This is a genomic window from Roseibium sp., from assembly GCF_039982295.1.
Classification (GTDB): Bacteria; Pseudomonadota; Alphaproteobacteria; order Rhizobiales; family Stappiaceae; genus Roseibium.
Window position 1 is genome coordinate 55,625 of sequence record NZ_JBDWYP010000058.1, and the last position, 57,405, is coordinate 113,029.

The following is a 57,405-nucleotide window of genomic DNA, read 5'->3' on the forward strand; positions in this document are numbered from 1 at the left end:
CGGTCTTGGCGCCATTGGCTTGCAAGACCGGGTCGGTATTGAAGAGACCGGTCGATTTCACATCGACAACAAACTGGGAATTGGGGTGCAAAGCGGAAATGTCGCGCGCCAGCATCACACCGACCTTGTCCGCGAAGATTTCTTCGCCTTCATTGTCGACAACACCGCACCGGTCGCCATCGCCGTCAAAGCCAAGCCCTACTTCGGCACCTGTCTCAAGCACCTTGTCGCGGATGGCATGAAGCATTTTCATATCTTCCGGGTTTGGATTGTAGCGCGGGAAGCTATGATCGAGTTCTGTGTCGAGCGGGATCACTTCCGCACCAATAGCCTCCAGAATGCGCGGTGCAAAGGCCCCAGCCGTGCCGTTGCCACAAGCTGCGACGATCTTGATCGGGCGCTTCAGCTTCGGCCGGTCAGTCAGGTCCTTGATGTAGGTCTCGGCGAAGTTCTCGACATAACGATAGCTGCCGCCGCCCCTTGCATCGAATTCCGCCTCAAGCACGATGTCCTTCAAACGCCCCATTTCATCCGGACCGAACGTCAGCGGACGGTTGATGCCCATTTTGACACCCGTCCAGCCGTTGTCATTATGGGATGCGGTGATCATTGCAACGGCAGGCACATCCAATGCGAACTGTGCGAAATACGCCATCGGCGACATCGCGAGACCGATGTCATGAACATTGATTCCAGCCGCCAACAATCCGTTGATCACTGCCATCTTGATCGCCGAGGAATAGCTGCGAAAGTCATGCCCAACGACGATATCGGGCTGCACGCCGCGCTCGTGCATCAGGGTACCGATGCCCATGCCAAGGGCCTGCATGCCCATGAGATTGATCTCTTTTTCAAACAACCAACGCGCATCGTACTCACGAAAGCCGGTTGGCTTGACCATCGGCAAGGATTCGTAGGCATAGGTGTTCGGTTCAAGAGCGGGCTGCGGCTTGGGAAACATTACTCACCTCTTAAGGGTAAAACGGGTCAGATCCATTGCTGGAAAAGTGCATGTTTGAGGAATGACGCGACCTTACTGAACAAGGATCATGGTGTCATTCGAAATGTCGAAACCCCTGAGGCGACCAAGGGCGGACATTCCCAAAAGCGGAACAGACAGGGCCTCATCTTTCAGAACAATCACGTCGATGTTTTTCAAGCGGATTGAACCCAACTTCAGTTCACGGATGACAGAGCGCGCACCATGGGTCGCACCATTCGCAGTCTGGACAGGGAGGTTATAGTCTGAAGGTTGCAGAAATATGCCAATCTTCCTGGCCTGACTTTCGGGCAAAGCAACCGCGGAAGCACCAGTATCGACAAGCATATCCAGAAAACGCCCATTTAGCCGCGCTTCGGTCATGTATTGTCCATTGTCGGCCGCTCGGATTTTATGTGTCCTTCCTGCATTTGCCTCATCCGCATCGCCTTCCGAAGAGACTACCTGCCCACCCCTGACCATGTCGAGAAAGCCCACGACGTCATCACCATCCACTAAACGCGGAACGATCAAAGCAGTTGCAGCAACAACCAAAATTATAAGCGAGACAGGCCACATTGGTCGGTAAGCTTCTTTGTGAACCGGATTTTCCAATCGAACAGCGAGCCTAACAAAGACCCCTTAGCACGATGTGAAGGTGCATCAGTTTTAGAGTTGTGCGGCAAGTTTCTGAATATCGCCTTGGCTGGGTGCGCTCGATTGGGCGCCGGTCACCGTACACGCCAAGCTGCCCGCAGCTACTGCCTGCTTCAATGCAGCTTCTGCTTGATCTCCGCGATCGATGGCAGCGGCCAGTGCGCCACAGAAGGCATCACCCGCACCCGTCGTATCGTGAACGTCAATCGACGGAGCCTTGATCCGAAAGCGCTGTGCCCCTTTGCCCGCGCAGATCCCGTCCGCGCCCATTGTCACAACGACAAGCAGATCGTCTTTTGGGAATGCACTGACGAATGACTCCGGTTCGGACGGCAGTCCCAGCAATGCCGCCAATTCTTCCGCCTCGCCCTGATTGACGACAAGAATGTCTACATCACCGACCAAAGCTGCACACTTGAAACTTGGAACGGGCGCCGGGTTCCAGATAAGCGTTGCATCGGCTGCATGTACCAACTCAACCGCTGACATGAGTTCAGCTTCAGGCAGCTCTCCTTGCATCAACACGATGTCTTCGGATGCCAGCCCCGACTGCAACCAGTCTGCCGAAACACGCGTATTGACACCACTGGCGACAATAATCTGATTTTCACCGCTTGCCTCGACGCCGATAAAGGCGAGACCGGTCGCTCCCTCCAGCCGCCGAACAGTGTCCAGCCTGACCCCGGCGTCATGCAAGCCGGTCAAAGCAGGGGCTGCGAATGCATCCTGACCAACCGCTCCGACCATTTGCACGGAAGATCCCGCACGCCGGGCAGCCAAAGCCTGATTCGCCCCCTTTCCGCCAGAAAAGGCCTGGTGGTCAGGACCGATGACCGTTTCACCGCGCTCTGGAAGCCTCGCAACCGCGACAACCAGATCCAGATTGATAGATCCAAATACGGTGATCATTGCCGCCCCTTCGCTTCCGATTTGTGATTCACACGATAAGAACCAACCCCGAACAAGCACAAACAGAAAAGGCGCCCGGACGGATCCGAGCGCCTCAATTCCTTAGCATGCCCGACTTACTTGGTGCCGTACATCCGGTCGCCCGCATCGCCGAGGCCCGGCACGATATAGCCGTGATCGTTCAGCTTCTCATCGATGGACGCTGTAAACACCGGAACATCCGGGTGTGCATCGATGAACTTTGCCACACCTTCAGGTGCTGCAAGGAGACACAAGAAACGTATGTTGTTTGCGCCGCGCTGCTTCAGCTTTTCTACGGCGGCGATGGCGGAATTGGCAGTCGCAAGCATGGGGTCGACCACAATCACCAAGCGTTCGTTCAGGTCTTCGGGCGCCTTGAAATAGTATTCAACCGGCTGCAGCGTGTCGGGATCACGATAAAGTCCGATATGAGCCACGCGCGCCGACGGCACCAGATCCAACATACCTTCAAGGAGACCATTGCCTGCTCGCAAGACGGAGGCAAAGACCAATTTCTTGCCAGCAAGCGTCGGCGCCTGCATTTCACAAATTGGCGTTTCGATCGTCTGGTTCACCACCGGTAGATCGCGTGTCACTTCATAGCACAGCAGAAGTGATATCTCGCGAAGCAGACGTCGGAAGCCTTGTGTGGAAGTTCCCTTGTCACGCATGATTGTCAGCTTGTGCTGGACCAGCGGATGATCGACGATTGTGGCTCCGGACATGTTTGCCTCTTTGGTTTGGGGCCCCGAGAAGATGGGCCTGTGCCGTTCAGAACAGTTTGAAGTGCTATGCCCTGAAAGGTAGCCAAAAAACACCCCCGCCGCCGAGGATTTTTGACGCTTTTCGCCATGCTTCGGGATTTTCCCGTGCAATTAGCCTTCCGGCGGGAAGCGTGCCGCCTTCTTGCACACAGGTCATTGGCAACGACGTCTCATCCGCATCGAGCTTGTCCCGTAGCTTTTGAGCAAGCTCTGACAAGAGGCCGAGGGTTGATGCCCGCAACTCCAGCGCCTGCGTCTCCGAAGTTTCAGAGGTATCGGTTTCGAATTCAATCGCACCACATGCCAGGAAAAGTGCGGCGTGCTCAAGATTGGCCAGGCCCGGCACCGCTTCGAGATCGTCGACGGAAAGACCGACCCAGGCCAAGGGTTCGATGAGACTGTAAAAAATGGCCAGGGCAGGCAGATGGAACGGCACGAGATCTGATGCAAGCCCGACCTTCAACGCACCTTCATGCTGCCAGGTGTCACCGAGGATGACCTCGTCCAACATCGCGCCACCCTGCCACAGAGGTGACAAACCGTCGAGCAATCCATCCACGATGTTCGATGCTTTGAGAATGCCATCAGTCTCCTGCAGGCTCAGGTTTTGCAGCAAGCAGCCGGGGCGAATTTCATCCTCCAACTCAAACAAATCGGGGCGCAATCCGATTGTCTCCCCGAGCCGTCGCAACAATGCTGTCAGCTGAGAAATTTCAGAGCCATCCTCCAACTCGGTCAGCTGAACGCCATCAGCAATTTCTGCTTCTTCGAGGCGGATCAACGCGTGCGCATCGACGCGCAATGGATCGTTTGGCTCTGCGGAAAACGTCCCAGCGGTGAACATTGCCAAGGTGGCTAAAGAGCGCCCCAATGCGCCCTCAAAGGCTACACCTGAGACCGGTTCGACAAATGTCCAGTCCGGCCGGAGTGCGACATCCATGACCGCCGACAGGACTGCCAGGTCTCCGGCTGACCTCAGCATTTCCTCGGCGGTTTCAAAGCCTCGGGCTCCAGCGAGCATACCCCATCGGTCAATCTCTCCCGTCTCAAAGTGGCGCCAACATCCGAGCGGCGGAATCTGGTGATCGGGATAGTTTTTCTCGACTTCTGCAGCTGCCCAGCTGACGGCGGTCTGCAGGCGCTCCGGGTGAATGCGCAATCCGATGATTTTGCCATCGTATGCCGCTTGCAAGATCTGCTGTGTACGAACAACAGCTGTTTCAACACTCAGGATTGAAACAGCCGCAGAGACGGTGTTGCTATCACTCATAAATCAATCGACTTTCACGAATTCGGCTTTGGTGCCTCTGACAACACAATTTACCTGCGGATTAGCCAGATACACTGATGGATATGGAACTTTTCCTATCCCAACGGATTAGGCAACTACATGGTGATTTGGGCTGATATTCCAACGGGTTCAAATCATCAACAACGGCAACCGTTTGTTCTCTGTTGTTTTTTAGCGGGAGAGTTCAATGCGCGCCGTCCTGCCTAAGCCGGTCTAAGTTGACCGCCAACTTGTTGAGACATCATGTCGACAGTCTTTTCGATCGCAGCCCTTTTGACCGGTTCGGCGTTGCTGCTTCTTGCCGGCGGGATCCATAGCCTGCTGCTGCCAGTTCGCGGACTCGCTGAAGGATTTTCAGATACTTCGCTCGGTCTGCTTGGCGCCGGATGGGCCCTTGGGTTTATGGCCGGGTGTCTTGCCGTTCCGCTGATAGTGCAGCGTGTTGGGCATATTCGAACGTTTGGCGTCCTGGCTTCGCTTGCAGGTATCACCCTGCTTCTCAACCTGTTGCTGCTCCATCCATTTGCCTGGGTCCTGCTTCGTTCATTGTCAGGCTTCTGCTTCGCAGGTGCCGCGATGATCGTTGAAAGCTGGCTGAATGAGCGCGGCACCAACGAAACACGCGGCAAGATTTTTGGCATTTACACGATGATAAACCTCGGAGCGACCACGGTTGGCCAGATGCTTCTGACACTCGGCGATCCAAATGGTTATCTGTTCTTTGTGCTTGGCTCCATCATCTATTCCCTAGCCCTTCTTCCCACCGCCCTTTCAACTGCATTGACACCAGCGCCTCTGACCCAGGCAAGACTTGACCCGAAACTGCTTTGGAGGAATTCCCCGATCGCGGTCGTTGCGATTTTCCTTGTCGGCATATCGAACGGCGCCTTCGGAACGCTTGGGGCTGTCTACGGTCGGCGCATAGGCCTCGAGGTGTCAGATATCGCGATCATGATGTCCCTCGCGCTTTTGATCGGTGCCGTCATCCAAATCCCGATCGGATATGTCTCGGATCGTCTCGATCGAAGAATCGTGCTCATCTCCGTGGCCTTGATAGCAATGGGTATAGGCACCTGCCTGTCACTCTTCGGTGACTATGACACAAGCGTGACCATCGCCCTGGTCGCCGCGTTCGGCGGAACAATTTACGCCATGTACCCGGTGATCGTTGCTCATGCGAGTGACCATGCGGACCCTGGCGATTTTCTCAAAACCAGCGGCGGTCTTCTGCTGATCTTCGGCACTGGCACCATGATTGGCCCTCTCGCTGCAGCTGGCCTGATGACTGCGACCTATCCGGGCGCCCTGTTTCAAGTCACTGCTGTCGCGCATCTCTGCATGATCATCTTCGCGATTTGGCGCATGACTCAACGCGCGACACTGGATACCGATGAGAAGACCGATTTTGTCCCTGTTGTTTCAACAGGGCGCTTGAGCACCCCGGAAACATCCCTGCTCGATCCCCGGATAGATCAGGACGAATTGAATGATCGCGCTGACGAAAGAGACCTCGGTACAAAGCCGGGTGGTTGACGATCCGTCCATCAATCAGGAGACGTGCGCACTATCCAACCTGACCAGGAGACGCTGCTTGGTCGCGTGATCGCAAAACGCTGATTCGATAGCGTTTCGGGTGATCTCCATCTGGTCTTCAAAGCTCCAGCCAAATGTCTTGGAAACGCTCGCATATTCCTTGCCGAGCGTCGTGTGAAAGAACGGCGGATCGTCAGAGTTCAGCGTGACCTGGACTCCAGCCCGGCGCAGCAAGTTGATCGGGTGAAACCTCAGAACCGAATATACACCGAGTGCGAGATTTGAGCCCGGGCAGACCTCGAGAACCACATTTTCGTCGACAAGTCGCTTGACCAGATCCTTGTCCTCGATTGCCCTTACCCCGTGTCCCAGACGCTTGACGCGCAAGAACTCCAGTGCGGCGACGACGCTGTCCGGACCACCAAACTCCCCAGCATGAGCGGTCAAGCCGAGGCCGGCGTCACCCGCCATTCTGAATGCCTTGGCAAAGTTCGCCGGATGACCCTCGCGCTCATCACCTGCCAGTCCAAAACCCGTGACCATCGGATGAGGATTGCCGATCACCTCCTTGGCGACACGCTCGACGGACGCCGCCCCGAAATGGCGGACGCCAATTGCGATCATGCGGCCTTCGATGCCGGTCTCTTCTTTGGCCCGCTCGATTCCCGCGGCAAGGCCTTCAACATAGGAACGGTAGGACAGACCTGCGGCCTGTGCATGATCTGGTGAAATAAAGATCTCGCCGTAGATCGCGCCCTCTGCCGATAACATGCGGAAGTATGTTTCACTCAAGAGAGCATAGTCAGCGGGAGTCTTGAAAACAGAACTTGCAAGGTCATAGGCTTGGAGAAAGCTGGTGAAATCCGACCAGACATATTTGCCATTGCCGTTGATGATCGAAGAAACGTCGACCTGATATTTGTCTGCCAGGCGCAACACGAGAGACGGCGGCGCGGCACCCTCGATATGGCAATGCAATTCAGCCTTGGGCACCGACATCTTGTTGATCATGTTCTCGCTGTCGCCAGTTTATTGACCGCCTGTATCCATAGTTCATGAATCCCCCGGCCGAGACCTCACATGCTGTCATGAATTTCGATTCGACGTCAGCTCGGATTCCATCTGGGCTGTCAAAGTTCAGAGAAAACTCGTCCCATGAGCACCGGGTGCTATGCCCAGATGAAGCGCAATGCTCTCGCCGATATCTGCGAAAGTCGGCCGAACGCCGATCGATCTGCCTGCGACACCCGGCCCTGTTCCGATCACCGGAATATGCTCGCGCGTATGATCCGTACCTTGCCAAGTGGGATCGCAGCCATGATCCGCGGTCAGGATCAGAAGATCACCTTCAGACAGCTGCGCAATCATTTCAGGCAAACGCCGATCAAAATGCTCAAGGGCGGCTGCATACCCTGGGACATCACGCCGATGGCCATAGAGAGAATCGAAGTCGATGAAATTGGAAAAAACGAGATCGCCATCTTTCGCCAAGGCCATCGCTTCCAACGTCTTTTCAAAAAGTTCGTCGTTTCCGGCCCCCTTCAGGACCTTGCTGACGCCCTGGTGCGCGAAAATATCGGAGATCTTTCCGACGCCGATCACACTGCGCCCCTGTTCGACGAGACGGTCCAGAAGCGTCGGCTCTGGCGGCAGCACTGAGTAGTCCCGGCGATTGGGCGTGCGAATGAAGTCATCCGCCGAGCTGCCAACAAACGGCCGGGCAATCACGCGGCCTATATTGTAGGGGTCGACAAGCTCACGCGTGAGTTCGCAAAGTGCATATAGCCGCTCAAGCCCGAAGTGTTCTTCATGGGCTGCGATCTGGATGACGGAATCGGCAGACGTATAGAAGATCGGCTTGCCTGTCCGAAGGTGCTCCTCACCCAGTTCCTGAATGATGACCGTGCCAGACGCGTGCTTATTCCCCAAAACACCAGGAATCTCGCCGCGTTCAATCACGTCGCTGATCAAGGCCTCAGGGAAGGATGAAACAGTGTCTGGAAAGTACCCCCAGTCAAAGCGCACCGGTACGCCGGCGATCTCCCAGTGGCCTGATGGTGTATCCTTGCCATTGGAGATCTCGGCCGCACAGCCCCAGATGCCATCTGGCTCTCCCGTAAAATCAAGGCCAGGCGCAGCAATTCCGTTCGACAGCCTGGAAGCGCGGCCAAGTCCGAGCCTGTCCAGGTTCGGCAAGTGGAGCGGCCCCTTGCGCAAGCCTTCACGATCACCGTCACCTCGGGCGCAAGCTTCCGCGATATGGCCGAGCGTGTCAGAACCGGCGTCGCCGAACCGTTCAGCATCTGGCGCGCCACCGATCCCGAAGCTGTCCAGGACGCACAGTATCGCACGTGACATGCGGGTTTCCTCTTAATTTACGGCTGCTTCAAGCAACCTTGTTCTTGACCGTTTCTGGCCTGGCACTAGAGCGTTGCCGGTCAGCACGACGCTTGGCGTCTGAAATCTTTAGGGCGCAATTCGATCGACAACGCTTGGGAGATCTGAAACCTCCATTGCGCCTCCAATGCGATAAGCGTTCCTAAGCGCGATAGCAGCCCGTTCCGCTGAGCCCTCATCAGATGCGTGAACAAGCGCAATCGGAGCGTCCGCGTCCACGCGATGTCCGACACCGGCGAGCTCTGTAAGACCGACCGCGGGGTCGATGATGTCCGCGGCAGCCTTCCGACCGCCTCCAAGCTCCACCACCGCGACACCGACAGCCCTTGCATCAATATGAGTGACGACGCCATCTTGCGATGCATAGACAGGAGCCGTGACCGAGGCCTTGGGAAGGTAGATCTCGGATTTTTCCAAAAAGTCGCTCGGACCACCCAGGGCAGATACCATCTTGGCAAAGACCTCTGCGGCGCGACCACTCTCGAAGGCTTCACGCATCAGGTCGGAGCCGATCTCGGCTGTCGGCGCCAAACCTCCGGTCGCCAGAAGCTCACCGCCTTGGGCAACCGTCACATCCCACAAACGGTTGTCGATCGCCGTGCCTTTCAGGAAGTCCACCGCATTTTGGACCTCAACCGCATTGCCTGCGGCCGATGCAAGCGGCTCGTTCATGTCGGTCAGAAGTGCCGTTGTCTTCAGACCTGCGCCATTGGCGACGAGGACAAGGCTTTCTGCCAAGTCCCTTGCCTCATCAAGCGTCGCCATAAAAGCACCAGTCCCCCATTTCACGTCGAGGACCAATCCCTGCAGGCCAGCGGCAAGCTTCTTGGAGAGAATGGATGCGGTGATGAGATCCAGGCTTTCGACAGTGCCAGTGACATCCCGGATGGAATAGAAGCGCTTGTCGGCAGGCGCGAGATTGCCGGTCTGACCAATGACGGCGCAGCCGACTTCCTTGACAACCTTATGAAAAAGCTCGTTGTCCGGCTGCGTCTGATAGCCAGGAATCGTATCGAACTTGTCGAGTGTACCGCCCGTGTGCCCCAATCCTCGGCCGGAAATCATGGGCACAGCCGCGCCACAGGCGGCAAGAGCTGGCGCAAGCATGAGGGAGACATTGTCGCCCACTCCGCCAGTCGAATGCTTGTCGAGAACAGGCGCCTGGATATCCGACCAGTCCATGACGTCGCCACTGTCTCGCATGCCGAGGGTCAGGGCAACGCGTTCGTCAACGCTCATCTTTTGAAAGAAGACCGCCATCGCAAGCGCGGCGACCTGGCCTTCGGTCACGCTGCCATCGGCGAGGCCGCGCACGAAAAAGGAAATTTCCTCGGGGCTCAGCTCACCGCCGTCACGTTTTTTCCGGATGATCTCCTGCGGAAGCATAATCAGTACCCTTCTCCCGCAGACGCATCAGATCCTTCGATGGCTCCGAGCAGCGCATCCAGAAGGCCGCTTGCGCCAAACCGGAAAGTCGCCGCCGACGGCCAGTTTTGACCAAGGACCTTGTCCGCTAGCGCCAGATAGGCAGCAGCGTCATCAACGGTACGAATGCCGCCCGCAGGCTTGAAGCCAACATCTTTCAGCAAGTCGCGACGCGTTTCCTCAATGACGGTCAGCATCACTTCAGCGGCTTCCAACGTCGCGTTGACAGGAACCTTGCCGGTTGACGTCTTGATAAAGTCCGCTCCCGCATTGATCGCAATTTCGGACGCCATGTGGATCAGGAGAGGGTCCTTGATCTCACCGGTTTCGAGAATGACTTTGAGGATCGCGGGTGCCGGGATCACCGCCTTGACGCGAATGATATGCTCTTCGGCAAATCCCTTTCGCCCATCCATGAACGCCTTGTAGGGCATCACAAGGTCGATTTCGTCCGCCCCGTCGCGAATGGCCTGCTCGGTCTCTGCGACAACGCTTGATGTATCAACACCGCCATCGGGGAAATTGACGACGGTCGCGACCTTGACGCCCGTGCCCTTCAGTTCAGAAACACCCTGCTGGACAAAACGAGGCCAGATGCAGACTGCGGCCACATGACCGTAATCCGTGACCGCTCGCTTGCAGAGGGTCGTAATATCTGCGGCTGTGCAATCGTCGTTGAGATTGGTCAGGTCAACCAACCCCAAAGCTCGCTTGGCAGTTGCTACCTTGAGCGCATCAGTCATTTCCGATTTCCTTCACGAAGGCGCGAACCAGCTGTTTCATTCGGTCCATGCCCTTGAGCGCGACACTCTTCGTTTCATCGTGAGACAAGGCGTGCGCCTGCAGCCCCGCACCGTAGTTGGTGATGATCGACATCGCGGCAACGCGCATACCGAGAAACCGCGCGATAATCACTTCCGGCACAGTGGACATGCCAACCGCATCAGCACCGAGTGCCTTTGCCATTCTGATCTCCGCGGGCGTCTCGAAAGACGGGCCGGAGAACCACATGTACACCCCTTCCGGCACTGCTGCTCCCGTCGCCTCGGCGATCTTCGTCATTGCGGCGCGCAGATCCGGGTCATAGGCAGAGCTCATGTCAAGGAAACGTTTCTCATCCTCTTCCCCGATCAGCGGATTTTTTCCAGACCAGTTGATGTGATCGGAAATCAGCATCGGATTGCCCGGAGCTACATCTTCGCGCAGAGACCCTGCCGCATTTGTGGCCAGCAAGATCTCGCACCCCAACTCCCTGAGCGTTTCAACCGGGGTACGCATCACGGTCGGATCGCCGCCCTCATAGTAGTGCGCACGCCCGGACAGAATTACGACGGGAACACCAGCCAACGTCCCGGCGACCAATTCGCTTGAATGCGATGTCACCGAGGAAATCGGAAACTCCGTCAGGTGAGAATAGGGAATGCGAACAGCATCTTCCACTTCGTCGGCCAGAGATCCCAGGCCAGAGCCGAGGATCATGCCAATGCGATAGGAACCCGGACGGGCGGCGCGGACGATATCGGCGCATTCACGACCATAACCACTCATGGGTTGTCAGTCCTTTTCCTCGAGTTGAAATCCGGCAGGCAGCAATCCATCCATCGTGAAGCTTTGCTTGATCTCTTTGAGATCCGCCACGTGGATGGTCATGCCCTGACCTTCAAATTCCTTCAATTTCTGACGACACCCCCCGCATGGCGTGCAAAGCGCTGCATCAGCGATGACGACGACCTCGGTAATACGGCTGCCGCCACCCAGCACCATGGCGCTGATCGCGCCGGCTTCCGCGCAAACGCCTTCGGGGAAAGCCGCGTTTTCGACATTGCAGCCGGCAAAGACCAAGCCATCTTCTGTGCGCAGCGCCGCCCCAACCTTAAACTTGGAATAAGGTGCATAGGCGTTCTCGCGTGCCGCTTTCGCCGCGTCAAACAGGTCTTGAATCTGCGTCATGTCCGTTCCTTCAAGTACGGAACGCCCGAGGCCTTGGGCGGAATAGCCTTGCCGATGAAACCGGCGAGAAGGATTACTGTCAGGATGTAAGGCAGGGCCTGGAAGAACTGAACAGGCACATCGCCAATACCCGGGATTTCCTGCCCCTGCAGCCGGATCGCAACAGCATCAAGGAAGCCGAAGAGTAGGCAAGCCAGCATCGCATTTCCCGGCTTCCACTTCGCAAAGATGAGAGCGGCAAGGGCGATGAAGCCACGACCCGCCGTCATGTCCTTGATGAACCCTGAAGATTGGGCGATCGAAAGGTAGCTGCCAGCAACTCCGCACAAAATACCGCAAGCAATCACGGCGCGATAGCGGAGCCAGACAACTGAAATGCCTGCCGTATCAACCGCAGCCGGGTTTTCGCCCACAGCTCTCAGCCTCAGACCGAAACGTGTTCTGAAGAGAACCCACCAGGTAAGAGGGACTGCGGCGAAGGCCAGATACACCAGGATATTGTGGCCTGACAGGAGCTCAGAGTAGATCGGCCCGATGACAGGAACTGTTTCAACCTGTTCGACAAACGGCAGCTCAATGTCCTGAAACCGGCCCTCTTTGGGCAAGGGAGGTGTCCGGCCACCCTGCCGAAACCACGATTGTCCCAGGAGGGCTGTCAGCCCCGCAGCCAGGAAGTTGATCGCAACGCCCGAAACAATCTGGTTGCCTCGATTGGTTATGGAGGCAAAGCCGTGCAGCAGGGCCAGGAAGATCGATACGCCAATGCCAGCCAGCAATCCAAGCCAAGCGTTGCCTGTCATATATCCGACGGCGCCTGCCCCAAAGGCAGCTCCCAGCATCTTGCCCTCAAGTCCAATATCAACGACGCCCGAGCGCTCTGAGTAGAGCCCCGCGAGACACGCCAGAAGCAATGGCGTCGACAATCGGACTGTGGAGTCCAGGATCAGGATCATCGTATGGAGATAAGTCTCGAACATGGCTTTCTCCTACTCCGCCTGACCAGCCGGAGCACCGGCAAAGCTGAAAAGCTGTACCAGGGCCGGTCGGAACATGTACTCAAGGGCGCCGGCAAAGAGGATCACCAGCCCCTGGATCACAATGATCATATCGCGGGTGATGGCGGGTTTTTCGAACGAAAGCTCTGCTCCGCCCTGGTAAAGCATGCCGAACAAGATGGCTGCCAACACGATCCCAACCGGATGAGCACGCCCCATCAGAGCGACCGCAATACCCACGAAGCCATAGCCCGCCACAAATTCGAGTATCAGCCGGTGCTGAGCACCCATGATCTCGTTGATCGCCATAAGCCCGGCCATGGCGCCGGAAATCAGCATGGTCACGATCGTGATGCGTACCGGTGAAATGCCGGCATAGACAGCGGCGGTCGGATTTGCGCCGAACGTCCGGATTTCATAGCCCAGCCGCGTCCGCCAGATCAGTGCCCAAACCAGGAAACAACAGATCAGGGCAATGACCAGCGACAAGTTCACCTGCGATGTCCCGAAAAACTCACCCGGGATCAGGTTGTCCAGCAAAGGCAGGCGCCCTCCATCCTCGAAGGTCCGCGTTTCGGGTTGCATCGATCCCGGTTTGGCGATGACGTCGACAAGCAGATAGCCCATCAGGGCCGCGCCAATAAAATTGAACATGATCGTCGTGATGACGATGTGGCTTCCACGTGTCGCCTGCAGCCATGCCGGAATGAATGCCCAAGCCGCACCGAAAAGCGCGCCGCCAGCCACTGCGAATGGCAATGTGACCCACCAGGGGACGTATTGATCAAGAGCCAAGCAGGCGAAGGCTACACCGAGACCGCCAACATAGGCCTGCCCCTCGCCCCCGATGTTGAAAAGCCCGGCGTGAAACGCCACCGCGACTGCCAACCCCGTAAAGATAAAGCTCGTCGCATTGAAAAGCGTAAAGCCAATGCCCTCGCCATATCCAAGCGATCCCCAAAGCAGAATTTCAACGGCCTCCAATGGGTTTTCGCCGATCAGGAGCACCACCAGCCCGGACACAAGAAAGGCCGCAACCAGATTGAGGGCCGGTATCAAGCCGAAATCGACCCAACGTGGCAGTTGTCCGGCGCTCATTTCGCTTCTCCGTGTACACCGGCCATTAGCAGGCCCAGCTCGCTTTCATCAGCATCCGGCGCCCGTTCGCCGACAATGGAACCGTCAAACATGACCAGAACCCGATCGGCCAGCGCCCTGATTTCATCAAGTTCGACCGACACCAGCAGAATGCCCTTTCCTGCGTCGCGCAACTCGATCAACCGCTTGTGGATGAACTCAATCGCGCCAATGTCGACGCCCCGCGTCGGCTGACCGACAAGAAGCACGGTCGGATCGCGTTCGATCTCTCGCGCAAGAACAATCTTCTGCTGGTTGCCGCCTGAGAAATTAGCAGTTTTGAGCAAGGGATTTGGTGGCCGAATATCGTATTTTTCGATTTCGGCTCTCGCTGCTTCCTTAATCCCGGCCACATCAAGCAACATGCCCTTCGAGTATCGGGGATCGTTGTGATGGCCGAGAATTGCATTTTCATATTCGGCAAATGAAGTCACGAGGCCCATTCGGTGACGGTCTTCAGGAACGTGGCCCATATTTTTTTGGCGCATGGAGGCCGCATTGACGTCCTGTTTCTCCAGGTCGATCAGCTCACCGTCGATCCAGACCGTCCCCTTGCTTGCGCTTCGAATGCCCGCAAGGGTTTCCAGCAGTTCGGACTGGCCATTGCCGGAGACGCCTGCGATCCCCACAATCTCACCGGCACGGACATCGAAAGAAGCGTTCTTGACGACCTTAACGCCGCGGCTGTCCACGACGTTCAACCCATCCACCACCAAGACCTTTTCCTTGGGTTGCGCCGGTTTCTTGTCGACCTGGAGCAATACACGGCGTCCGACCATCAGCTCCGCCAGGTCTTCCATCGAGGTTTCGGCCGTCTTGCGTGTCGCCACCATCTCACCGCGTCGCATGACAGACACAGTGTCGGTGATCGCCATGATCTCACGCAGCTTGTGGGTGATCAAAAGGACTGTTTTTCCCTCATCCCTCAGGACTTCGAGAATCTTGAAGAGGTGATCGGCTTCCGCCGGTGTCAGAACCCCAGTCGGCTCGTCGAGGATCAGGATCTCTGCACCTCTGAAAAGCGCCTTCAAGATCTCGACTCTTTGCTGCAATCCAACGGGAAGATCACCGATCAGGGCATCCGGATCGACGCGGAGTTCATAGTCGTCCTCAAGGCGCTTGAGCTCCTTGCGCGCCTTGGACAGGCCACCAGCCAGTCTCGCGCTGCCCTCGGCACCAAGAACGACGTTCTCAAGGACACTGAAGTTATCGACCAGCATGAAATGCTGATGCACCATTCCAATACCGAGAGAGATCGCGGTTTTGGAATCGGCAATCGAAACCTCTTCTCCGGATATGAGAATGTCGCCGCGGTCCGCCTGATAAAATCCGTAGAGGATCGACATAAGCGTCGATTTCCCGGCTCCATTTTCACCAATGATGCCGTGGATCGACCCCTTTTTCACGACAAGGTCAATTTCCTTGTTGGCGTGAACAGGGCCGAAGCTCTTGTTGATCTTCCGAAGTTCGATTGCCGGCGTCATGGCTCAGCCCTTGTGCAGGAAACCGGGTCCCGTTGTGTCATGTTGTCAGATCACATGTTCTGCAGCTGTCGGCCCTTTTAAGACGAACAGCGATCTTGAGTACGCCGGACTGTAAGCACCCAACGCAAAATCAAAATCCCCGCACCAACCATGACGGTCGGCGCGGGGAGTTCAAAGGCTTTAGAACGGGCAGTTCTGATCAGCCATGTAGTCGTGAACCGTGACCGTTCCGGAGACGATATCGGCGCGCGCCTTGTCGACTGCGGCTTTCATTTCCGGCGTGATCAGCTTCTCGTTGTTTTCGTCGAGCGCCCAATCAACCCCACCTTCGGCGAGACCGAGAACGGAGAAGCCTGATGTCCAGGCGTCGTTCTTGGCATCTTCGAATGCGCTGTAGACGGCGACGTCAACGCGCTTGAGCATGGATGACAGGACAGAACCGGGATGCAGAGCGTTCTGGTTGCTGTCAACGCCGATGCCGAGTTTGCCAGCGTCTGCCGCGGCCTGGAGCACACCAATGCCCGTGCCGCCAGCTGCGTGATAGACAACGTCCGCGCCACGGTCGAACTGGGACTTGGCCAATTCGCCGCCCTTCACCGGATCGTTCCAGGCTGCGCCGGTCGTGCCCGTCATGTTCTCAAAGACTTCCGCATCCGCATTTACGGCCAATGCGCCCTGCTTGTAGCCGCAGGCGAATTTACGGATCAACGGAATATCCATCCCGCCGATGAAACCCACCTTGCCGGTTTCAGAAGCCATCGCGGCAAGCATGCCGACGATGTAGGAGCCTTCGTGCTCCTTGAAGACGATCGAGCGAACGTTCGGCAGGTCTACGACCATGTCGACGATTGCGAACTGAGTGTCTGGAAATTCCTTTGCAACTTTCTCAACTGCGTTGGCCTGTGAGAAGCCAATGGCAACGATCGGGCTCTGACCGCGTTTTGCAAAATTGCGAAGCGCCTGCTCGCGCTGGCTGTCGTTTTGAATTTCGAAATCGCGGTAGGCGACGCCAGTGTCCGCGGCGAACTTTTCGGCACCGGTGTAGGCAGCCTCGTTGAACGACTTGTCGAACTTTCCGCCAAGATCGTAAAGGACTGCGGGCTTGATGTCTGCGGCCATAGCGGCCGTAGAAAACGCGACGCCTGCAAGAGCCACGCTAATCGTCAGGAGCTTCTTCACTTGTATGTCCTCCGACACTTCGGGCCGCCCAGCGGGGCGGTCCCTCATTACTTCCCCTCTTGACGCATCCGCTTTAGGCGGATTGCGCCAGCTTTAATCCGATCCGATCACGCAAAGCCCTCGCGAGGGTCTCATCTGCAATCAGGTCGGTAATGACACCGGCGCGCAGTGCTGCAAGGGTCGCATCGACCTTGGTCTCACCACCCACCAGTGCAATCAGTCGACTGCCTTTGACTTCATTGAAATGAAGACCGACAGCACAATCTCCGATGCGGACGGGCGCAACTTCCCCGTCCAGTGTCAAGAACCGGCCCATGAGGTCGCTTGCGGCACCACTCTGATCCAGTTCTTCCTGCTCTTCAGCCGTGATCATCCCTCTTTGGATGAGATGCCCTTCTTCTTCGACGGAGCCGATGCCAACAACAAAGACGTCCGCCTTGCGCGCCCGATCGAGCAGATCCTGAACACTACGTTGTCCAAGGAACATCTCCTTTTCCTCGAGCGTTTCCGCAAAATAAGGCACCGGCAGGTAATAGCCCTCGCCACCAGTCCGGTCCTGAAGCAATTGCACGACATCGTAAGGATTGGCCGCGAGTGTGCGAGTCAGAGACCCGCAGATCGACATCACCGCGAGGTCCGGCCGCGCCAGTCGCGGCATTTCCTCGACTGCGGCCTTGAGCGTGCGGCCCATGCCAACGCCGACTTTCCTCACGTTTGGCGAGCCCAGAATTCCTGCAAGAACATGAGCGCCAGCGGACGCTACCGCGCGAATTGCGCTCTCCTGATCCCCTGAACCAAGGTCAGGCGCAATGATACAGGTCTTCAGATTGAACTGATCTGCGAGAAGTTCTTCAAGCTCCAGGCACTCAAGCGGCCGGCCTTCAACATGAAACTTGACGTACCCGGCCTTTTGGGCGTGAGCGATCAGGCGATGCACTTTTGCTGGAGAGATCCCAAGTTGAGACGCGATCTCGCCTTGCGTTCGCCCACCGACAAAGGACAGCCACGCAGCTCTGATCGCAAGATAGTTCGTCCAGTCATCGTCGCGCGCCTGCATGGGCGTCTCACCACCTCTTCTAAAAGCCTCATTCAATCTGAGACCTTGTTCGCAGTTGCCGCAGCAAATACGATATCAGAATAATCAAGAAGAAGACTCCTTCAGCCTTGCCCTCGACTCTCGCAGTCTGAAAAAATCTTCATCGACTGAGAATTTATTCAGATGTTTGCCCGGACAGCCCCATGGCGTCAAGCACCTTGCGGGTAAAAAGTCCCAGACTCACGAACCTTTTCAAAGTTTGCAGCAAGACTGCTTACACAGCAGGCTGAACGCCCAAGATGAGTGCAGACGCCGCGCAGTTTGTACCCTTTCCCCGATCAATCGCCTTCTAGCCGCCCCTGATTCTCCACCACTCACCACTCTTCCTGTGGAATACATGCACTATGTGCGCTTTTTCATTTTGCCAGACAAACAAAATCAAGCAGTATTCATATGTGAATATTCAAGCAAAGTAGTTTTGACAACTAAGGAAGCCTCCAGATAATCCGACGTTTTCACGAGGAACGAAGCGCTAAGAAATTCGACCTCTAATAGAAAAGGGGGAGACGTGACTAATCAACCTTCGGGTCAGAATAGGAGCACAAGTCATGCGTCTCGACACATACAAGAAAACGGTTTGCGTTACCGGTGCGTCCCTACTTGCCGGTCTTGTTTCAGGCATATGTACAGTCCCATCCCATGCCCGCGATTTCACCATGCCGGCCAAATCCGGCTACACCTTCAACCACGATCCCGCGAATGAAGTCGATGTCGAGCTCGTCCTAGCAGTCGACATTTCTCAATCAATGGACACGGAAGAACAGGAAGTCCAAAGGGCCGGCTATGTTGCGGCCCTGACATCTGACGAGGTTCTGGAAGCTGTCAAATACGGTCCGATAGGACGCATCGCGGTCGCCTACATGGAATGGGGCGGCGTTGACGAACACTTCATGGTCGCCGAATGGATGGTGATAAAGGACAAGGCGTCTGCGTCTGCCTTCGCATCCCATATCGCCGAGGCGCCACTTCGACAGGTCCAGCGAACCTCAATCGCCTCCGCGCTTTCCAAATCAGTCGAACTTGTACAGGCGAACAAGTACAATGGCCTGCGACGCGTCATCGACATCTCTGGCGATGGCCCAAACAACCAAGGCGGCTCCGTCACCCAGATACGTGACAAGCTGCTTTCATCAGGCGTCACGATCAATGGCCTCCCCCTGATGATGAAAGCCAATGCCAATTCCTGGCAGGCAATGCTCAACCTCGATCACTACTATGAAGACTGTGTCATCGGCGGGCCCGGCTCCTTTGCAATCCCTGTCAGATCGAAGGAAGGCTTCGAGGATGCAATCCGGATGAAACTCGTCATGGAAATTGCCGGTCTCAGCTTTGAAGAACCGCTCGTACGAAAAGTCTCAGCGCGCAAACCCGTCCGCTGTTCAATGTTTGACTAGATGATGCGCTCGGAGCAAAAGCCCCGAGCCTCAGAGACATTTCAAATATCCACTTGGGGCGACGTTATCCGCCGCTCCACCTGGGATCTTTTCGCCTTGTGCTTTACCCCCGCCGTGAAATCCCTGTACATCTGTCCTGGCTTGCCAAATCAGCTGCAGAGGATGACGCATGAACACCCGGCCAATGCTTGCCCTTGTCGCCCATGACGCGAAGAAAGACGCTATGGTCGACTTCGCCGTTCGAAATGAAGAGAAGCTGCTGCCCTTCACTTTGGTTGCGACCGGCACGACTGGCGGACGGATCGAGGAAGGCTGTAGCCGCCTCAACATTACCCGCCTGAAGAGCGGCCCTCTCGGCGGCGACCAACAGATTGGAGCCCTGATCGCCGAGGGACGCCTGAACGGCCTGATCTTTTTCGTCGACCCCTTAAGCCCGATGCCCCACGATGTGGATGTCAAGGCGCTGATGAGACTGGCTCTGGTTTACGACCTCCCGATGGCGCTGAATTTGGCAACGGCTGAAATTCTTCTTCGCTCTGCGCGTTTAACCGGTTTAAAAACAACCTCGACAACACCTGAAATCAGCGTATCGGCCATATGAGTCTTCCCAATCAGTTCCTGACCACCTTCGCCTATCCGATTCTTGTCGCGGACATTGGTGGCACGAATGCGCGTTTCGCTCTGGTGCATGGAGCTGACTCGGAGACAGAATTCTGCATGCCCACCGCAACAGCGGACCATTTGGACATTTCCGGTGCCATACGGGAAACACTCGACAAGGCGAGCGGCGCGAAACCGCGCACAGCGATCATCGCGGTGGCAGGTCCTGTGACGGGCAACAAGATTCCACTGACCAATGCCGACTGGGTCATCGAACCTCTGAAACTGATCGAAGACCTGGCTCTAGATGACGTCATCATCGTCAATGACTTCGAAGCCCAGGCGCTAGCGTTGCCAAATCTTCAAGGTAAGGACATCGAGCAGGTCGGAAGAGGTGCCCCACGCCCGGCATCGACAAAGTTTGTTCTTGGTCCAGGAACCGGCCTTGGCGCCGCTGCGATGATCCATGCCGCCGACACCTGGATCCCGGTTCCCGGCGAAGGTGGCCATGTAGAGATCGGCCCTGTCACGGAGGAAGACTTTCCGATCTTTGACAAAATCGAGCGTGTCGGCGGACGGCTTGGGGCTGAGCAGATCCTCAGCGGCTCAGGTCTGCCGCGTCTCGCCCGGGGTGTCTGCCTCTCCATGAATTTGGAGCGTTCTTTCGAAACCGCAGCCGATATCACTCAAGCCGCAGAGGCGAACGACGTCGTCGCAACCAAGACGCTCGAGACATTCGCGCGTGCGCTCGGACGTGTTGCCGGAGATTTTGCCCTTTCGCTTCTTGCGCGCGGCGGCGTCTATCTGACTGGTGGCGTGACACCGCGGATCGATCGCTTTTTGACGGACGGCCACTTTCGTCGTTCCTTCGAGGCGAAAGCCCCTCATCAGTCACTCATGGCCGCAATACCCACCTATATCGTTCGCCATAGCAACCCGGCACTGGAAGGCCTTGTGGCCTTTGCAAAGTCTCCCGACCGCTTCGTCGTCGAACTCAAAGGGCGCCGCTGGAGCCGCGAGGCGGCCGTGTCAAACGCCACGGGCTAGGCCTCATGTCGCCGCGCGCGTTTTCAACGCCACTTCCGATTGATGCGGTTCTTGGCAAACTGACATCTATACTCGAAGAGACCTCGAACGCCGTTCTCGTTGCAGATCCAGGCGCAGGCAAAACCACCCGCGTGCCGCTTGCTCTGCTCGACGCGCCCTGGCGTGCGGACAAGCGCATTCTTGTGCTTGAGCCCAGACGCCTCGCTGCACGCGCCGCCGCCCAACGCATGGCCTCGGAACTCGGGGAAGCCATCGGTGAACGCGTAGGGTATCGGGTCCGCATGGACACAAAGATCGGGCCGAAAACGCGGATCGAGGTCATCACAGAGGGAGTTTTCACCCGCATGATCCTTGATGATCCCGAACTCTCCGGGATCGCCGCGGTCTTGTTCGACGAATTCCATGAAAGATCCCTGGACGGCGACCTTGGGCTTGCGCTGGCTCTGGACGTGCAGGGTGCACTTCGTGAAGACCTCCGGCTCTTGCCAATGTCAGCCACAATTGATGCCGCCTCCGTCTCCCACCTGATGGGCAACTGCGAGGTTATCGAAAGCAAAGGACGGAGCTTCCCCGTCCAGACACACTATCTTGGCCGACGGACACAAGACCGGCTGGAACCTCAAATCGCCCAAGCTGTTCGCAAGGCTCTCGCTGAAGAGAGTGGATCGGTTCTGGTTTTTCTTCCGGGGCAGGCCGAGATCAAAAGAACCGCCGATCTGCTCGCTGGAACACTCCCGCAGAACTGCATGCTTGCTCCGCTCTATGGTGCACTGGACGGCAGAGCCCAGGACCTGGCAATTCACCCCGCCGAACCTGGGACAAGGAAAATCGTCCTCGCGACCGCCATCGCTCAGACTTCGCTGACAATTGAAGGCGTTCGGGTTGTTATCGACAGCGGGCTTTCGAGAGTTTCCAAATACGAACCTCAAACCGGATTGAACCGGCTTGAAACAGTTCGGGTGTCGCTGGCCACAGCAGATCAGCGGCGAGGACGCGCAGGCCGCACGGAGCCTGGTGTTTGCTACCGCCTCTGGGATGAAGCCCAGACATCTGCTCTCGTCGCTCATGAGACGCCTGAAATTCTCGAGACGGACCTCTCCGCTCTGGCGCTTGACCTGGCGTCCTGGGGCACGCTGGATCCAGGTCAACTGGCGTTTCTCGACCCGCCGCCCGCAGGTGCGTGGGCTGAAGCTCTGGCTCTTCTGCGAAGGCTTGGCGCTCTCGACGCAAATCAACAACTGACCTCTCAGGGCAGGGCTCTTGGCAGACTGCCACTCTCCCCTCGCCTTGCCCATATGCTGAATGAGGGACAGCGCGAGGGAGCTGGACGCACTGCGGCTTATCTCGCAGCGCTGCTTTCAGAGCCAGGACTTGGCGGCCGAGATCCGGATCTGCGCGAACAGCTGCGACAGCTGCGAGATGCGAGTTCAAAACGGGCCCAAGCTTCCCGTTCCATGGCAGAACGCTGGCTCGCACTACTCAGCAAAAGCAAAGGCAGAGAAAAGGACAATCGATCCATAGACCTTGAAGACGCTGGCTGGTTGCTTGCCCTTGCGTATCCGGACAGGATAGCTGATGCGCGTGGGCCTCGCGGGCGATTTCGACTTTCAAATGGCCGGGGCGCGGCGTTACCGGAAGAACACGCACTGGCTACAGCGTCTTTCCTTGTTGTCGCAGACATTCAAGGGCGTGCGGCGAACGGCAGAGTCATGACCTGCGCTCCCATCACCAAAGGCGAGATTGAGCAGCACTTCGGACGTGACATCGTGGAAGAAGACAGGGTTCGCCTGGAAAAGGACGGTAGCATCAGCGCGCGACGTATTCGTCGCTTTGGCGCGGTAGAACTGGAAACACGGCAGATCTCTTCACCAGACCCTGCCGCCCTCGAACAGGCAATGGTTGACGAACTCGGAAAACGCGGTTCGGCAAGGCTGCCCTGGAACAAGGATCAACTGCGCCTTCGCGGTCGTATCGACTACCTTCGCCAAAACGGGCAAGACGATCTGCCCGATCTATCTGACGAAAGCCTCACCAAAAGCCTGAAAGACTGGCTTGGCCCCTTCCTCGCGGGGCGGAGATCACTTGATGATATCGACGCTGCGTGTCTGGGGGACGCCCTCAGCTGTCTGCTTCCTCATGATGTACAGGCAAGGTTGGACAGATTGGCTCCAACGCATTTTACAGCGCCTACCGGCACCCGGGCACCCATTGACTATGGCACGGAAAGCGGTCCGGGCATCTCGATCCGTGTCCAGGAGCTCTTTGGACAATCCGTCCATCCGTCCGTGTGCGGCGGCAAAATCCCTTTGACGCTTGAACTGCTTTCCCCGGCGCACCGCCCCATCCAGGTGACACGCGACCTGCCCGGCTTCTGGGCGGGGTCCTGGGCCGACGTCAAGGCAGAGATGAAGGGACGCTATCCGAGGCACCCATGGCCGGATGATCCAATGAACGCAGAGGCAACACGCCGCGTGAAACCGAGGAAAAAAACGTAGGCGATTCTGGTTGAAGGTTGCGTATGCTATACTCTGATGTGAGGATCGTCAGATGAACCGACAGGACATTGTTGCAGCACTGGCAGAACGCGGCGACCTGCCCTGGTCAGTGCTTTCATATTGCCTTGAAACACCTGCGGCTTGCGTCCCGACTTTTCTTTTGTTGCTTGAACGCGAAACCCGGGAGCTACCGGTGAGCACTGAGGAACACGATGCATTGTTCTTCGGTATTCATCTCCTCGCCGCGCTCCGGATTGAAGAAGCATTCAAACCTCTTAGCGCCCTCCTTTGCGGCGACAGTCAAAAAGCAGCGGCACTTGTTCACGACTCAATCGGTGACACCATTCCCCGAACGCTGATGGCACTTGGAGCTGGCCAGGCAGATGCTTGCTGGGACATCGTCGCCTCGCCCAGAACAGACTGGCTGGTTCGCGAAGCCTTTCTGCGTTGCTGGACATTCAACGTCCTTGACGGACACCTGTCGTTCGACGTCGCCGCAGAAAAGCTGAGGCAGTTTCCAACGACGGTCGCTCCGGAGCCGGATAATCTTCTCTGGATTGCGTGGATGACCGCAATCGCAGACCTCGGACTGACGTCGTTGTCCCCTCTTGTGCAACTAACCTTCGAAAGCGGGCAGATCGAGCAGCATGCGCTCGGAGTTCTTCCAAGTGACATGAAGGTTTTCCAGGATGATCTGGAAGATGCCCTCCACGCCCGCGCCGAGAACGACACCGGCACCTATGCACATTGGCTGGAGCACAAGGCATATACGCCCTTTAACGGAACGCTCCAGGACTTCATTCAGGCTGGCAAGCACGTGATCAAGGAGGGCCAACTGCCAACGGACGCAAAGCTCCTCGTTGCCGCAGACACGGCCAACCCTTTTGACGGCCCCTCCCGAGCCTGAGCTACAACAGCCTTGCTAACGCATCTGCTTGCATCAAAAGACGCGTTAGCACCTCAGTCGTCCGAAGCTGCAACAAGGCTGGCGTTTCCGCCGGCCGCAGCTGTATTGATCGAAACAACCTGTTCCAAAGCAAAGCGTTGCAGGTAAGCTGGCCCACCCGCTTTCGGACCCGTCCCAGAAAGACCAGACCCTCCGAAAGGCTGAGTTCCGACAACAGCGCCAATCGTGTTGCGATTGATGTAGACATTGCCCACGGAAAGCCGATCAACAACCTTTTTGACCGTTGCGTCTATTCGACTGTGAACGCCCAAGGTCAGGCCATAGCCACTGGCAGCGATCATCTCCAGTACCTTATCGATATCCTTGGCGTGATAGCGAACCACATGTAGAACCGGGCCGAACACTTCCTTGGTCAATGCTTCGGCATGATCCAACTCGATGATGTGCGGAGCAACCCAGGAGCCGCCCGAAAGAGCACCCTGCGGGATCTTACCCTGGTATCGGAGTGTCTGCGTTTTCCGCATGTCTTCAACATGCGCCAGAATGCCGTCCCGTGCCTCAGCATCAATCACGGGCCCAATGTCTGTGGCGGGAGACGAAGGAACTCCCAGAGCGAGCTCATCAGCAGCACCTTCGAGCATCTGGAGCAGATCATCTGCGACATCAGCCTGTGCAAACAGAAGGCGCAGAGCCGAGCAACGCTGCCCCGCCGACCTGAACGCTGACATCATGACGTCGTCGCAGACCTGCTCGAGCAGAGCGGTCGCGTCGACAAGCATCGCATTGATGCCGCCGGTTTCGGCGATCAGGGGCACAATCGGCCCTCGCTTTTCCGCCAGAGAGCGATTGATGGCCCAAGCCGTTTCGGTGGACCCGGTAAAGGCGACGCCTGCAACCCTCGGATCCGAAGTCAGAGCCGCTCCGACGGCACCATTGCCTGGCAGGAAACACAACACATCAGTCGGAATCCCCGCTTCGTGGAAAAGGCGAACCGCTTCATACGCTATCAGCGGGGTCTGCTCTGCCGCCTTGGCCACGACCGCATTGCCTGCCACGAGTGCGGCGCTTACCTGGCCGAGGAAAATAGCCAGAGGGAAATTCCATGGAGAAATGCAGACGAAAACCCCACGTCCCCGCAATCGATACCTGTTTTCCTCACCCGTTGGTCCCGGCATGAGCATGCCTTCACCGAACAGCGAGTTCGCCTGATCCGCATAGTACCGGCAGAAGTCTACCGCTTCCCGAATCTCGGCGATGCCGTCGGGCAGTGTCTTGCCCGCCTCAAGGCTCAACAAGGCCATCAAACGGTCTCTGTTTTGCTCCAGAAGATCGGCCATTTTCGAAAGCGTTTCAGCCCGCTCGCCGACCGGTCGACGAGACCAAGTTTCGAATCCCTCGCTTGCAACATCCATAGCCGTTTTTGCAAGCTCACTCGTTGCATTGACGACGGTTCCGACAACTGTCTGTCCGTCGGCCGGCGAAAGCACATGTTCCGCTTTTCCTGAAACATCCCGCTCTCCGACAAGCGGCTTTGCATCCGTGGTCGGAGCAACGGTTTTAGCCATACCGTCGACAAGTTCATGACGTTCGGCGGCACATCCGAATTCGACGCCATCCGAGTTCTGACGGCTGGAGCCATAGAGATCTGACGGCAGCGGGATAGATCTGTTGGAAGCATGTTTACCAGCTTCCAAGATCTCTGATGCGGGACGAAGCAGGGCGTCTACGGAAACGGAGCTGTCTCCGACGATCGTTACAAATGAGGAATTGGCACCGTTCTCGAGGAGCCTGCGCACCAGGTAGGCCAGCAGATCCTTGTGGCCGCCGACAGGAGCATAGATCCGGCAAGAATAGCCGTCGCGTTCGCACACAGACTTGTAGAGGCTTTCTCCCATGCCATGAAGGCGTTGGAATTCGTAACCGTCCTTATTGCCTGCGATTTCCGCGATCTGGGCGACGGTCAGTGCGTTGTGTGTGGCGAACTGCGGGTACAGAACATCCCTGGCGGCAAGCATGCGTTTGGCGCAGGCAAGATAGGACAGATCCGTTGCCGCCTTGCGGGTAAAGACCGGATAGCCGACCGCGCCCTGCTCCTGAGCATGCTTGATCTCTGTATCCCAGTACGCGCCCTTCACGAGCCGCACCATCAAACGCCGATTGTGATGACGCGCAGCGGCAATCAGCCAATCAACCACCTCGCAGCCACGCTTTTGATAGGCTTGAACAGCAAGGCCGAAACCATTCCAGCCTTTCGTAACGGGATCCGCCAGTACCGCAGCGATGATGTCCAACGACAGTTCAAGACGATCTGCCTCTTCCGCATCGACGGTGAAATTAAGATCGTATGACCGTGCCATCTCAGCCAACTTGATCAGGCGAGGCACCACTTCGTCTCGAACCCGCTCACCGTTGACCGCTTCATATCTTGGGTGAAGCGCCGAGAGCTTGACCGAGATGCCTGGCCGGTTCGGCAGTTTCTCCGTGCCAGCAGCCTTGCCAATGGCGTCAATCGCATCCGCGTAAGACTTGAAATAGCGCTCCGCGTCCCTTGCCGTCCGGGCTCCTTCGCCAAGCATGTCGTAGGAGTAGCGATAGCCCTTGGCTTCCTGTGTCTTTGCGCGGTCGAGAGCGCGAGCGATGGTTTCGCCAAGCACGAATTGGTGGCCGAGCAATCTCATTGCCTTCTTGGTTGCCGTGCGAACCGCCGGCATGCCCATTCGCTTGACCAGGGAAGCAAGGATGCTCTGCGGCGTATCGCCGGGATGCAGAAGACGAGAGGTTACGCCCAGCGCCCAGGATGACGCAGACACAAGCCAGGTATCCGATTTTGGTCCGCTTGGGTCGTCGAAGCGAGCCGCTGCCAGCTTGTCTTCAATCAAGCGATCCGCGGTCGCCGCGTCAGGTACGCGCAGAAGTGCCTCGGCGAGAACCATCATCGCCAGGCCTTCTCTAGTCGTCAGGCCGAATTCCCGCATGAAGTCCTCGACGCCGCCGAGGCCAACTGCCGTCGACCGCATGTCGTTGATATAGCCCTCGGCGCGCGCATTGATTTTTGCCTCGATCTCCGGAGCCAGCGCTGTCTCTGCGAGAAGGCGGCGCACCAATGGTTGGTCATCGGGCGCGTAGGCAGCGCGAAATGGCTCGACGCCATGTTGCTCCATGCCTTCCTGGAAAACAGCCATATCAGCACTCATGACAAGAACTCCCTAGCGGCGGCAGCCGAACGCCCGCGCGACAACGTTGATTTCTCAGTTTGTGTTATATTTTAAATTTATATCCTCTGATTTTTGCCCTATATTTGGAGAAATTTTTATAGAACTGAGGCTTTGGTGGTGAATTTCACGGATCTTGATCGAACTGACCGGAAAATCCTGTCAGAACTTCAAAAGGACTCCCGGGTCACCAATACGGAGCTGTCCGAGCGGATCAGCATGTCGGCCACCGCCACAGCCGAGCGAACCAAACGTCTGATCCGAGACGGCTTCATCGAAAGCTTTGCGGCCAAGCTGGCTCCGTCGAAGGTCGGGCGCGGGCTTCTCGTCTTTGTCGAAATAAAACTCGACCGCACATCTCCCGAGATCTTCGACGCCTTCAAATACGCTGTGGAACGATCGCCAGACATTCTCGAATGCCACATGGTCGCGGGTGGATTTGATTATCTGGTGAAGAGCAGGGTTCTCGACATGGAGGCCTATCGCCGGTTTCTGTCTGATGTCATCCTGACCCTGCCCGGTGTTCGTGAAACTCACACCTACGCCGTCATGGAGGAAATCAAGGACACGCACGTCCTGCCTGTCTGAGCTTGCGATCACCGAGCTTCACACTCGTCTGGGGAAATTGCTTCCCGCCAACGCCTTCGCCGGCGTCCTGGCTTGCTTGCCCCGCAGCCGCAGATGCAGCTGGCGGTGATCTGGTAGAGATTTGATGAACAGAGCCTGAGCGCTGTTGTGGAGGACCTGCCTTAAAGGGTGACGTCAGCAGACGCGGACTGAAGCAGCCCGTAGCGGTCGATGCCAATGCGCTCGATCAGCTCGAGTTGGGTTTCCAGAAAGTCGATGTGACCCTCTTCATCACCCAACAAAGCTTCGAAGAGATTCATGGACACGTAATCTTCTGCCTCGTGACATACCTTGCGCGCCTCATGATAAAGCGCCCGGGCGGCATATTCGCCCGCAAGATCGCCCTCCAGGCAGTCCTTCAAGGTTGTCCCGATGCGCATGGGGTCGAGTACCTGAAGATTCGGATAACCTTCCAAAAACAGGATGCGATCAATAATCTGGTCGGCGTGTCCGCGCTCTTCCAGAATCTCCTCCGCCTCTTTTTTGGCGAGTTTGGTAAACCCCCAATTCTGCAGAAGACGGGAATGCAGCCAGTACTGGTTGACCGCAGTCAACTCGTGACGCAGAGCCTTGTTGAGATACTCGATGACCTGCGTATTCCCCTTCATCGAGCGTCTTCCTTCAAACTATCTGCCGGATGCCATCTTTAACTGACTGTAGCCATCACTCACGGCTACAGTGTCTTCTGATCCTTTTTCGTGGATCAAGTCAATGACAGAGGGAAAACAGCTGCCACACCTTGGACGACATCCAAGGTGACGAAACACGGCGCCAGGAGTGGGAACTTTTCCGTTAGGATCCGCACGCATTTCTTCCGCCGCCTTGCGGAGCTGCTTATCTGACAACACATTACACGAACAGATGATCATCCTGGGACCCACAACGTTTCGTTTTTTCGATCTATTCTGTCATAGATGGGTTCCTGCGCTTAAACTAAAGTGAACCTAAAAAGTCAACTTTCCCGTAGCAATACGAAAATATGAGATCAAGGCAATCTGGATGACCGACGAGAACACGATTGATGAAAGACGCACGATTGTCCTGACAGGTGCCAGCCGCGGCATCGGCCACGCGACCGTCAAGCGGTTCTCGGCAGCAGGATGGCGGGTGATTACGTGTTCTCGCCAGGCATTTTCCGACAAGTGTCCCTGGCCGATGGGCCCTGAGGATCATATTCAGGTCGATCTTTCCGATCCTGAGAACCTCGGCTATGCGGTTCAGGAAATGCGAAAGCGTCTGGAATCGCACGGATCCAAGTTGCATGCTCTCGTCAACAATGCAGGCATCAGTCCAAAAGGTGAGGAAGGGCAGAGGCTCGACTCGATCACCACTCCGATGCACAGCTGGCGCCACGTCTTCCAGGTCAATTTCTTTGCGCCAATCATGCTCGGCCGCGGCCTCTTCAGCGAACTAAAGAATGCAGGTGGTTCGATTGTGAATGTCACTTCTATCGCTGGCTCACGCGTCCACCCATTTGCCGGCACCGCCTACGCGACCTCCAAAGCGGCCCTGTCTTCCTTGACACGAGAAATGGCGGCGGACTTTGGCCCGCATGGCATCCGCGTCAACGCCATTGCGCCGGGGGAAATCGACACATCCATTCTCTCGCCAGGCACGGAAAAAATGATCGATGATATCCCGCTGCGCCGACTGGGCCGCCCGGATGAGGTAGCAGATACGATTCACTTCCTCTGCACCAATCCGTCATCATATGTCACAGGCTCTGAGATCCATATCAACGGTGGTCAACACGTTTGATACACGTGATAAAGGAAAACAACGCTCGCTCGTTCAATGGGTTGGCCCTCTCGATCGCGATTACATCGCCTTCGGAGCGAAATACTGCCACAAACGATCGACGTTAAGCGCCCTCACTCAAAAAGACTCCCCCCAGAAGTCCAATCCGAGAAAAATCAACCAAAATCTATAGAAATCTCTCATTTACTCGGAATTTATACTTAGAATCTATTTTACCCTAAAAGAAGGAAAATAATTGGCCTTAAAGTGCTGGGTGGGAACTTCCAATGTCAAAATTACTCATTATTTTCAATAACATTCGCTTTGGCGCAAAAGTCGGCGGAGGTTTCGCAGCGGTTCTGATTCTCACAGCAATCGTTGGAGCAATCGGAGCATTTTCAATCAGCGGATTGTCAGAACGCTTCCAAAGCGCCGACAAAGCGATGCAGGTCATGGCTCAGCTGCAAAACGTCTCCGCCACGCGTGGTGCTTATCTGTCCTCACACGATGAGGAAACGGCGGCATCCGCGACGATGGCTATTGATGATTTGAACGGGCGCCTTTCAGAATTGAGCGCCACGCTGTCGATGCACCCGGAGGCCCAGAGCAGCGTCAATGATGCCGTGAGTGCAGTTGACGGCCTCAAGAACACGTTCGTCGAGCTGACATCTTTGCTTTCCAATGAAGACAGCCTCTTGACCGCATTGACCCAGTCAAATGCAGACGTCGGAAATGTCGCTATGGCAGTCGATGCCAAGGCAAATGCAATTCGCGTAAAAGCCGCGGACGTTGCAAAAATCGCAATCGACACCCAAAAGGAAGCGCGTCAACTCGGAACGCTCGCTTCCGAAATCGGCCAAACCACCCTGCAAATCAAAGACCTTTACAATGAAGCCGGCACCTCATTGAACGGTGAGAAGATGCAGCAAGCAATAAAGCTTGCCGAGGAGGTTGCACCGAAGGCTGCGTCAATGGCGGTTGCCCAGATCGACGGCATCACCGGCGCTGAGCTGGGCGGTCTCGTCACCAAGGCCTACAGTTTGCGAGCCCGGCTCGATGAACTGATGATTACGACGAATTTCATGGAAATCTACGAGCTCAAGTTGGAGTTAAAAGAGGCAATTGAAGGCCTTTCCGACGCAGCGATTTCCATAAGAGACAAGACGATCCTGGCGATCGACAAAGTCCAGGAAACAACAGCCGCTGCAAACGCCCAACTCGAGACTGCAGCTAAAATCTCTGCCAATGCGGCCTCTCTGAATAACGGCGCCTTGACGATAAAGGCGACGGCGCTTGAATTTCTTTCCAAAGCCAGCGCCGAGAAGGAAGCCGAAGTTCTTGCCCAACTTGAAGCGGTCAAGGACACTGCTGCCAAGATTGCGGAGAGCACGAAAGGCCTTCCGGAGATGAAGGGCCAGCTCAAAGAGCTTGATTCAGCGATCGCGTCTTTCGGCGAAAATTTCGCCCGCGTGGTCGAGGTCAGCAATTCATCCGGCCGGATGAGTGACATCCTGACGGTCCTCTCCGAGGATGTTCGTGCCATGATCGCAAAGTTGGCGTCGGATTTGTCTCATGATGCCTCTGTGTCCGCGTCCAACGCACTCGGCACAATCGGTTTCTCTCTTGTAGTAGCAATCGCACTCGGAATTTGTCTTGCTATTGTCCTCAGCCTGGCTGTTTCCCGACCAATCCAGCGGACAACGGCCGTCATGTCGGAACTCGCAGATGGCAACACCGATGTCGAGATCCTCGGCGCTGAGCGCGGCGATGAAATTGGCGACATGAGCCGTACGGTTCAGGTTTTCCGCGACAACGCGGTCGAGCGCACGCGTCTGCAGGAAGAAAGTGCCCGAGAGGAAGAAGGACGTCTTGCCCGCCAGCAAAAGATCGAGGAGCTGATCAGCAGTTTCCGCGCTGCCGCATCAGACGTCCTGACTTCGGTTGGGGAAACGGCGGAAGGGCTAGACAGGACAGCTCAGGGTCTAACAGAGATCGCTCGCGAAAGCTCTGACCACGCAACTCAGACACTGGGTGCTGCGGATGACGCTACGCAGAATGTACAGACGGTCGCAAGTGCCGCTGAAGAGCTGGCAGCTTCGATCGGCGAGATCTCGCGTCAGGTTTCCCAGACAACGGAGGTTGTCGGCAAGGCAACAATCGGGACGCGTTCGACCAACGAGAAGGTCGAAGGTCTGGCAGCATCGGCTGCCAAGATCGGCGAAGTCATCACCCTGATCCAGGCAATCGCCGAGCAGACAAACCTTCTTGCCTTGAATGCAACGATCGAAGCGGCCCGTGCCGGAGAGGCCGGCAAGGGATTTGCCGTGGTCGCGTCCGAAGTGAAGGAACTGGCAACACAGACCTCGAAGGCCACCGAGGAAATCTCAAGTCAGATCTCTGCGATCCAAAGCGCCACCCGCGATTCCGCAGAAGCGATTGCCGAAATCACCGAGATCATGGAAGAGGTCGACAGCTATACGTCGACGATCTCCGCTGCGGTCGAGCAGCAGGGATCTGCGACAACGGAGATCTCCCAGAATGTTCAGCGTGCGGCCCAGGGCACCACGCGAGTTTCGTCCAACATGTCGGAACTGTCTCAGGCCGTAGACCAGACAACACAGTCTGCCGATATGGTTCTCACCGCCTCTGGTGAACTGTCCTCCAAGACAGAAACCTTGAAGGCGCAGGTCGAACGGTTCCTCGACGAGGTGGCTGCCGCCTGATCTCGGCAAAATCACAGACAACAAAAAGGGCGGCTCCTGCGAGCCGCCCTTTCTTCATTTTGAGAGCTTGCTCCCAGCTCAACCCGCTGCGGCAACCGCGCGCTTGGCCATCACTGTCACCAGGTTGGCACGATATTCTGCCGAGCCATGAATGTCGGCAAGCAAGGCGCCTGAATCCACCGAGACCCCTGCAACCGCCTCGGCCGACCAATTGCCCGCAAGCGCAGTTTCCATCTCGGCAACCCGGAAGACACCATCCTGGCCAGCACCAGTGACGGCGACCCGGACATCTCCGCCCGCCGTCTTGGCCACAAAGACACCTGCCATGGCGTAGCGAGACGCCGGGTTTGGATACTTGGCATAGGCGCTTTGGGCCGGTTTCGGAAAGCTCACAGACGTGACGATCTCATCTTCTTCGAGCGCTGTTTCGAACATGCCGACAAAGAACTCGTCTGCCGAGAAGCTCCGCTTGCTGGTCGTCACCGTGGCACCAAGAGCGACCAAAGCCGCTGGATAATCAGCCGCAGGGTCATTGTTCGAGATTGACCCGCCAAGTGTCCCCATGTGACGGACGGCCGGATCACCAATACCTGCCGCGAGCGAAGCAAGACCAGGGATCCCTCCACTCACAACAGCTGATGTGGCGACCTCATGGTGCGTGGTTGCAGCACCAATCTTGATGGCGCCTCCCTCGTCCGAAACTCCCGTCATCTCGGCAATGCCGGTGAGATCGACCAGATCGGAAGGAGCTGCCAAACGCTGCTTCATGGTTGGAATCAGCGTCTGGCCACCTGAGAGAAATTTGCCGTCCTCGGCTTTCGCCATGAGTGCCCCGGCATCTGCAACCGACCCGGCGCGATGATAAGATGTTTCATACATATCTCTCGGTCTCCCTTATTCGGCTGCCTGCTGCAAGCCGGCCCGGCTTGCCTGCCAAACGCGTTCCGGCGTCGCCGGCATGGACAGGTCGTTATTGTTGATGGCATCGGTGATCGCATTGATCACCGCAGGCGGTGATCCGATGGCCCCGGCCTCCCCGCAACCTTTCATGCCGAGCGGGTTGCCCGGACAGATCGTTTCCGTGGTCAGCAGTTGGTAGGATGGCACATCATCCGCCCTTGGCATGGTGTAATCCATATAGGATCCCGTAACGAGCTGACCGCTTTCATCGTAGGCCGCGTTTTCCAGAAGCGCTTGCCCAATGCCTTGCGTCAGTCCGCCATGGACCTGGCCTTCAACGATCATCGGGTTGATGATCTTGCCAAAGTCATCCGCCGCGACAAAGTTGACGATCTCGGTCTTGCCGGTATCTGGGTCTATCTCCACCTCGCAGGCATATGTGCCCGCCGGGAACGTAAAGTTCGTGGGATCATAGAACGCCCCTTCTTTCAAACCCGGTTCCATGCCTTCGGGAAGGTTATGGGCCGTATAGGCAGCAAGAGCGACCTCAGTAAAGCTCAGCTTCTTGTCCGTACCGGCAACTTTCAGCTCACCACCTTCGATCTGGATGTCGCCTTCTGCAGCCTCCATGAGGTGAGCGGCGATTTTCTTGGCCTTGGCTTCAACCTTGTCGAGTGCCTTGACGATAGCCGACATGCCGACGGCGCCGGAGCGTGAACCGTAGGTTCCCATTCCGAACTGAACCTTGTCGGTGTCGCCGTGGACGATGTTGACGCTGTCAGTATCGAGGCCAAAGCGTTCTGAAATGAGCTGCGCGAACGTCGTCTCATGCCCCTGACCATGGCTGTGAGATCCGGTCAAAACCTCGATGCTGCCGACAGGGTTTACCCGGACTTCTGCTGATTCCCAGAGACCAACCCCTGCTCCCAGAGACCCGACCGCTGCCGACGGGGCAATGCCGCACGCTTCAATGTAGCAGCTGAGACCCATGCCACGCAGTTTGCCGCGGCTTGCAGCTTCCGCCTTGCGCGCCGGGAACCCATCGTGGTCGATTGCCTTCAACGCGGCGTCCAGCGTCGCATCATAATCACCGGCGTCGTAACACATGATCACCGGTGTTTGATGCGGGAAGGAGCGGACGAAGTTTTTCCTGCGGAATTCGGCTGGCGAAAGTCCAACTTCACGCGCAGCGGTTTCCATCATTCTCTCGACCAGGAACGTCGCTTCTGGCCTCCCCGCCCCACGATAGGCGTCAACCGGAGTGGTGTTGGTATAGACCGCCTTCACGTTTGCATGGATAGCGGGAATGTCATATTGGCCCGACAGAAGCGTCGCATAGAGATATGTCGGGACCGAAGATGAGAACAACGACATATACGCACCAAGATTGGCGACTGTCTGAACTCTGAAGCCAATGATCTTGTTGTTTGCGTCGAGCGCCAGCTCGGCGTGCGATTTATGATCCCGCCCGTGAGCGTCCGTCAGAAAAGCCTCAGTCCGATCAGACACCCATTTGACTGGACGACCAACGCGTTTAGATGCCCAGAGTGCGACGATCTCTTCCGGATAGATGAAAATCTTGGATCCAAAGCCACCGCCGACGTCCGGAGCAATGACGCGAAGCTTGTTTTCCGGAGCGACGTTGTAGAAGGCCGAGAGAACAAGGCGCGCGACATGTGGATTCTGAGACGTCGTGTAGAGCGTGTAGTGCTCTTCTGCGTCATTGTAGTCGGCGACCGCGGCCCGCGGTTCCATCGGATTGGGCACCAGCCGATTGTTATGGATGTCCATGCGTGTGACGTGGGCAGCCTGATCGAATGCAGCGTTCGTCGCGGCCTCATCACCAATATCCCAATCATAGATCAGGTTGCTTGGCGCTTCGGGGTGAAGTTGAGGCGCACCCCCCTCCATGGCTGCAACAGCATCGACGATCGCTGGCAGTTCGTCGTAGTCGACGATCACCGCGTCGGCCGCGTCGCACGCCTGAGCCTGAGTGTCCGCGATGACCACTGCCACAGCCTGGCCAACATGGCGCACGATTTCAGGCTCCAGGGCGCGCCAAGCGCCCATGTTCATCGGCGACCCGTCCTTGGAATGCACCATCCAGCCGCAAATCAGGTTGCCTATGCCGTCGCCAACGAGTTGCTCGCCGGTCAAAACCGCATCAACCCCCGGCATCGCCGATGCGGCGGAGGCGTCAATGCCGGTTACCTTGGCATGCGCATGCGGCGAGCGCACAAAAGCCGCATAGGCCATGCGCGGCAACACCATATCGTCGGTGTAGCGGCCCTTGCCGGTGATGAAACGCTTGTCTTCCTTACGCAGGGCACGTGCCCCAATACCGTCAACTCCCATGGCGTGTCTCCCAAGACAGCAGATGTTCCCAAAAAATGTACTCTGGTGGCCGTTTAATGCGCCGCTTATTCAGCTGCGGTCTTCATCGCAGCCATCTGATCGGATGCGGCCAAAATCGCCTTGACGATGTTCTGATAGCCCGTGCAGCGGCAGATGTTGCCCTCCAGCTCGTGCCTTACGGTCTTTTCATCGAGGTTCGCGCCATGCCGCTCAATCATGTCGACGGCTGTCATGATCATGCCCGGCGTGCAGAAGCCGCATTGCAGACCGTGATGCTCGCGAAAGGCTGCCTGAACCGGATGGAGTTCGGCTCCATTTGCCAGGCCTTCAACCGTTGTGACATCAGCGTCACCGGCCTGAACTGCCAGCATGGCGCAGGATTTTACCGCCTTGCCATTGACGTGGACTACGCAGGCGCCGCACTGGGACGTGTCACAGCCAACGTGGGTGCCAGTGAGGCCTTGCGCTTCTCTGATATAATGGACAAGCAAGGTTCTGTCTTCGACGGGCGCCGAAACCTTCTTGCCGTTCAATGTCATGGACACTGTCGTCATTTCTCTCTCCCTCAATTTCAACCTGGCTACCCCTTTCGGAGCAGCCCGGCCAAACCGTTTCTGGCGATCGTGAACCTCAGTTCAAAATCGCCAAAATCGCGATCACTGCAGCAAGTGCGATCAATCCCCAGACAAAGGGACCACCCAAAAGCCCTTTTGCCGCGGCAACCTCTATCTTTTCTTCCGCATCTTGAACGCGCTCTTCAATCGCGTGGTCAACGTCCTCTATTGCCTCGGCGACATGACCTGGCGCGTCTTCCACCGCAATCGTTTTGGCTTCTTCAACCAAACCGGGATCGAGTTCGTCCTCAGCAGTCTCGCTGTTGCCCTCGCCGCCAACCATCTCCGAAAACTTCCCAAAAAAATCGTCAGCCATCTTGCGCGCGGTAGAGTCAATCAGACGGCTGCCCAGCTGCGCCAGCTTGCCGCCAACCTGCGCCTTTGCCGTATAGGTCAGGACCGTGTTGCCGTCCTCTTCGGCCAAATGCACATCGGCGCCGCCCTTGGCAAAGCCGGCAACACCACCCTTCCCCTCACCAACGATGGTGTAGCTCTCGGGCGCATTGACGTTTTCAAACTTGACCAAGCCTTTGAACTTGGCCTTGACCGGCCCGATCTTGGAGGTAACCGCAGCGGTCATCTCCGTATCGCTGATCATGTCCAGCTCATCACAACCTGGAATGCACTCCTTCAAGACAGCTGGATCGTTCAGCGCCCTCCAGACAGCCTCGCGAGGGGCTGCAATTCTGTACTCACCGCTCATATCCATGTTGTAGAGACCTTTCCTTCGAGCCACAGATCGCTGGAGAAACGTCGTCCAGCTGTTGAACCAAGACTGAACAAACAGGCCGAACAAGGCAAGCGCCTGCAGACAGAGCTCTTACGGAAAAGCAACGAGGGAAATGACTTGAGACGGATGGATCTGAACCGCACACACAGGGCCGAACCGCGCAATACCTGCAGCGCTGGCCATATCCCCCCACATCTGAAGATTGCTTGCGTCATCGACTTCATTCAGCTCCTCCCAAAGCCCTGAAATCCCGGAGAATGCAACCAGGTCAGTGTGCATCAGGCCGTCGGACCACGCAAAAGCGACAGGCGTTCAAAGACGCAAATGTGTCTCATACGTGAGACAAGGCGCGGTCAGCGCTCCGACAGAAGGCCATGCTGTTTCATTCGCCGATACATCGTCGCCCTGCTGATGCCCAGATCGCGGGCGGCAGCGGCGACGTTGCCCTTGCAATGCGCGATAGCACGGCGAATTTCAGTCTTTTCTGCACGGGCAAGATCGCGCGCAGCAGCAACGCGCCCGCCGACCAACTCCCCAAGGCTCGGCATCTCGGCCAAGGTCCGCGACGTGATCCCGAGATTGCGTCGCGCAAGGCGGGTTGCTCCGACGAGTAAATCGTCCTCATCTACCGCGAGCAGAGATACGCCCGATGCGCCATGGCCCTCCGCAACGACGATACGCGCCTCAGGAAAAGCAGAGCGAAACAGGTCGCTTTCCACGGCGCGCGCGCTGTCGGTTACGACTGAACCCAGAACCTGCGCGAAGGAAGCGGTCAGGTCGGTTCGACAACTTGAAATGTCAAGAACCGCAGTGATCTCACCTGAGTGGTCGTAGATCGGCGCGCCCATGCAGCTCATGGCCGTGTTTTGGGCACGAAAATGCTGGTTCTGGAAAATAATCACCGGGCGGTTTTCGGCAAGACAGGTCCCGATGCCATTGGTACCTTCGTTCGCTTCGTTCCAGAGGGCGCCTTCAGTCAGGCCCCACTCCTCGAAGTTTCTACGGTCAGCCTCGGTGCTGTTGACCTCCAGGATCAAGCCATCAGCATTGGTCAGCGCGACACAACAGCCAGCCTTGCCCGCAGTTTGAAAGAGCCTTTGCAGATTTGGCCGCGCAATCTCCAAGAGAGATCCATTTTCCTCACGCGCCAAAACAAGCTCATGATGTGTGGTCCGATTTCCAACCGATCTTCTGGCCGGATCAAGACCGTAGTAAACCATCGATCGACGCCAAGACGCTGCAACGACCGATGTCGTTGCATTGACGCTATTGTGCACGGTCGATGCCACCGCCTCCACATGGGATGCGGTAGTGTCTGCTATCGCCATCAGCCGTTCTCCTCCCTCTGCGACAGACGGCCTCCCGTCGCAGGGTCAAGTCCAGCAAACAAAGACAGCATTGTCAAAGTATTTAGTCGGGGCAGCTGAAAACCGGTCAACGACGCCTATAGGTAAGAACATGTGCAGCAATCATTTTTATCGCTGCTTCCGGAAGCGGCTTGGCCAGGGGGAACAGGACTCCTCGACGCCCGTCCAGTTCGCACTCCTCGGGAACAAATTGATGTATTTGCTCTGATGCGTTTGTTCCACAATGGAAGAACAGACCAACAAGATCCGGCTTCTTCTTTTTCCAAGCGATGCGTAGTGTAGTGCCACCGGTCTTGGTTGTCGGGACAAACGCAATCTCGCCCCACTTGAGCGTTTCGATTGGTTGGGGAACGGCAGGATCATCTTCCACGGTTTCGAGGATCACCTGGCGCAGTCTTTCGAGCGAACCGGCAGCATGAGGAGGGAGTTTATCCAAACATGCACGTGTTGTTTCAGGCATCTGGCTCCCGCTTTCTTGCATTTGTCTCTACAATCTCCTGAAGCACACCAATTGTCTGGTTCGCGATTGACCCGCGCAGATATCAAGATTAAGGCCTCGCAAGAGATGAAACAACAAACCTCCGAGTTGACACCTTGACGGAAACAGCCTTGCCCCGCCCCGGCCAGCCTCCCAAACAGACTTGGCCGGTCATCCTGGAAACGCATGGTTGGAAAGACTACCGCCTGCTGGACATGGGGCATGGCCGCAAGCTGGAGCGTTATGGTCAGTACACAATCATCCGACCGGAACCCCAGGCCATGGGCACGCCAAAGCTGAAGTCTTCGGCCTGGGATCGCGCCGACGCCATCTTCACGGGAGACACCGATGAGGAAGGACCCGGGCGTTGGAAATTTTCCGGCAACGTCGCCGAGACCTGGAACATGTCCTACGGGCCGGTCAGCTACGTGGGGCGCTTCATGTCGTTCCGACATGTTGGTGTCTTCCCCGAGCAGGCTGCCCATTGGGATTGGGTGACCGAACAGATCCGCGCAGAGAAACGCCGTGCGCCCGACAAGCAGCCGAAAATCCTCAACCTCTTTGGCTACACCGGACTTGCGTCACTCCTTCCTGCAACGGAAGGCGCGCATGTGACTCATGTCGACGCATCCAAGAAGGCCATCACCTATGCGAGAGAGAACCAGAGTCTTTCCGGCATTGAGGACCTTCCGATCCGCTGGATCTGCGAAGATGCATCCAAGTTTGTCGCCCGAGAAGTCCGGCGCGGCAACACTTATGACGGCATCATTCTCGATCCGCCGAAGTATGGGCGCGGCCCCAAAGGCGAAGTCTGGGACATTTACACGAGCCTTCCTGGCATGTTGGAGCAATTGCAGCAGCTTCTTTCCAAAGACGCTCTCTTCATGATCCTCACGGCCTATGCCATCCGGTCGAGCTTCGTTTCCATTCACGAACTCATGGCTGAAACACTGTCCAAACAGGGCGGGCTACTGGAGTCGGGCGAACTCGTGATCCGGGAAGAAAACAGCACACGCGCCCTGTCGACCTCACTGTTTTCGAGGTGGAGTAGCCAATGAGCGACAAGCCAAAGCGCATCGGTTCGGTGAAACAAATCACGAGCCACTCCAACCCTATCGTAAAGGAAATCAAAGGGTTGGTTTCCCAGCGAAAGCACCGGACGCAATCCGGGCTGTTCGTCGCCGAAGGCCTGAAGCTGGCGACGGATGCACTCGAAGCCGGGTGGGGTGTCCGGTATCTCGCCCTGGGTCCGGAAGCGCGCGAGAACCCGATTGCCCAGAAAGCGGCTGCAACGGCAAAAGCGCAGGGCGCATTGATCCTTGAAGTCAATACTGCCGTCATGTCTGCGATGACCCGTAAAGACAATCCGCAGATGGTCGTCGGCGTCTATGAGCAAAAGCTTCACGCACTGGAGGCCATAGACCCCGCATCGTCTTCCGTCTGGGTCGCGCTCGACCGGGTGCGTGATCCGGGCAATCTCGGCACAATCATACGCACCGTTGATGCGGTCGGCGCGAGTGGCGTGATCCTGATCGACGACTGCACTGACCCGTTTGCCGTCGAAACCGTTCGGGCAACGATGGGTTCCCTGTTTCACGTCCCCGTCGTCAAGACTAGCGCCACGCAGTTCAAAGGACTGCTCAAAAGCTGGCCTGGGACTGTCGCCGGAACGCATCTCGAAGGTTCCGTCGACTACCGACAGCCGGAATATGGCGAATCTGTCCTTCTTGTTATGGGCAATGAACAACACGGGCTGAGTGACGAGATGGCGGCTGCCTGCAAGACCTTGATCCGGATCCCTCAAGCCGGCCAAGCCGACAGCCTGAATCTTGCCGTGGCCACGGGCATCTGCCTTTACGAAATACGCCGCCCGCACCTGAAACTTTGAGGCTGAATTGATGCGCTTATTCGTCTTTGGCATCGGCTATTCATCACAGGCTTTTATCGAGCGGGTGAAAGACCGCTTTGATTGGATCGGCGGAACGACGCGCTCGGCCGAGAAGGCAGAACGTCTGAACAGCGAAGGCATTGCGCCATTTCTATTTGACGGGCAAGAGCCGACGGAGGCCATCGCCGCTGCTCTCAAGACGGTAACTCATGTCCTGATCTCAATCGGCCCTGATGAGACCGGCGACCGCGTCTTGCAGCATCATGGCCATGACGTAGCTGCCGGAAGTCCGCAATGGATCGGCTATCTCTCGACTGTCGGCGTCTATGGCAATCACGATGGGGGCTGGGTCGATGAAGACACACCCTGCAAGCCTGTGTCAAAGCGCTCAGTTCAGCGTGTTGCAGCAGAAAACGCCTGGCTGAAATTTTCTGAGACCTATGGGCTTCCCGTCCAGATCTTCCGACTGTCTGGCATCTATGGCCCTGGGCGGAATGTCTTTGAGAACTTCAAGAAGGGCAAAGCGCGCCGACTGATCAAGCCGGGGCAGGTGTTTAACCGCATCCATGTGGATGACATTGCGGGAGCCCTCGAAGCTGCCATGCAGCAGCCGAAAACGCGCATTTACAACGTGACGGACGACGAGCCCGCGCCGCCACAGGATGTGGTGACCTATGCCGCAAAATTGCTCGGTGTTGCGCCACCTCCAGAGGTTCCCTTCAAGACTGCGGATCTGACGCCCATGGCCCGCTCGTTCTACGGAGAAAACAAAAGGGTCTCAAATGCGCGCGTAAAGGCAGAACTGAATTACAACTTCAAATTCTCGAATTACAAGAATGCACTTAGTATCATTATTGTTAATTTTGACAATTAGAGCAAAAAACAAGAAATCGATCAGCATTCACATTCTATTTCCTGCGTCAGAAACCCACTTTTTACAGTGTTAATTGCCGAACATAGTCAAATTGCACTGCATAAAAATCAGTCGTTAATCATTTAAGACGCATGATCAGCCTGAAAACATCAAAGGGTGTTCAGGATGACAAATTTCAAAACAACTGCAGCCTTGGCGCTCTTGGCCGCCTTTGCACCGAATCAGGGCCTTGCTCAGCCCCCGGCTCCGGACCCGGAGAGCCTTATCAATCCAGCGTTCATAGAAAGTGTGCGTGCATGGCTAGGCAACCCGATTGTTGCTCTCTCTATCGAAAGCCAGAATGACCTCAGGGGCTCGCTCCAGCAAAATGAGATCGATGCTCTCGACGGCCAATGGCGGACGGAACGCGAGAATGACGACAAACCGCTGATCTCCGCAACGCTCAGTGCTCCGCTGTCGATATACCTTCTTCGTGTTCAAGCCGAGAGTGTCGGGCTGTTTACCGAACTGTTTGTCATGGACGCCAATGGCCTGAACGTCGGACAGAGCGCAATTACAGGCGACTACTGGCAAGGCGACGAAGCAAAATTTCAGAAGACCTTCGACATCGGCCCCGACGCTGTATTTATCGATGAAGCAGAATGGGACGAAGATCGTATGATCTGGCGCGCCCAGCTGAACCTTGCGCTGGCCAACGAAGCCAAGACGAAAGCGATCGGTTCTGCGACCGTCGAGGTCAACCTCACCGAGCTGCAACGCCGCAGCATGCCGGCAAGCTGACAAGAAAAGAGACCCCATCATGCTCGGAAACATCTCCGTCACCAAAAAAGGCGCAGCCGCTTTTTCGATTCTGGCGCTGATCGGTGCCATTGCCGGTGGCCTGACCTATTTCAAAACCGTTTCGGCACTCGACCAGGTGCATGCGGCATCGACAGTCAGCTCGGTAACCACACAGTCACTTGAACTCAAGAGCGAGATCTACGACCAGGCGCTGGCAGTGAAGACCTTTCTGCTCACCGGTGACCGCGACTGGCGTGACCGCTCGGCCGACCTTTCTTCAGATATTGCAGGGCGTTTTGACAGCCTGAAGTCTGATATTCAGAGCACCATTCCCCAAGAGGCTGCTCTACTCGATGAAATGCGGACCGCATGGTCGACCTGGTACGGCACGTTCGTGCAAAAGCAGGTCGGCTACATGCGCACGCCCGAAACGGTTGATCTGGCCCGCGCACTGGAGCTGACACCAGAAAGCCGCGCCTTGATGCAAGACATCGAGACGACCGCGGCGCGCCTGACTGACGCGCTAGAGACAAGCAAAAGCAATTTCCTTGGTGCACAGGATGCGCAACTTCAGCTCGTGAAGAGCATTGCCCTGACAAGTGCCCTTCTTATCGTGGCGTTTGCTGTCATTCTCGGCTTCATCAACAACACTCTGGTGTCGCGTCCACTCAGCAAACTCAATCGTATCGTTGACAGCCTGGCCAAGGGGGACACCACCCAGGAAATCGACTTTGGCAACCGGTCCGACGAGATCGGAACGATGGCAGGCGCACTCGGAATATTCCGCATGAACCTGATCAAGAACCGTGACCTGGAAGCCGACTCCGCGCTCCAGCGTGAAAATGCCGACGTCGAAAAACAAGCTGAGATGGATCGCGTTGCCGCCGAATTCGAGGCAACGGTGATGGGTGCCAGCGAAGAGATCATCCATTCTCTTGGCAGCTTGAATGAGAAGTCGGAAACACTCTTCAACATTGCAAATGGCACGACCCAGCAAGCAATGTCTGTTTCGGCTGCGGCCGAACAGGCAACGGGGAACGTGAACACAGTGGCTGGTGCGACCGAGGAACTTTCAGCCTCCATTCGCGAAATCAACGAACAGGTTCGTGCGTCTTCGAAACTCGCTGATGACGCATCGACAGAAGTTGAACGGTCCAATCAGGCCGTAGCGACGCTCCAGCAAGTGGTCGCAAAAATCGGTGATGTGACCAGCTTGATCACTGACATAGCCGAGCAAACCAATTTGCTGGCGCTGAATGCCACCATCGAGGCCGCTCGTGCCGGTGACGCAGGCAAGGGTTTCGCGGTCGTCGCATCAGAGGTCAAGGCGCTCGCAGAGCAAACATCAAAGGCAACCGAAGAAATCGACCGTCAGATTTCCGAAATGCGCGAAGCAGCCGACGACAGCATTTCTGCGACCGCAAGCGTTGCCGACATGGTTCGCTCAATTGCTGAACGCACATCCCAGATGGCCGTTTCGACGGAACAACAAGATGCGGCAACGAGCGAGATTGCAAGCAACGTGACAGAGGCTGCCGATGGAACCCTCGGCGTTTCTCAGTCAATCACTGAAGTGAGTTCCTCTGCCAGCAAGACCGGAGACCTCAGTTCGGACATGCGCAGCTCTGTTGAAGAGCTGCATGAGCGCAGCACCCATCTTCGCGATGCAATGCACCAGTTCCTGTCTCAGGTTCGCGCAGCCTAAAGCCACGGGCAGACGCTCTTTCCAATTGAAACACCCGCGGCACGCCGCGGGTGTTTTGGTTTCTACTGCCGTAATCTATTTTGGCATCGGGACAATGCGCAGATAAGGCTTCAAGGTTTTCCAGCCTTCTGGGTACTTCTCCTTGGCCTCATCATCACTCACAGCAGGAACAATGATAACGTCCTCACCGGATTTCCAGTTCGCAGGTGTCGCAACCTTGTGCTTTGCGGTGAGCTGAAGGGAGTCGATGACGCGCATCACCTCGTCAAAATTGCGGCCAGTTGAAGCCGGATACTCGATCTTGAGCTTGATCTTCTTGTCCGGACCGATGACGAAAAGGGACCTGACTGTCAGCGTGTCGTTGGCATTTGGATGGATCATGCCGTATTTCGTCGCGACTTCGCGTTTCGGGTCGGCGATCAATGGGAAATTCAGTGCGACACCCTGCGTTTCCTGAATGTCACCGATCCAGGCCCGATGATCGTCAATCGGGTCAACCGATACACCAAACACTTTTACGCCGCGTGCGTCGAAGTCATCCTTCAGTTTTGCAGTCATGCCCAGTTCTGTCGTGCAGACAGGCGTAAAATCTTTGGGGTGGGAAAAAAGAACGGCCCAGGAGCCTTCGATCACGTCATGGAAGCGGATGACGCCATCCGTAGTGTCGACTTCGAAATCAGGGGCTTCATCGCCAATCAAAAGCGCGGACATAGACTAGATCCTTTAGTTCTGAAATGTGACCAACGGCGGGACAGCAGCGCCATTCGGGAATAGTGACTTCACCCGCCAGACGTTGCCAAGAGACAGGTAGATGCCCGCTGCACAACCCACAAGCGGTTTTTCGGCTCAAATCGTCGTATCTCGTTTCTGGCGCGGCATGACACTGACATGTTGGCCCATGCAACGATATTGACAGACATACGGGATCACCTGCAGCTTGGCATCTCCATATACAAGGCGTTTGAAGGGATACGGAAATGTCGAATTGGTCTGTCTATCTATCAGGCGAGATCCATACAGATTGGCGTGAGCAGATCAAAGAGGGCGCTGAAGCTCTTGATCTGCCCGTGACGTTTAGCGCTCCAGTCACCGACCACAGCGCCAGCGATGACTGCGGTGCCCGCATTCTTGGTGATGAGGAAAAGAAATTTTGGTACGATAACAAAGGCGCGAAAGTGAATGCCATCCGCACGCGCACGCTCATAGAGAAAGCTGACATTGTCGTCGTTCGCTTCGGTGACAAATACAAGCAATGGAACGCAGCATTTGATGCCGGCTATGCGGCTGCTCTTGGCAAAAGCCTCATAGTTCTTCACGATCCTGCGCTGACACACCCTTTGAAAGAGGTAGATGCGGCCGCACTTGCTGTTGCCGAAACGTCAGCCCAAGTGGTTGACATTCTTCGCTACGCGATCCGCGGCGAGCTCGCAGGATAAGATCAGCTCTCAAGACACTTAAAGTCGTTCGCGCGGGCCTTATAATTTTACGCAAGGCCCGCGCAAGGCTGACTCTTGTATTCTCAGAAAGACTACTTATCTGACAAAGTTGGAGAATATATATTTCGACACCGAGACATTTCTCCTGTTTCCAGCCAGCGATCTACACATCACAAACGCTACGTTAATAGATATGCGAAACGCTGGTTAAATCTGCCGCTGCCATTCGGGCGAGCGCATTTATTACAATAATACCTGTCATCAAGACGTTGAAAATTTGGAGTACACTTCCGGCGTTCGAGATGAGTTGAGTTTGAATTTGGAAAGTAGAAGTCCATGCAACATGGCAATGTGAAATGGTTCGATATTCGCCGCGGAGTCGGCACGATCGAACCGGAAGACGGAGAAGATATCCTCGTCGATATATCCGCACTTCACCGGTCCGGGATTGACACCTTGAGCGAAGGCCAACTCGTGGCATACGATCTCGAGTGGCGCCGAGGTCGCGCAATGGCCGAAGACCTGAAAGTCCTGTAAAGTAAAGTTACGTTACACACCCCCAAGGGCGGCTTTGCCGCCCTTTTTGTTTTATCTTGATGTCAGGTTTTCCTTTTTCCGCCCACATTCTTGAGTAAGCTACTTACAAACGGTCTTTTTTCGTTCCCTTTTTGCCTTTGGGAGATTTCATGATGACCGCTGCTTGTAATGTTTTGCTCGTTTATCCCCGCTTCAATGCTGGTTCTTTTTGGAACTACGGCGCCACCTGCGAGATGGTCGGGGCAAAATATCCCGCTCCGCCGCTTGGTCTTATAACAGTCGCCGCAATGCTGCCGGAAACCTGGAGCGTTAGACTCGTCGATCGAAACACCGAGGATCTTTCGGAAGAAGAACTGGACTGGGCCGACATGGTCATGACCGGTGGCATGTTGCCCCAACAGGCAGATTCTCTCGCAATGATCCGCACCTGCAAGACCAAAGGCATTCCGGTTGTCGTCGGCGGCCCCGACGCGACCTCCAGCCCGGACATTTACGTTGGCGCAGACTTTCGCGTTCTGGGGGAAGCTGAGGGCATTCTCGACGCATTCATCGCAGCCTGGGAGGCTGGCGAACGTGAGGGATGTTTTACCGCAGAAAAATTCAAGGCTGACGTTACCACCAGCCCGATTCCACGCTTCGACCTGCTGACCTTCAAGAACTACGTGCAGATCGGCGTACAATACTCGCGCGGCTGCCCGTTCACCTGTGAATTCTGTGACATCATCGAATTGTACGGACGGCGCCCGCGCACCAAAACCAATGCGCAAATGCTGGCGGAGCTCGACAGGCTTTATGAGCTTGGCTATCGCGGACATGTCGATTTTGTCGACGACAATCTGATCGGAAACAAGAAGGCCGTGAAGGGCTTCCTCCCTGATCTTGTCACTTGGCAAAAGGACAAGAACTATCCCTTCGAAATGTCGACCGAGGCATCTCTCAACCTCGCTGATGACAAGGAGTTGTTGTCGCTACTTCAAGCCGCGAGTTTCTTCTCCGTCTTTATCGGGATTGAAAGCCCGGACCCCGAAGTTCTTGTAGCGACCCGCAAAAAACAAAACACGCGTCGAGACATCGCAAAAAGCGTTCATCAAATTTACGACGCCGGCATTTTCGTCCTCGCAGGGTTCATCGTCGGGTTTGATGAAGAAAGCGACCAGGTCGCGACAGAGATTTCAGAATTGATCGAGGAAGCGGCCATACCGGTCGCCATGACGGGTCTGCTCTATGCCCTTCCCAACACCCAACTCACCCGCAGGTTGGCATCGGAGGGTCGGCTACATGCCGATTTTGCGACAGATGACCCTGACACAGAGGCCGGTGATCAATGTACGGCCGGCCTGAACTTTGAGACGCATCGCGATCGAGCAGCGATCCTGCGTGATTTCAAAACGGTCATTGATCGAGTTTATGGACCTGAAGCCTATTTCAGGCGCGTTCGCAAGGTTGCAAAGATGCTGAACATGAAAGGCGCAAACGGGTCGCTTTTCGGTGCAGGCCTTTTCCACGACTTGCAGATGTTCGGGCGACTTGTCTGGGCAATGACCTTTACAAACACGACTTATCGCGGCCCCTTCTGGCGCACCCTGGCCGCGACAGCTTTCACCAATTTCCGCGCAATCAAACCCGTGATGATGATGCTCGCCCTATATGTCCATCTCGGGCCATTTTCGCGCTTTGTCATCAAAGAGATCGACAAGCAAATCGAAGAGATCGAAAGTGGTGCCTGGAACGCCCCTCCTCTCGTAGCAGCCGAATAGCTCGATGTTGCTTGATTCACGTTGATAATTCATGACACCAGTCACATTGAATGGACCGCGCCTGTCGCCCGCGTCCGGCAAGCCAGCAGAACAGCTTGTCATCATCCTGCACGGATACGGAGCCGATGGCGCGGACCTGATTGATCTCGGTCGTGCTTGGTCCGCAGTCCTGCCTGACGCCACCTTTGTAGCCCCGGATGCGCCTGAGCATCTCCCGTCAGACATGGTTGGTGGGCGTCAATGGTTTGCTCTTCAGGAACGTGACTTGCGGGAATACCGCATTGGTGCAGAAGCCTCTGCACCGCTACTCAATGCCTTTATTGACGCGGAGCTGTCCGCGCTCGACCTCAGTGACAACGACCTGGCGATCATTGGCTTCAGCCAGGGGGCAATGCTGACGCTGCAGGTCGGCCTCCGCCGCCCGCACCCTCCCGCGGCCCTGATTGCCTACTCAGGCCTTCTGCCTGGCGCGGACCGCCTTGCTGACCTTCAAAGCCAAACGCCCGTCCTCCTGGTCCATGGTCAGGACGATGACGTTGTTGACCCTCATCACCTTGATGCCGCATCAAGAGCGTTGCTCGGGGCAAACATCTCTGTCGAGAGCCACCTTCTCGACAACTTGGGTCACACCATTGACGAGCGCGGGATGGTCATCGCAGGCAGGTTCCTGGCGAAAGCACTCGGCGGCCTGCCGCCGAAGGAGTTAACAAGTTCTTAAGTATTTAAGCCGAGGCTTACGTTTAGAGAAGTCTATCCCTTTGCCCGAGGCTAGCATGCAGCTTTCCATCGAAACGACGACCCAAAGCACCAGCATCCTCACAGCCTCCTTCCAGTCAGGATCGGGAAAGGCCCAGCTTGGCTCGGATCAGGAAAACGACGCCGCTCCCGCTTTAACTGCTCTCGAAGCTGCTTCCAAAAAGGCGGAAGAGGATGCCTCTGTCATCGCTGCTCTGCAGACCGCTGTGGAGATGGGCAGAGGTGAGAGCGACGAGGACAGCGAAAGAAATGCGCTGGCCAAGATCGAAGACTATCAAAAGACAGCTGGCCGTCTGAAATCCGCGCTCGGCATGGAAGAGGGTACGGCATCCAGCTCTTCGGCTTCCTACGAGAGCGCGACAGTTTCAACGACCACGATCGAAGCCGAGATTGGCGGCAACACGATCTCCGCAGAATTCGTTTCCTACGAGCGCGTGTCCTATGACAGCGCGACCGGTCTTTCGGTTCGTTCAGCAAGTGCGTCGAACGTTGAGGCCGACTTCGGCAACGTGAGCGCAAGCTATCAGAGCGCCTCTGTCAGCTCCGCCTATGCAGGAACCGGCGACCAAGTCGGAAACTTGCTCGCCGGCTTCGCTTGATAGATCAGGCCTTTTTCAGATAGGCCGCCAGGATATCGCAAGCCGCCTTGAGGTCGTCACGATGGATCATTTCCGTGACGGTGTGGATGTACCTTGTACCGACGACGATCCCGACGGCCTTGGCGCCCGCCGCAGCCTGTTGCGCCGCTGCTCCATCCTGACCGCCAGCCTTAAGCATCGTGCGCTGGAACGGGATTTTTGACTTAACAGCCAGTGCCTCGACTTCCTTCACCAGATCCCGATCGGCAATGAAGCTCGAGTCCTTGACGTGAAGACCGAAGCCTTCGCCCTGCACTGTGGTCCGATCCTGCTCCGGCACACCCGGTGTATCGCAGGCGAGCGTCGTGTCGACGCCAAAGCCGATGTCCGGCTTGATCGCGAAGGCTGCGGTCCGGGCACCGCGTAAGCCAACCTCTTCCTGGCAGGTGAATGCAACATGGATTTCGCAGGCGTGCTTTGAATTGCCAAGAGCCCTAATGGCCTCAATACCGAGCCAGCATGCAATACGATTGTCCAATGCCTTGGAAACGATCTTGTCACCCATCTCGATCAGCGGCTCATCCATGGTCACCATGTCGCCAATACTGATCTTTTCCTGAGCTTCTTCTCCCATGCCCAAGTCCACGACGAAGTCTGCCGGCTCCGGGATTTTCTTTCGTTCTTCAGGAGAGGAAATATGAATTGGCCGACCACCCGGGTTCATCACCCCCTTGTAGTCACCGTCGTCAGTTGAGACGAGCACGCGCCTTGAAAACAGGTTCCGCGGATCGAAACCTCCAACCGGCTGAACATGCAGGAAGCCCTTTTCGGTCACGTGGGACACCAGAAAACCGATCTCATCCATATGGCAGAGCAGCATGACCTTCTTGGGCGGCTCTTTTTTCTTGGTGGCTTTGCGCGGGTTTCGCTTGCACAAGAGCGACCCCATGGGATCCACAGTGACCTCGTCAAAGAGGCCCTCGATCTCGGACAGGATCAGTTCACGTACTCGGTGTTCGTGGCCTGGAACTCCAGGCGTCTCGCAAAGTCGGCGCAGTAGGTCGATGTTCATGGGGGCCCTGTATTGTTGTGTGGGACGGTATGCTACCCTATCGAGAAGCTGATCGTGTTGGAAGTGGCGGCATAAAACCTGGCCGGAGTGAAGTACCTTTAAAACATCATGACCCGCTTTTACCGCTTCTTTTCCAACGCCGAAATTTGTGCAGACACATGCCGGACCGCCATGGCAGTGTCGCAATTGCGAAAGAGGATTTTGCAACGTTAAAGAAGCGCAGCTCCAGCGCCTGAATTTCCATTCACTGTGTTGAAGAGAGTGGCATGGCTCGAGAAAAATACTTCATTTTGTCAATTGATGGTGGCGGGATACGCGGACTTATTCCGATCCGTATTTTGGAAAGCCTTGAAAGCCGCATGGCGCACAAGGGTGTCCAGCTCGCGATGCACCAGTGTTTCGACCTCATTTGCGGCACATCCACCGGCGGCTTGATCGCGGCGGGACTCTCGGCACCAAAGCCGGGAGGAGCGAAGGGCGAAGCAGCTGTAACGCTTGGCGCACTCAGAGATTTCTATGAGCGCGATGCGCGCGATATTTTCACTCATTCGATAGGCAATAAACTCGGGCGCTTCGTGACCAATCCCTTCGGATTGTTCGACGAAAGATATGATGCACGACCACTGGAGAGTATTTTGAAAGAGCGCTTTGGCTGGACCTCCATGGCAAGCGCGCTCACCCATCTCGTGCTCACCGCATACGATATCGAGAAACGCAAAGCGGTTTTCATGACAAATGGTCGTCAGCACGACGGCAGCAAGCCCGACGACTACTATCTCTGGCAGGCCGTGCGCGCGACAACTGCCGCGCCATCCTTTTTCGAACCAGCCAAGGTCGAGAACCTTACCCGCGGCAGCGAAGATGTGCTGGTTGATGGCGGCGTCTTCATGAACGACCCGGCAATCGCGGCCTACATCGAAGCGCGCAAGATGGGCTGGGCCGCAGAAGACATCACGCTCATTTCGCTTGGTACCGGTCACGCGCCAGAGCGTTCCTTCAACTATCGGGAAGCGGCGGGCTGGGGAGCGCTCGGCTGGATGCTGCCTTCAAACGGGGTTCCAATCCTCTCAATCTTCACCGACGGCCAATCGCAGACCGCGAGTTATCAAGCCGATTGCCTTTTCACCGATCTTGGCGAAACGCGGTATATTCGAATAGATGGCGATATCCCGGCCGAAGCCGAAGCGATGGACAATGCACGGCCTGGCAATATTCTGCAGCTGAACGGGGCGGCCGACCGAATTATTCGCGATGAGACCCTTGTCCTTGATGAGATCGCTGAGCTTCTCATTTCAGCTAAGGCAGGTAGATCCTGACGTTCCACGTAGCCAAGGCCAGGCAAACATGTTTCTGCCGCATAATAAGGGATCAAAATTGGTGAGAACGTCCTTACAATTTGTTCGCCAGCAGTTCATCTGGTCCATGGCATTGATCGCAGCACTCCCGGTGTCGGCAGGCGCTATCCCATTGCCATCCGAGAAACCCTCGAGTGGAATTCTGGCCGTACCGGTTCCTGCCCAAAAAGCGACGCCATCAGCACCCAACGCACGTTCGCACAAAAAGCAGCAAGTCGTGCTGCGTGACGACCAACCTGCGAAGCTCTATTTCGGAGCTATGAAGAGTGCCGCGCCTCTTGCTGCACGGGCTATTGGTTCCTATGCGAAAGGTTGCCTTGCGGGCGGCGCGGCTCTGCCAACGGATGGTGCAAATTGGCAAGTCATGCGCCTGTCACGAAACCGCAACTGGGGCCACCCGGACCTGGTGCAATTCCTCAAGGATTTGGCAAACGATGCGCCGTCTCTCGGCTGGCGCGGATTGCTGGTCGGCGACCTGGCGCAGCCACGCGGTGGCCCCATGCTGTCGGGTCACGCGAGCCATCAGATTGGCCTTGATGCTGACATTTGGCTGACTGAGATGCCTGATCGGCGCTTAACGGCAAAGGAACGTGAGGAAATATCTGCGATTTCGATGCTAAAGGGTCCACTTGATGTCAAGGATGCAGATCGAAGGGTCGACCCGCGCAAATGGAGCGATTCGCGCGCAAGACTCATCCGCAGAGCCGCTTCAGACGAACGCGTTGCCCGGATCTTCGTCAGCCCGACCATCAAGAAGGCGCTTTGCGATTTTGAAACCGGCAAAGACAGGTCTTGGCTGAGAACGGTTCGTCCCTGGTGGGGACACCATTATCACTTCCATGTGCGCCTCGCCTGTCCAAGGGACAGCAAGGGATGCAAGAACCAGAACCCTCCACCTCCCGGCGACGGTTGCGGGAAGGAGCTAACCTATTGGCTGTCTGATGTGCCATGGGTACCAAAGAAGCCGAAGGATCCGAACAAGGAACCCAAGGTCGTCAAAAAGAGACCAATGGCACTCAGTGCACTGCCCAAAAGCTGTAAGACCGTACTCGCTGCGCAGTAGCCCTATCTCTTTTCTTGGTCTTGCGGTGGCCGTGCTCGGTCATCCAGGACGAGGGTCATCAACACCAAATCAAGCCACTGGCCAAATTTCATGCCAACCTGAGGAATGCGCCCCACTGATTTAAAACCAAACTTCAAGTGCAGCGCAACGGAACCGGCATTCTCACCATCAACTGATGCCAACATCACATGATACCCTTGGCTCCGAGCCACTTCGACCAACTTATCGAGCAGCAAGCGGCCTGCGCCTTTGCCTCTTGCCTGAGGTGAAATATAGATCGAGTGCTCAACTGTCAGACGATACCCCTCTTTGGGTCGATACAGACCAAAAGAGCCGTACCCGATCACATCACCCGTGTCGTTCTCCACCACCAGAACAGGAAAGCCTGCCTGTGTTCGCTCCTTAAACCAGGTCGTTCTATCCTCGAGCGTATCCAACTTGTCGGTCCAGATCGCCTTTAAGGTCTTTACTGCGTTGTTGTGGATATCGAGAAGACTGGGAAGGTCTTCAAGACTAGCTTGCCGAAGAAGCATGAGAAACCCTTTTCACATTAGCCTCCCTCATTGTAATATATAAAAAAACAAAAGAAATTATCTCTCAAATAAGAAATTCCTATGGATATAGACCAACTACGAACCTTCGACAGAGTCGTTCGAGACGGCAGTTTCACAAAGGCATCAGCCCGGTTGAATGTCACGCAGGCAACCGTTTCAATGCGCATACAAGCCCTGGAAGCCGCTCTGGGTGCACAACTCTTCCTACGAGGACGCCAGATCCAACTGACGGATCAGGGAATTGGTTTTCTTCCTTACTGCAGGCGTATGCTCAGCGTGCTTCAGGAGGCTCGCGAAACCTTGCGACGGGCAGAACGCGGGCGGCTTTCGGTCGGCTCCCTATCAACCATGATCATGCCCCTGATTAGTGAAGCTCTGCTCCGCTTTCAGCGGCGCAACCCCATCATTGATGTTGTTGTCCGAGAGGGCCGGCACAATCAAATCGCCACCATGCTTCATGAGCAGGAAGTCGATCTGGCGATCATGTGCTGGCCAAACCTTGATCCGATTTTGACCAGTGCTGAGCCTCTGCTGATCGTCCGTGAGGATGCCCCACTTGTCGCTGTGCCGACGCTTGCGAGTAAACTTGGCCCCTCCCCCTCCATGACAGAAATCCTGGAAACAGCCCCGCGTTACCTCCATCTTGGCTGGTGGCAAATCGCCCCTCCTACCGCGATGTCGTTTGCTTTGAATGCTCCCGTCCAGGTCGAGCTTCCTACCAATCCAGGCAAGATCCTCGTCGAAGCAGGCGAAGGGATTGGATTCTTCGCTCGCTCTGCCGTTTCATCGTCTCTGGACACCGGCAAGCTCGCCGAAATCAAACCAAGGGATCAGGAACCACTACATCGCGACATCGCACTTGTCGTACGAAACAAGGCGACATTGGATGAAACACACATGAGGGAATTCGCCAACGAGGTTGCTCATGAATGCCGCTCACTTGGCAAGATTTTGACCGATAATTTGTCGGGCTAAACGTAATGGCACGGAGTGCCAGAAGAGAGGAGGGTGTGGAGCAGCGTCCTAGAAGCCACGCGACAACCGCCCTCAATGATCGAAAATCCGCATATAGAGCCGAATTCCAGCGCCAAATTCCTTTGCGATCCGGCTTCTCAATGCTAAACGGTCGCCATGACGACGAAGACACTTTCCAACATCCGCAATTTCTCCATCGTGGCTCATATCGACCATGGCAAGTCCACGCTTGCCGATCGACTGATCCAGATGACAGGAACAATGACCGACCGCGAGATGACATCTCAGGTTCTCGATTCGATGGATATCGAACGCGAACGCGGCATCACGATCAAGGCGCAGACCGTGCGACTGATCTACAATGCCAAGGACGGACAGCAGTATGTTCTGAACCTGATCGACACCCCAGGTCACGTCGACTTCGCCTATGAGGTCTCCCGGTCACTGGCAGCCTGCGAGGGATCTCTGCTAGTGGTCGACGCCAGTCAGGGCGTTGAAGCCCAGACCCTTGCGAACGTTTACCAGGCGATCGAGAACGACCACGAAATCGTCACCGTGCTCAACAAGATCGACCTGCCCGCTGCTGAGCCAGATCGGATCAAGGAGCAGATCGAGGACGTCATCGGGATCGACGCGTCTGAAGCCTGCATGATCTCCGCCAAGACGGGCCTGGGCGTCGATGACGTGCTGGAAGCGATCGTCGAAAAATTACCGGCTCCTGTCGGCAATCCAGATGAGACACTCAAGGCAATGCTGGTCGACAGCTGGTATGACACCTATCTGGGTGTGATGGTCCTTGTTCGCATCATCGACGGATCCCTGAAAAAGGGCCAGAAGATCAAGATGATGGGCACTGGCGCCGCCTATGACATCGACCGTGTTGGCGTCATGACCCCCAAGTTCCTGCAGGTCGAAGAATTGAAGACGGGCGAGATCGGCGTTTTCACCGGTTCCATCAAGGAAGTCGCCGATACGCGCGTGGGTGATACGATCACGCTCGACAAGAAGCCCTGCGCAGAAGCATTGCCGGGCTTCAAACCGGCCCAGCCAGTGGTTTTCTGCGGATTGTTCCCGGTGGACGCCAATGACTTTGAAGACCTTCGTGCTGCCATGGGCAAGCTCCGCCTGAACGACGCAAGCTTCTCCTATGAGATGGAAACCTCTGCGGCACTCGGATTTGGCTTCCGCTGTGGCTTCCTAGGCCTGCTCCATCTGGAGATCGTGCAGGAGCGGCTCGAGCGGGAATTCAATCTTGATCTCATCGCGACAGCTCCCTCCGTTGTCTATCAGATGACGTTGACAGATGAGACCGAAGTCGAGCTGCACAACCCGGCCGACATGCCTGATGTGGTGAAAATCAACGAGATCCGTGAGCCCTGGATACGTGCCACGATCATGACACCGGATGACTACCTCGGTGGCATCCTGAAGCTCTGTCAGGAGCGCCGCGGGATCCAGATCGACCTGAACTACGTTGGTAGCCGAGCGATGTTGACCTACGATCTCCCGCTCAATGAAGTGGTGTTCGACTTCTATGATCGCCTGAAGTCAATCTCCAAGGGCTACGCGTCGTTCGACTACATGATCTCTGAATACCGGGAAGGCGATCTCGTCCGCATGTCGATCCTGGTCAACGAAGAGCCTGTCGATGCACTCTCCGTTCTTGTCCACCGCAGCCAGGCAGAGCGCCGTGGCCGGGCGATGGTGGAGAAGCTGAAAGAGCTGATTCCCCGCCACATGTTCAAGATCCCGATCCAGGCCGCGATCGGTGGCCGCGTGATTGCCCGTGAAACCTTGTCGGCTCTTCGCAAGGACGTGACCGCAAAGTGCTATGGTGGTGACGCCACCCGTAAACGCAAACTGCTGGAAAAGCAGAAGGCTGGTAAAAAGAAGATGCGTCAATTCGGCAAGGTCGAAATTCCGCAAGAAGCCTTTATTCAAGCTCTGAAGATGGACGACTAAGCAGCCTTCAGCGCTGCTACAGGGGCATCATCTTATTACCCATTCAACATCGCCGGCTTTGCCGGCGTTGTCATTTTATGAAGAGTTGATCAATGAGCCTGGAAACGGAACTCCGCGTGCGCGCCGGAGACATCTGCGAGATCTGCGCGAATACCGTTGGGCTGTCGCCCATGAACGTCGAAGGCGGTGCAGGCGACCAAGCCGAAGGGGCAATTCTAGCCTGCGAAACCTGCACCAAACAAATCCAGGGAGAGAGCACTCCTGATCCGAAGCATTTGCGTTGCCTCAACGACAGCGCATGGAGCCAAGAACCCGCCGTTCAGGTTACCGCCTGGCGTCTGCTGAACCTGCTACCTGAAGAGGCGTGGGCAAGAGACCTTTTGGATATGCTCTACCTGGACGACGAGACATTGGCCTGGGCAAAGTCCAGTGCGACAAAATCAGAAGACGATGACGCCGCCGCTGTGATCCACAAGGACACCCATGGAGCCGTCCTTAACGGAGGCGATACCGTGACCTTGATCAAGGATCTAAAGGTCAAGGGAGCTGGTTTTACCGCGAAACGTGGCACCGCAGTGCGCAACATATCGCTTGTCCATGATAATGCAGAGCAGATTGAGGGACGGGTCAACGACCAGCGTATCGTGATCCTTACGGAATTCGTCAAGAAATCTTGACCGATGGTGATTCACTGCAGTCGCTAAAGGCTGAGCGACACCTCCCTGGTTCAGATCCTCATACTTAGCGGATGAAACTTCTGGACTTATTGTAAAGTGCCCCGTGGCATCGGCGGTCTTTTTTCGCTAAAAGATCCGTCGACCTCATTTTCGACCGAAGAGCGCGAGAGCGCTGCACGATACATCGAGCACCCATGTCCGACTTGAACACCCTTGAAACAGAACTTCTGGCCGCCGTCGAAAGCGCGGCAAGCGAAGCTGAACTTGAAGAGATCCGTGTCTCGGCCCTCGGCAAGAAAGGCAAGATCTCCGAGCAGATGAAAACGCTCGGAAAGATGAGCCCTGAAGAGCGCCAGACGATGGGTCCTGCCCTGAATGGACTCAAAGCGCGGGTTACAGAAGCTATCGCCGGGCGCAAGATTGTTCTCGCGGA

At 56.3% G+C, this 57,405-nt stretch carries 54 protein-coding genes (2 of these 54 only partly in view); 25 read left to right on the top strand and 29 right to left on the bottom strand.

The genetic code is table 11. The features are described from left to right. The 5 genes from ABJZ52_RS12360 to ABJZ52_RS12380 form a co-directional block, all read right to left on the bottom strand. Positions 1-961: the 5' portion of a phosphomannomutase/phosphoglucomutase gene (locus ABJZ52_RS12360; RefSeq protein WP_348192645.1), read on the bottom strand. 539 nt of this gene lie to the left of the window's left edge; the window shows 961 of its 1,500 coding nt (coding positions 1-961); its start codon is at positions 959-961; its stop codon lies beyond the left edge, outside the window. Between the two features lie 72 nt (positions 962-1,033). Continuing rightward, the gene (locus ABJZ52_RS12365) at positions 1,034-1,558 is read right to left on the bottom strand and encodes a TIGR02281 family clan AA aspartic protease (protein WP_348192648.1); all 525 of its coding nucleotides are present in this window, start codon (positions 1,556-1,558) and stop codon (positions 1,034-1,036) included. Between the two features lie 90 nt (positions 1,559-1,648). Then, positions 1,649-2,545 carry a ribokinase gene (locus tag ABJZ52_RS12370; protein ID WP_348192651.1) on the bottom strand — a complete coding sequence of 299 codons (897 nt, stop codon included), beginning with the start codon at positions 2,543-2,545 and terminating at the stop codon, positions 1,649-1,651. A gap of 116 nt (positions 2,546-2,661) precedes the next feature. Then, complete coding sequence (gene upp, locus ABJZ52_RS12375; RefSeq protein WP_192110772.1) at positions 2,662-3,291, bottom strand: uracil phosphoribosyltransferase; 630 nt, start codon at positions 3,289-3,291, stop codon at positions 2,662-2,664. 64 nt (positions 3,292-3,355) lie between these two features. Next, on the bottom strand, positions 3,356-4,600 hold the full coding sequence (locus ABJZ52_RS12380; RefSeq protein ID WP_348192655.1) for a DUF1688 family protein: 1,245 nt from the start codon (positions 4,598-4,600) through the stop codon (positions 3,356-3,358). 264 nt (positions 4,601-4,864) lie between these two features. Here ABJZ52_RS12380 and ABJZ52_RS12385 point away from each other — a divergent pair, with 264 nt between their 5' ends. Beyond that, entirely contained in the window at positions 4,865-6,154 is a 1,290-nt protein-coding gene (locus tag ABJZ52_RS12385; RefSeq protein ID WP_348192658.1) for an MFS transporter, read from the top strand. A 15-nt stretch (positions 6,155-6,169) separates the two neighbouring features. On the opposite strand, the gene ABJZ52_RS12390 is transcribed toward ABJZ52_RS12385, so the two are convergent. From ABJZ52_RS12390 to ABJZ52_RS12440, 11 genes are all read right to left on the bottom strand, one after another. Continuing rightward, positions 6,170-7,165, bottom strand: coding sequence for an adenosine deaminase (locus ABJZ52_RS12390; RefSeq protein WP_348192661.1), 996 nt, complete (start codon positions 7,163-7,165; stop codon positions 6,170-6,172). 126 nt (positions 7,166-7,291) lie between these two features. Beyond that, on the bottom strand, positions 7,292-8,512 hold the full coding sequence (locus tag ABJZ52_RS12395; protein ID WP_348192664.1) for a phosphopentomutase: 1,221 nt from the start codon (positions 8,510-8,512) through the stop codon (positions 7,292-7,294). Between the two features lie 108 nt (positions 8,513-8,620). Continuing rightward, positions 8,621-9,937: a thymidine phosphorylase gene (gene deoA, locus ABJZ52_RS12400; protein ID WP_348192667.1), complete on the bottom strand. Its 1,317-nt coding sequence runs from the start codon at positions 9,935-9,937 to the stop codon at positions 8,621-8,623. A gap of 2 nt (positions 9,938-9,939) precedes the next feature. Next, the gene (deoC, locus tag ABJZ52_RS12405) at positions 9,940-10,719 is read right to left on the bottom strand and encodes a deoxyribose-phosphate aldolase (protein WP_348192670.1); all 780 of its coding nucleotides are present in this window, start codon (positions 10,717-10,719) and stop codon (positions 9,940-9,942) included. Beyond that, positions 10,712-11,524, bottom strand: coding sequence for a purine-nucleoside phosphorylase (locus tag ABJZ52_RS12410; RefSeq protein WP_348192673.1), 813 nt, complete (start codon positions 11,522-11,524; stop codon positions 10,712-10,714). The genes deoC and ABJZ52_RS12410 overlap by 8 nt, the downstream gene beginning before the upstream one ends. A 6-nt stretch (positions 11,525-11,530) precedes the next feature. Then, entirely contained in the window at positions 11,531-11,926 is a 396-nt protein-coding gene (gene cdd, locus ABJZ52_RS12415; protein WP_348192676.1) for a cytidine deaminase, read from the bottom strand. Continuing rightward, positions 11,923-12,903, bottom strand: coding sequence for an ABC transporter permease (locus tag ABJZ52_RS12420; protein WP_348192679.1), 981 nt, complete (start codon positions 12,901-12,903; stop codon positions 11,923-11,925). The genes cdd and ABJZ52_RS12420 overlap by 4 nt, the downstream gene beginning before the upstream one ends. 9 nt (positions 12,904-12,912) lie before the next feature. After that, positions 12,913-14,019 (bottom strand): ABC transporter permease, encoded by a 1,107-nt coding sequence (locus tag ABJZ52_RS12425; RefSeq protein ID WP_348192682.1) that lies wholly within the window; start codon positions 14,017-14,019, stop codon positions 12,913-12,915. Next, positions 14,016-15,542 (bottom strand): ABC transporter ATP-binding protein, encoded by a 1,527-nt coding sequence (locus tag ABJZ52_RS12430; RefSeq protein WP_348192685.1) that lies wholly within the window; start codon positions 15,540-15,542, stop codon positions 14,016-14,018. Before ABJZ52_RS12430 ends, ABJZ52_RS12425 begins: the two co-directional genes overlap by 4 nt. A 180-nt stretch (positions 15,543-15,722) precedes the next feature. Continuing rightward, positions 15,723-16,769 carry a BMP family ABC transporter substrate-binding protein gene (locus ABJZ52_RS12435; protein ID WP_348192688.1) on the bottom strand — a complete coding sequence of 349 codons (1,047 nt, stop codon included), beginning with the start codon at positions 16,767-16,769 and terminating at the stop codon, positions 15,723-15,725. A gap of 25 nt (positions 16,770-16,794) precedes the next feature. Next, a complete protein-coding gene (locus ABJZ52_RS12440; protein ID WP_348192692.1) occupies positions 16,795-17,778 on the bottom strand; it encodes a sugar-binding domain-containing protein in 984 nt (327 codons plus the stop codon). Positions 17,779-18,365: 587 nt separating this feature from the next. Between ABJZ52_RS12440 and ABJZ52_RS12445 the strand changes: the two genes are divergently transcribed. From ABJZ52_RS12445 to ABJZ52_RS12465, 5 genes are all read left to right on the top strand, one after another. Continuing rightward, a complete protein-coding gene (locus ABJZ52_RS12445; protein WP_348192695.1) occupies positions 18,366-19,211 on the top strand; it encodes a DUF1194 domain-containing protein in 846 nt (281 codons plus the stop codon). A 169-nt stretch (positions 19,212-19,380) separates the two neighbouring features. Then, positions 19,381-19,812 (top strand): methylglyoxal synthase, encoded by a 432-nt coding sequence (locus tag ABJZ52_RS12450; RefSeq protein WP_192110786.1) that lies wholly within the window; start codon positions 19,381-19,383, stop codon positions 19,810-19,812. Beyond that, complete coding sequence (gene glk / locus ABJZ52_RS12455; protein WP_348192698.1) at positions 19,809-20,858, top strand: glucokinase; 1,050 nt, start codon at positions 19,809-19,811, stop codon at positions 20,856-20,858. Before ABJZ52_RS12450 ends, glk begins: the two co-directional genes overlap by 4 nt. A gap of 5 nt (positions 20,859-20,863) precedes the next feature. Further along, a complete protein-coding gene (gene hrpB / locus ABJZ52_RS12460) occupies positions 20,864-23,353 on the top strand; it encodes an ATP-dependent helicase HrpB (RefSeq protein ID WP_348192701.1) in 2,490 nt (829 codons plus the stop codon). 52 nt (positions 23,354-23,405) lie between these two features. Continuing rightward, positions 23,406-24,260 (top strand): hypothetical protein, encoded by an 855-nt coding sequence (locus ABJZ52_RS12465; protein WP_348192704.1) that lies wholly within the window; start codon positions 23,406-23,408, stop codon positions 24,258-24,260. Positions 24,261-24,313: 53 nt separating this feature from the next. Here ABJZ52_RS12465 and putA read toward each other — a convergent pair whose 3' ends face one another. Further along, a complete protein-coding gene (putA, locus tag ABJZ52_RS12470) occupies positions 24,314-27,454 on the bottom strand; it encodes a bifunctional proline dehydrogenase/L-glutamate gamma-semialdehyde dehydrogenase PutA (RefSeq protein ID WP_348192707.1) in 3,141 nt (1,046 codons plus the stop codon). A 135-nt stretch (positions 27,455-27,589) separates the two neighbouring features. Here putA and ABJZ52_RS12475 point away from each other — a divergent pair, with 135 nt between their 5' ends. After that, positions 27,590-28,060, top strand: a complete 471-nt coding sequence (locus ABJZ52_RS12475; RefSeq protein WP_192110791.1) for an Lrp/AsnC ligand binding domain-containing protein — start codon at positions 27,590-27,592, stop codon at positions 28,058-28,060. A 161-nt stretch (positions 28,061-28,221) separates the two neighbouring features. Here the strand turns inward: ABJZ52_RS12475 and bfr are convergent, their stop codons facing one another. Then, positions 28,222-28,707 carry a bacterioferritin gene (gene bfr, locus ABJZ52_RS12480; protein ID WP_348192711.1) on the bottom strand — a complete coding sequence of 162 codons (486 nt, stop codon included), beginning with the start codon at positions 28,705-28,707 and terminating at the stop codon, positions 28,222-28,224. Positions 28,708-28,725: 18 nt separating this feature from the next. Further along, on the bottom strand, positions 28,726-28,968 hold the full coding sequence (locus tag ABJZ52_RS12485; protein WP_348192714.1) for a (2Fe-2S)-binding protein: 243 nt from the start codon (positions 28,966-28,968) through the stop codon (positions 28,726-28,728). A 130-nt stretch (positions 28,969-29,098) separates the two neighbouring features. Here ABJZ52_RS12485 and ABJZ52_RS12490 point away from each other — a divergent pair, with 130 nt between their 5' ends. Together ABJZ52_RS12490 and ABJZ52_RS12495 are read left to right on the top strand one after the other, a co-directional pair. Further along, positions 29,099-29,857 (top strand): SDR family oxidoreductase, encoded by a 759-nt coding sequence (locus tag ABJZ52_RS12490; RefSeq protein WP_348192717.1) that lies wholly within the window; start codon positions 29,099-29,101, stop codon positions 29,855-29,857. A 266-nt stretch (positions 29,858-30,123) separates the two neighbouring features. After that, positions 30,124-32,559 (top strand): methyl-accepting chemotaxis protein, encoded by a 2,436-nt coding sequence (locus tag ABJZ52_RS12495; RefSeq protein ID WP_348192720.1) that lies wholly within the window; start codon positions 30,124-30,126, stop codon positions 32,557-32,559. A 78-nt stretch (positions 32,560-32,637) separates the two neighbouring features. Here ABJZ52_RS12495 and ABJZ52_RS12500 read toward each other — a convergent pair whose 3' ends face one another. From ABJZ52_RS12500 to ABJZ52_RS12530, 7 genes are all read right to left on the bottom strand, one after another. Then, a complete protein-coding gene (locus tag ABJZ52_RS12500) occupies positions 32,638-33,438 on the bottom strand; it encodes a xanthine dehydrogenase family protein subunit M (RefSeq protein ID WP_348192723.1) in 801 nt (266 codons plus the stop codon). Positions 33,439-33,453: 15 nt separating this feature from the next. After that, positions 33,454-35,814, bottom strand: a complete 2,361-nt coding sequence (locus tag ABJZ52_RS12505) for a xanthine dehydrogenase family protein molybdopterin-binding subunit (RefSeq protein ID WP_348192726.1) — start codon at positions 35,812-35,814, stop codon at positions 33,454-33,456. A 65-nt stretch (positions 35,815-35,879) separates the two neighbouring features. Continuing rightward, positions 35,880-36,368, bottom strand: coding sequence for a (2Fe-2S)-binding protein (locus ABJZ52_RS12510; protein WP_348192729.1), 489 nt, complete (start codon positions 36,366-36,368; stop codon positions 35,880-35,882). A gap of 76 nt (positions 36,369-36,444) precedes the next feature. Beyond that, positions 36,445-37,137 (bottom strand): carbon monoxide dehydrogenase subunit G, encoded by a 693-nt coding sequence (locus ABJZ52_RS12515; protein WP_348192732.1) that lies wholly within the window; start codon positions 37,135-37,137, stop codon positions 36,445-36,447. Between the two features lie 111 nt (positions 37,138-37,248). After that, positions 37,249-37,437 carry a hypothetical protein gene (locus ABJZ52_RS12520; protein ID WP_348192735.1) on the bottom strand — a complete coding sequence of 63 codons (189 nt, stop codon included), beginning with the start codon at positions 37,435-37,437 and terminating at the stop codon, positions 37,249-37,251. A 74-nt stretch (positions 37,438-37,511) separates the two neighbouring features. Continuing rightward, positions 37,512-38,486, bottom strand: a complete 975-nt coding sequence (locus ABJZ52_RS12525) for a GAF domain-containing protein (RefSeq protein ID WP_348192738.1) — start codon at positions 38,484-38,486, stop codon at positions 37,512-37,514. A gap of 106 nt (positions 38,487-38,592) precedes the next feature. Next, positions 38,593-38,985: a hypothetical protein gene (locus ABJZ52_RS12530; RefSeq protein ID WP_348192741.1), complete on the bottom strand. Its 393-nt coding sequence runs from the start codon at positions 38,983-38,985 to the stop codon at positions 38,593-38,595. 149 nt (positions 38,986-39,134) lie between these two features. Between ABJZ52_RS12530 and ABJZ52_RS12535 the strand changes: the two genes are divergently transcribed. The 5 genes from ABJZ52_RS12535 (at position 39,135) to ABJZ52_RS12555 (ending at position 44,250) form a co-directional block, all read left to right on the top strand. Beyond that, positions 39,135-40,061, top strand: coding sequence for a class I SAM-dependent methyltransferase (locus tag ABJZ52_RS12535; RefSeq protein ID WP_348192743.1), 927 nt, complete (start codon positions 39,135-39,137; stop codon positions 40,059-40,061). After that, on the top strand, positions 40,058-40,891 hold the full coding sequence (locus tag ABJZ52_RS12540) for an RNA methyltransferase (RefSeq protein ID WP_348192746.1): 834 nt from the start codon (positions 40,058-40,060) through the stop codon (positions 40,889-40,891). The genes ABJZ52_RS12535 and ABJZ52_RS12540 overlap by 4 nt, the downstream gene beginning before the upstream one ends. Positions 40,892-40,901: 10 nt before the next feature. Further along, on the top strand, positions 40,902-41,765 hold the full coding sequence (locus ABJZ52_RS12545) for an SDR family oxidoreductase (protein ID WP_348192748.1): 864 nt from the start codon (positions 40,902-40,904) through the stop codon (positions 41,763-41,765). Positions 41,766-41,930: 165 nt separating this feature from the next. Then, entirely contained in the window at positions 41,931-42,545 is a 615-nt protein-coding gene (locus ABJZ52_RS12550; protein ID WP_348192750.1) for a hypothetical protein, read from the top strand. Positions 42,546-42,564: 19 nt separating this feature from the next. Beyond that, positions 42,565-44,250, top strand: coding sequence for a methyl-accepting chemotaxis protein (locus ABJZ52_RS12555; RefSeq protein WP_348192753.1), 1,686 nt, complete (start codon positions 42,565-42,567; stop codon positions 44,248-44,250). Positions 44,251-44,325: 75 nt separating this feature from the next. Here the strand turns inward: ABJZ52_RS12555 and ABJZ52_RS12560 are convergent, their stop codons facing one another. Beyond that, a complete protein-coding gene (locus ABJZ52_RS12560) occupies positions 44,326-44,961 on the bottom strand; it encodes a peroxiredoxin (protein ID WP_153770550.1) in 636 nt (211 codons plus the stop codon). A 266-nt stretch (positions 44,962-45,227) separates the two neighbouring features. Here ABJZ52_RS12560 and ABJZ52_RS12565 point away from each other — a divergent pair, with 266 nt between their 5' ends. The 5 genes from ABJZ52_RS12565 (at position 45,228) to ABJZ52_RS12585 (ending at position 49,335) form a co-directional block, all read left to right on the top strand. Continuing rightward, entirely contained in the window at positions 45,228-45,686 is a 459-nt protein-coding gene (locus ABJZ52_RS12565; protein WP_348192757.1) for a YtoQ family protein, read from the top strand. A gap of 336 nt (positions 45,687-46,022) precedes the next feature. Further along, positions 46,023-46,223 (top strand): cold shock domain-containing protein, encoded by a 201-nt coding sequence (locus tag ABJZ52_RS12570; protein WP_348192760.1) that lies wholly within the window; start codon positions 46,023-46,025, stop codon positions 46,221-46,223. Positions 46,224-46,372: 149 nt separating this feature from the next. Then, positions 46,373-47,980, top strand: a complete 1,608-nt coding sequence (locus ABJZ52_RS12575; RefSeq protein ID WP_348192763.1) for a B12-binding domain-containing radical SAM protein — start codon at positions 46,373-46,375, stop codon at positions 47,978-47,980. Between the two features lie 31 nt (positions 47,981-48,011). Further along, the gene (locus tag ABJZ52_RS12580; RefSeq protein ID WP_348192765.1) at positions 48,012-48,698 is read left to right on the top strand and encodes a dienelactone hydrolase family protein; all 687 of its coding nucleotides are present in this window, start codon (positions 48,012-48,014) and stop codon (positions 48,696-48,698) included. 55 nt (positions 48,699-48,753) lie between these two features. After that, positions 48,754-49,335 carry a hypothetical protein gene (locus tag ABJZ52_RS12585; protein WP_348192767.1) on the top strand — a complete coding sequence of 194 codons (582 nt, stop codon included), beginning with the start codon at positions 48,754-48,756 and terminating at the stop codon, positions 49,333-49,335. Positions 49,336-49,339: 4 nt separating this feature from the next. Here the strand turns inward: ABJZ52_RS12585 and ABJZ52_RS12590 are convergent, their stop codons facing one another. Next, complete coding sequence (locus tag ABJZ52_RS12590; RefSeq protein WP_348192770.1) at positions 49,340-50,386, bottom strand: M20/M25/M40 family metallo-hydrolase; 1,047 nt, start codon at positions 50,384-50,386, stop codon at positions 49,340-49,342. 266 nt (positions 50,387-50,652) lie between these two features. Between ABJZ52_RS12590 and ABJZ52_RS12595 the strand changes: the two genes are divergently transcribed. Both ABJZ52_RS12595 and mepA read left to right on the top strand, forming a co-directional pair. Further along, positions 50,653-51,702, top strand: coding sequence for a patatin-like phospholipase family protein (locus ABJZ52_RS12595; protein ID WP_348192772.1), 1,050 nt, complete (start codon positions 50,653-50,655; stop codon positions 51,700-51,702). Between the two features lie 61 nt (positions 51,703-51,763). Then, complete coding sequence (gene mepA, locus ABJZ52_RS12600; RefSeq protein ID WP_348192775.1) at positions 51,764-52,804, top strand: penicillin-insensitive murein endopeptidase; 1,041 nt, start codon at positions 51,764-51,766, stop codon at positions 52,802-52,804. Between the two features lie 2 nt (positions 52,805-52,806). Here the strand turns inward: mepA and ABJZ52_RS12605 are convergent, their stop codons facing one another. Then, positions 52,807-53,337, bottom strand: coding sequence for an N-acetyltransferase family protein (locus tag ABJZ52_RS12605; protein WP_348192778.1), 531 nt, complete (start codon positions 53,335-53,337; stop codon positions 52,807-52,809). Positions 53,338-53,418: 81 nt separating this feature from the next. Between ABJZ52_RS12605 and ABJZ52_RS12610 the strand changes: the two genes are divergently transcribed. The 4 genes from ABJZ52_RS12610 to pheS all read left to right on the top strand — a co-directional run. Then, entirely contained in the window at positions 53,419-54,333 is a 915-nt protein-coding gene (locus ABJZ52_RS12610; RefSeq protein ID WP_348192780.1) for a LysR family transcriptional regulator, read from the top strand. Between the two features lie 156 nt (positions 54,334-54,489). Beyond that, positions 54,490-56,295 (top strand): translation elongation factor 4, encoded by a 1,806-nt coding sequence (lepA, locus tag ABJZ52_RS12615; RefSeq protein ID WP_348192783.1) that lies wholly within the window; start codon positions 54,490-54,492, stop codon positions 56,293-56,295. Positions 56,296-56,387: 92 nt separating this feature from the next. Next, positions 56,388-56,972, top strand: a complete 585-nt coding sequence (locus tag ABJZ52_RS12620) for a PhnA domain-containing protein (protein WP_348192786.1) — start codon at positions 56,388-56,390, stop codon at positions 56,970-56,972. A 194-nt stretch (positions 56,973-57,166) separates the two neighbouring features. After that, positions 57,167-57,405: the 5' end (the start) of a phenylalanine--tRNA ligase subunit alpha gene (gene pheS / locus ABJZ52_RS12625; RefSeq protein WP_348192789.1), read on the top strand. It continues 844 nt past the right edge of the window; the window shows 239 of its 1,083 coding nt (coding positions 1-239); its start codon is at positions 57,167-57,169; the stop codon falls past the right edge of the window.

Excerpts from the sequence above, each read along its gene's own strand:
- ABJZ52_RS12365 (WP_348192648.1), bottom strand. The coding sequence starts at position 1,558 with ATGTGGCCTGTCTCGCTTATAATTTTGGTTGTTGCTGCAACTGCTTTG.
- ABJZ52_RS12370 (WP_348192651.1), bottom strand. The coding sequence starts at position 2,545 with ATGATCACCGTATTTGGATCTATCAATCTGGATCTGGTTGTCGCGGTT.
- upp (WP_192110772.1), bottom strand. The coding sequence starts at position 3,291 with ATGTCCGGAGCCACAATCGTCGATCATCCGCTGGTCCAGCACAAGCTG.
- ABJZ52_RS12380 (WP_348192655.1), bottom strand. The coding sequence starts at position 4,600 with ATGAGTGATAGCAACACCGTCTCTGCGGCTGTTTCAATCCTGAGTGTT.
- ABJZ52_RS12385 (WP_348192658.1), top strand. The coding sequence starts at position 4,865 with ATGTCGACAGTCTTTTCGATCGCAGCCCTTTTGACCGGTTCGGCGTTG.
- ABJZ52_RS12390 (WP_348192661.1), bottom strand. The coding sequence starts at position 7,165 with ATGATCAACAAGATGTCGGTGCCCAAGGCTGAATTGCATTGCCATATC.
- ABJZ52_RS12395 (WP_348192664.1), bottom strand. The coding sequence starts at position 8,512 with ATGTCACGTGCGATACTGTGCGTCCTGGACAGCTTCGGGATCGGTGGC.
- deoA (WP_348192667.1), bottom strand. The coding sequence starts at position 9,937 with ATGCTTCCGCAGGAGATCATCCGGAAAAAACGTGACGGCGGTGAGCTG.
- deoC (WP_348192670.1), bottom strand. The coding sequence starts at position 10,719 with ATGACTGATGCGCTCAAGGTAGCAACTGCCAAGCGAGCTTTGGGGTTG.
- ABJZ52_RS12410 (WP_348192673.1), bottom strand. The coding sequence starts at position 11,524 with ATGAGTGGTTATGGTCGTGAATGCGCCGATATCGTCCGCGCCGCCCGT.
- cdd (WP_348192676.1), bottom strand. The coding sequence starts at position 11,926 with ATGACGCAGATTCAAGACCTGTTTGACGCGGCGAAAGCGGCACGCGAG.
- ABJZ52_RS12420 (WP_348192679.1), bottom strand. The coding sequence starts at position 12,903 with ATGTTCGAGACTTATCTCCATACGATGATCCTGATCCTGGACTCCACA.
- ABJZ52_RS12425 (WP_348192682.1), bottom strand. The coding sequence starts at position 14,019 with ATGAGCGCCGGACAACTGCCACGTTGGGTCGATTTCGGCTTGATACCG.
- ABJZ52_RS12430 (WP_348192685.1), bottom strand. The coding sequence starts at position 15,542 with ATGACGCCGGCAATCGAACTTCGGAAGATCAACAAGAGCTTCGGCCCT.
- ABJZ52_RS12435 (WP_348192688.1), bottom strand. The coding sequence starts at position 16,769 with ATGAGGGACCGCCCCGCTGGGCGGCCCGAAGTGTCGGAGGACATACAA.
- ABJZ52_RS12440 (WP_348192692.1), bottom strand. The coding sequence starts at position 17,778 with ATGCAGGCGCGCGACGATGACTGGACGAACTATCTTGCGATCAGAGCT.
- ABJZ52_RS12445 (WP_348192695.1), top strand. The coding sequence starts at position 18,366 with ATGCGTCTCGACACATACAAGAAAACGGTTTGCGTTACCGGTGCGTCC.
- ABJZ52_RS12450 (WP_192110786.1), top strand. The coding sequence starts at position 19,381 with ATGAACACCCGGCCAATGCTTGCCCTTGTCGCCCATGACGCGAAGAAA.
- glk (WP_348192698.1), top strand. The coding sequence starts at position 19,809 with ATGAGTCTTCCCAATCAGTTCCTGACCACCTTCGCCTATCCGATTCTT.
- hrpB (WP_348192701.1), top strand. The coding sequence starts at position 20,864 with ATGTCGCCGCGCGCGTTTTCAACGCCACTTCCGATTGATGCGGTTCTT.
- ABJZ52_RS12465 (WP_348192704.1), top strand. The coding sequence starts at position 23,406 with ATGAACCGACAGGACATTGTTGCAGCACTGGCAGAACGCGGCGACCTG.
- putA (WP_348192707.1), bottom strand. The coding sequence starts at position 27,454 with ATGAGTGCTGATATGGCTGTTTTCCAGGAAGGCATGGAGCAACATGGC.
- bfr (WP_348192711.1), bottom strand. The coding sequence starts at position 28,707 with ATGAAGGGGAATACGCAGGTCATCGAGTATCTCAACAAGGCTCTGCGT.
- ABJZ52_RS12485 (WP_348192714.1), bottom strand. The coding sequence starts at position 28,968 with ATGATCATCTGTTCGTGTAATGTGTTGTCAGATAAGCAGCTCCGCAAG.
- ABJZ52_RS12490 (WP_348192717.1), top strand. The coding sequence starts at position 29,099 with ATGACCGACGAGAACACGATTGATGAAAGACGCACGATTGTCCTGACA.
- ABJZ52_RS12495 (WP_348192720.1), top strand. The coding sequence starts at position 30,124 with ATGTCAAAATTACTCATTATTTTCAATAACATTCGCTTTGGCGCAAAA.
- ABJZ52_RS12500 (WP_348192723.1), bottom strand. The coding sequence starts at position 33,438 with ATGTATGAAACATCTTATCATCGCGCCGGGTCGGTTGCAGATGCCGGG.
- ABJZ52_RS12505 (WP_348192726.1), bottom strand. The coding sequence starts at position 35,814 with ATGGGAGTTGACGGTATTGGGGCACGTGCCCTGCGTAAGGAAGACAAG.
- ABJZ52_RS12510 (WP_348192729.1), bottom strand. The coding sequence starts at position 36,368 with ATGACGACAGTGTCCATGACATTGAACGGCAAGAAGGTTTCGGCGCCC.
- ABJZ52_RS12515 (WP_348192732.1), bottom strand. The coding sequence starts at position 37,137 with ATGGATATGAGCGGTGAGTACAGAATTGCAGCCCCTCGCGAGGCTGTC.
- ABJZ52_RS12520 (WP_348192735.1), bottom strand. The coding sequence starts at position 37,437 with ATGCACACTGACCTGGTTGCATTCTCCGGGATTTCAGGGCTTTGGGAG.
- ABJZ52_RS12525 (WP_348192738.1), bottom strand. The coding sequence starts at position 38,486 with ATGGCGATAGCAGACACTACCGCATCCCATGTGGAGGCGGTGGCATCG.
- ABJZ52_RS12530 (WP_348192741.1), bottom strand. The coding sequence starts at position 38,985 with ATGCCTGAAACAACACGTGCATGTTTGGATAAACTCCCTCCTCATGCT.
- ABJZ52_RS12540 (WP_348192746.1), top strand. The coding sequence starts at position 40,058 with ATGAGCGACAAGCCAAAGCGCATCGGTTCGGTGAAACAAATCACGAGC.
- ABJZ52_RS12545 (WP_348192748.1), top strand. The coding sequence starts at position 40,902 with ATGCGCTTATTCGTCTTTGGCATCGGCTATTCATCACAGGCTTTTATC.
- ABJZ52_RS12550 (WP_348192750.1), top strand. The coding sequence starts at position 41,931 with ATGACAAATTTCAAAACAACTGCAGCCTTGGCGCTCTTGGCCGCCTTT.
- ABJZ52_RS12555 (WP_348192753.1), top strand. The coding sequence starts at position 42,565 with ATGCTCGGAAACATCTCCGTCACCAAAAAAGGCGCAGCCGCTTTTTCG.
- ABJZ52_RS12560 (WP_153770550.1), bottom strand. The coding sequence starts at position 44,961 with ATGTCCGCGCTTTTGATTGGCGATGAAGCCCCTGATTTCGAAGTCGAC.
- ABJZ52_RS12565 (WP_348192757.1), top strand. The coding sequence starts at position 45,228 with ATGTCGAATTGGTCTGTCTATCTATCAGGCGAGATCCATACAGATTGG.
- ABJZ52_RS12570 (WP_348192760.1), top strand. The coding sequence starts at position 46,023 with ATGCAACATGGCAATGTGAAATGGTTCGATATTCGCCGCGGAGTCGGC.
- ABJZ52_RS12575 (WP_348192763.1), top strand. The coding sequence starts at position 46,373 with ATGATGACCGCTGCTTGTAATGTTTTGCTCGTTTATCCCCGCTTCAAT.
- ABJZ52_RS12580 (WP_348192765.1), top strand. The coding sequence starts at position 48,012 with ATGACACCAGTCACATTGAATGGACCGCGCCTGTCGCCCGCGTCCGGC.
- ABJZ52_RS12585 (WP_348192767.1), top strand. The coding sequence starts at position 48,754 with ATGCAGCTTTCCATCGAAACGACGACCCAAAGCACCAGCATCCTCACA.
- ABJZ52_RS12590 (WP_348192770.1), bottom strand. The coding sequence starts at position 50,386 with ATGAACATCGACCTACTGCGCCGACTTTGCGAGACGCCTGGAGTTCCA.
- ABJZ52_RS12595 (WP_348192772.1), top strand. The coding sequence starts at position 50,653 with ATGGCTCGAGAAAAATACTTCATTTTGTCAATTGATGGTGGCGGGATA.
- ABJZ52_RS12605 (WP_348192778.1), bottom strand. The coding sequence starts at position 53,337 with ATGCTTCTTCGGCAAGCTAGTCTTGAAGACCTTCCCAGTCTTCTCGAT.
- ABJZ52_RS12610 (WP_348192780.1), top strand. The coding sequence starts at position 53,419 with ATGGATATAGACCAACTACGAACCTTCGACAGAGTCGTTCGAGACGGC.
- lepA (WP_348192783.1), top strand. The coding sequence starts at position 54,490 with ATGACGACGAAGACACTTTCCAACATCCGCAATTTCTCCATCGTGGCT.
- ABJZ52_RS12620 (WP_348192786.1), top strand. The coding sequence starts at position 56,388 with ATGAGCCTGGAAACGGAACTCCGCGTGCGCGCCGGAGACATCTGCGAG.